55 protein-coding genes (2 of these 55 only partly in view) are annotated in these 55145 nt (G+C 70.1%); 26 read left to right on the forward strand and 29 right to left on the reverse strand.

Annotated features, from left to right (window positions below):
* Positions 1-811, reverse strand: partial view of a primosomal protein N' gene (locus tag ACAZ03_RS02585; protein ID WP_373357032.1) — the 5' portion only. 1409 nt of this gene lie to the left of the window's left edge; only the first 811 of its 2220 coding nucleotides appear in the window; the start codon lies at positions 809-811; the stop codon falls past the left edge of the window.
* Positions 812-883: 72 nt separating this feature from the next.
* On the opposite strand from ACAZ03_RS02585, the gene fsa reads away from it, so the two are divergent.
* Complete coding sequence (gene fsa / locus ACAZ03_RS02590) at positions 884-1537, forward strand: fructose-6-phosphate aldolase (protein WP_373355791.1); 654 nt, start codon at positions 884-886, stop codon at positions 1535-1537.
* 59 nt (positions 1538-1596) lie between these two features.
* Here fsa and ACAZ03_RS02595 read toward each other — a convergent pair whose 3' ends face one another.
* On the reverse strand, positions 1597-2772 hold the full coding sequence (locus ACAZ03_RS02595) for a hypothetical protein (RefSeq protein WP_373355793.1): 1176 nt from the start codon (positions 2770-2772) through the stop codon (positions 1597-1599).
* 171 nt (positions 2773-2943) lie between these two features.
* Here ACAZ03_RS02595 and ACAZ03_RS02600 point away from each other — a divergent pair, with 171 nt between their 5' ends.
* From ACAZ03_RS02600 to ACAZ03_RS02625, 6 genes are all read left to right on the forward strand, one after another.
* A complete protein-coding gene (locus ACAZ03_RS02600; protein WP_373355794.1) occupies positions 2944-3648 on the forward strand; it encodes a DUF484 family protein in 705 nt (234 codons plus the stop codon).
* Entirely contained in the window at positions 3645-4565 is a 921-nt protein-coding gene (locus ACAZ03_RS02605; protein ID WP_373355795.1) for a tyrosine recombinase XerC, read from the forward strand. The genes ACAZ03_RS02600 and ACAZ03_RS02605 overlap by 4 nt, the downstream gene beginning before the upstream one ends.
* A 55-nt stretch (positions 4566-4620) precedes the next feature.
* A complete protein-coding gene (locus tag ACAZ03_RS02610) occupies positions 4621-5316 on the forward strand; it encodes a phosphatidylcholine/phosphatidylserine synthase (RefSeq protein WP_373355796.1) in 696 nt (231 codons plus the stop codon).
* A 99-nt stretch (positions 5317-5415) separates the two neighbouring features.
* Positions 5416-6648: an MFS transporter gene (locus tag ACAZ03_RS02615; RefSeq protein ID WP_373355797.1), complete on the forward strand. Its 1233-nt coding sequence runs from the start codon at positions 5416-5418 to the stop codon at positions 6646-6648.
* On the forward strand, positions 6645-7514 hold the full coding sequence (locus ACAZ03_RS02620) for a 50S ribosomal protein L11 methyltransferase (protein WP_373355798.1): 870 nt from the start codon (positions 6645-6647) through the stop codon (positions 7512-7514). The genes ACAZ03_RS02615 and ACAZ03_RS02620 overlap by 4 nt, the downstream gene beginning before the upstream one ends.
* A 138-nt stretch (positions 7515-7652) precedes the next feature.
* Entirely contained in the window at positions 7653-7961 is a 309-nt protein-coding gene (locus ACAZ03_RS02625; protein ID WP_373355799.1) for a hypothetical protein, read from the forward strand.
* Positions 7962-8095: 134 nt separating this feature from the next.
* Here the strand turns inward: ACAZ03_RS02625 and ACAZ03_RS02630 are convergent, their stop codons facing one another.
* Positions 8096-8296 (reverse strand): DUF1127 domain-containing protein, encoded by a 201-nt coding sequence (locus tag ACAZ03_RS02630; protein ID WP_373355800.1) that lies wholly within the window; start codon positions 8294-8296, stop codon positions 8096-8098.
* A 314-nt stretch (positions 8297-8610) separates the two neighbouring features.
* Between ACAZ03_RS02630 and ruvC the strand changes: the two genes are divergently transcribed.
* From ruvC to ruvB, 3 genes are read left to right on the forward strand one after another with little or no spacing between them, the layout of a single operon-like run.
* Positions 8611-9117, forward strand: a complete 507-nt coding sequence (gene ruvC, locus ACAZ03_RS02635) for a crossover junction endodeoxyribonuclease RuvC (RefSeq protein ID WP_373355801.1) — start codon at positions 8611-8613, stop codon at positions 9115-9117.
* Positions 9114-9770, forward strand: coding sequence for a Holliday junction branch migration protein RuvA (ruvA, locus tag ACAZ03_RS02640; protein ID WP_373355802.1), 657 nt, complete (start codon positions 9114-9116; stop codon positions 9768-9770). Before ruvC ends, ruvA begins: the two co-directional genes overlap by 4 nt.
* Positions 9771-9773: 3 nt before the next feature.
* On the forward strand, positions 9774-10796 hold the full coding sequence (ruvB, locus tag ACAZ03_RS02645) for a Holliday junction branch migration DNA helicase RuvB (protein WP_373355803.1): 1023 nt from the start codon (positions 9774-9776) through the stop codon (positions 10794-10796).
* 73 nt (positions 10797-10869) lie between these two features.
* On the opposite strand, the gene ACAZ03_RS02650 is transcribed toward ruvB, so the two are convergent.
* Entirely contained in the window at positions 10870-11358 is a 489-nt protein-coding gene (locus tag ACAZ03_RS02650) for a gluconokinase (protein ID WP_373355804.1), read from the reverse strand.
* Positions 11359-11369: 11 nt separating this feature from the next.
* A complete protein-coding gene (locus ACAZ03_RS02655) occupies positions 11370-12119 on the reverse strand; it encodes a glucose 1-dehydrogenase (protein ID WP_373355805.1) in 750 nt (249 codons plus the stop codon).
* Between the two features lie 120 nt (positions 12120-12239).
* Here ACAZ03_RS02655 and gndA point away from each other — a divergent pair, with 120 nt between their 5' ends.
* Complete coding sequence (gene gndA, locus ACAZ03_RS02660) at positions 12240-13679, forward strand: NADP-dependent phosphogluconate dehydrogenase (protein ID WP_373355806.1); 1440 nt, start codon at positions 12240-12242, stop codon at positions 13677-13679.
* 347 nt (positions 13680-14026) lie between these two features.
* Here the strand turns inward: gndA and ACAZ03_RS02665 are convergent, their stop codons facing one another.
* The 3 genes from ACAZ03_RS02665 to ACAZ03_RS02675 form a co-directional block, all read right to left on the reverse strand.
* Positions 14027-15016: a lytic transglycosylase domain-containing protein gene (locus ACAZ03_RS02665; protein WP_373355807.1), complete on the reverse strand. Its 990-nt coding sequence runs from the start codon at positions 15014-15016 to the stop codon at positions 14027-14029.
* A 119-nt stretch (positions 15017-15135) separates the two neighbouring features.
* A complete protein-coding gene (locus tag ACAZ03_RS02670; protein ID WP_373355809.1) occupies positions 15136-16158 on the reverse strand; it encodes a Hint domain-containing protein in 1023 nt (340 codons plus the stop codon).
* 120 nt (positions 16159-16278) lie between these two features.
* Complete coding sequence (locus tag ACAZ03_RS02675; RefSeq protein ID WP_373355810.1) at positions 16279-17151, reverse strand: DUF2219 domain-containing protein; 873 nt, start codon at positions 17149-17151, stop codon at positions 16279-16281.
* A 101-nt stretch (positions 17152-17252) separates the two neighbouring features.
* Between ACAZ03_RS02675 and ACAZ03_RS02680 the strand changes: the two genes are divergently transcribed.
* The 5 genes from ACAZ03_RS02680 (at position 17253) to ACAZ03_RS02700 (ending at position 22668) form a co-directional block, all read left to right on the forward strand.
* Positions 17253-17804, forward strand: a complete 552-nt coding sequence (locus ACAZ03_RS02680) for a thioredoxin family protein (RefSeq protein WP_373355811.1) — start codon at positions 17253-17255, stop codon at positions 17802-17804.
* A gap of 179 nt (positions 17805-17983) precedes the next feature.
* Positions 17984-19732, forward strand: a complete 1749-nt coding sequence (locus ACAZ03_RS02685; protein WP_373355812.1) for an FAD-dependent oxidoreductase — start codon at positions 17984-17986, stop codon at positions 19730-19732.
* Complete coding sequence (locus ACAZ03_RS02690; protein WP_373355813.1) at positions 19732-20142, forward strand: PPC domain-containing DNA-binding protein; 411 nt, start codon at positions 19732-19734, stop codon at positions 20140-20142. Before ACAZ03_RS02685 ends, ACAZ03_RS02690 begins: the two co-directional genes overlap by 1 nt.
* A 287-nt stretch (positions 20143-20429) precedes the next feature.
* Positions 20430-21680, forward strand: a complete 1251-nt coding sequence (locus ACAZ03_RS02695; protein WP_373357033.1) for a DEAD/DEAH box helicase — start codon at positions 20430-20432, stop codon at positions 21678-21680.
* Between the two features lie 211 nt (positions 21681-21891).
* Complete coding sequence (locus tag ACAZ03_RS02700) at positions 21892-22668, forward strand: hypothetical protein (RefSeq protein WP_373355814.1); 777 nt, start codon at positions 21892-21894, stop codon at positions 22666-22668.
* Positions 22669-22672: 4 nt separating this feature from the next.
* On the opposite strand, the gene ACAZ03_RS02705 is transcribed toward ACAZ03_RS02700, so the two are convergent.
* Complete coding sequence (locus ACAZ03_RS02705) at positions 22673-24922, reverse strand: adenosylcobalamin-dependent ribonucleoside-diphosphate reductase (RefSeq protein ID WP_373355816.1); 2250 nt, start codon at positions 24920-24922, stop codon at positions 22673-22675.
* Between the two features lie 88 nt (positions 24923-25010).
* On the opposite strand from ACAZ03_RS02705, the gene ACAZ03_RS02710 reads away from it, so the two are divergent.
* The gene (locus ACAZ03_RS02710; RefSeq protein ID WP_373355818.1) at positions 25011-25451 is read left to right on the forward strand and encodes a DUF1489 family protein; all 441 of its coding nucleotides are present in this window, start codon (positions 25011-25013) and stop codon (positions 25449-25451) included.
* Between the two features lie 13 nt (positions 25452-25464).
* Here ACAZ03_RS02710 and galE read toward each other — a convergent pair whose 3' ends face one another.
* From galE to ACAZ03_RS02765, 11 genes are all read right to left on the reverse strand, one after another.
* Positions 25465-26478 carry a UDP-glucose 4-epimerase GalE gene (galE, locus tag ACAZ03_RS02715; protein ID WP_373355819.1) on the reverse strand — a complete coding sequence of 338 codons (1014 nt, stop codon included), beginning with the start codon at positions 26476-26478 and terminating at the stop codon, positions 25465-25467.
* A gap of 229 nt (positions 26479-26707) precedes the next feature.
* Positions 26708-27709: an ABC transporter substrate-binding protein gene (locus ACAZ03_RS02720; protein ID WP_373355820.1), complete on the reverse strand. Its 1002-nt coding sequence runs from the start codon at positions 27707-27709 to the stop codon at positions 26708-26710.
* A gap of 58 nt (positions 27710-27767) precedes the next feature.
* Positions 27768-28613: an ABC transporter permease gene (locus ACAZ03_RS02725; RefSeq protein ID WP_373355821.1), complete on the reverse strand. Its 846-nt coding sequence runs from the start codon at positions 28611-28613 to the stop codon at positions 27768-27770.
* On the reverse strand, positions 28610-29542 hold the full coding sequence (locus ACAZ03_RS02730) for an ABC transporter permease (protein WP_373355822.1): 933 nt from the start codon (positions 29540-29542) through the stop codon (positions 28610-28612). The genes ACAZ03_RS02725 and ACAZ03_RS02730 overlap by 4 nt, the downstream gene beginning before the upstream one ends.
* Entirely contained in the window at positions 29539-29871 is a 333-nt protein-coding gene (locus ACAZ03_RS02735; RefSeq protein ID WP_373355823.1) for a hypothetical protein, read from the reverse strand. The genes ACAZ03_RS02730 and ACAZ03_RS02735 overlap by 4 nt, the downstream gene beginning before the upstream one ends.
* A complete protein-coding gene (locus tag ACAZ03_RS02740; protein ID WP_373355824.1) occupies positions 29868-30653 on the reverse strand; it encodes an ABC transporter ATP-binding protein in 786 nt (261 codons plus the stop codon). The genes ACAZ03_RS02735 and ACAZ03_RS02740 overlap by 4 nt, the downstream gene beginning before the upstream one ends.
* Positions 30654-31215: 562 nt before the next feature.
* Positions 31216-31632, reverse strand: a complete 417-nt coding sequence (locus ACAZ03_RS02745; RefSeq protein ID WP_373355825.1) for a VOC family protein — start codon at positions 31630-31632, stop codon at positions 31216-31218.
* A gap of 25 nt (positions 31633-31657) precedes the next feature.
* Positions 31658-33112, reverse strand: a complete 1455-nt coding sequence (hydA, locus tag ACAZ03_RS02750) for a dihydropyrimidinase (RefSeq protein WP_373355826.1) — start codon at positions 33110-33112, stop codon at positions 31658-31660.
* 22 nt (positions 33113-33134) lie between these two features.
* Positions 33135-33398 (reverse strand): hypothetical protein, encoded by a 264-nt coding sequence (locus tag ACAZ03_RS02755; protein ID WP_373355827.1) that lies wholly within the window; start codon positions 33396-33398, stop codon positions 33135-33137.
* A 513-nt stretch (positions 33399-33911) separates the two neighbouring features.
* The gene (locus ACAZ03_RS02760; protein WP_373355828.1) at positions 33912-35162 is read right to left on the reverse strand and encodes a Zn-dependent hydrolase; all 1251 of its coding nucleotides are present in this window, start codon (positions 35160-35162) and stop codon (positions 33912-33914) included.
* A gap of 20 nt (positions 35163-35182) precedes the next feature.
* Entirely contained in the window at positions 35183-36379 is a 1197-nt protein-coding gene (locus tag ACAZ03_RS02765) for a glycosyltransferase family 4 protein (RefSeq protein ID WP_373355829.1), read from the reverse strand.
* A 225-nt stretch (positions 36380-36604) separates the two neighbouring features.
* Between ACAZ03_RS02765 and ACAZ03_RS02770 the strand changes: the two genes are divergently transcribed.
* Positions 36605-37189 carry a TetR family transcriptional regulator C-terminal domain-containing protein gene (locus ACAZ03_RS02770; RefSeq protein WP_373357034.1) on the forward strand — a complete coding sequence of 195 codons (585 nt, stop codon included), beginning with the start codon at positions 36605-36607 and terminating at the stop codon, positions 37187-37189.
* A gap of 24 nt (positions 37190-37213) precedes the next feature.
* A complete protein-coding gene (locus ACAZ03_RS02775) occupies positions 37214-37441 on the forward strand; it encodes an N-(5'-phosphoribosyl)anthranilate isomerase (protein ID WP_373355830.1) in 228 nt (75 codons plus the stop codon).
* Between the two features lie 66 nt (positions 37442-37507).
* Here ACAZ03_RS02775 and ACAZ03_RS02780 read toward each other — a convergent pair whose 3' ends face one another.
* Together ACAZ03_RS02780 and ACAZ03_RS02785 are read right to left on the reverse strand one after the other, a co-directional pair.
* On the reverse strand, positions 37508-37759 hold the full coding sequence (locus ACAZ03_RS02780) for a Rho termination factor N-terminal domain-containing protein (protein WP_373355831.1): 252 nt from the start codon (positions 37757-37759) through the stop codon (positions 37508-37510).
* 47 nt (positions 37760-37806) lie between these two features.
* Positions 37807-38814 carry an LLM class flavin-dependent oxidoreductase gene (locus ACAZ03_RS02785; RefSeq protein WP_373355832.1) on the reverse strand — a complete coding sequence of 336 codons (1008 nt, stop codon included), beginning with the start codon at positions 38812-38814 and terminating at the stop codon, positions 37807-37809.
* A gap of 162 nt (positions 38815-38976) precedes the next feature.
* On the opposite strand from ACAZ03_RS02785, the gene ACAZ03_RS02790 reads away from it, so the two are divergent.
* Positions 38977-40296 (forward strand): sensor histidine kinase, encoded by a 1320-nt coding sequence (locus tag ACAZ03_RS02790; RefSeq protein ID WP_373355833.1) that lies wholly within the window; start codon positions 38977-38979, stop codon positions 40294-40296.
* A 16-nt stretch (positions 40297-40312) separates the two neighbouring features.
* Here the strand turns inward: ACAZ03_RS02790 and preA are convergent, their stop codons facing one another.
* The 4 genes from preA to ACAZ03_RS02810 form a co-directional block, all read right to left on the reverse strand.
* On the reverse strand, positions 40313-41617 hold the full coding sequence (gene preA / locus ACAZ03_RS02795) for an NAD-dependent dihydropyrimidine dehydrogenase subunit PreA (RefSeq protein ID WP_373355834.1): 1305 nt from the start codon (positions 41615-41617) through the stop codon (positions 40313-40315).
* A 21-nt stretch (positions 41618-41638) separates the two neighbouring features.
* Positions 41639-42418: an Fpg/Nei family DNA glycosylase gene (locus ACAZ03_RS02800; protein ID WP_373355835.1), complete on the reverse strand. Its 780-nt coding sequence runs from the start codon at positions 42416-42418 to the stop codon at positions 41639-41641.
* 3 nt (positions 42419-42421) lie between these two features.
* Positions 42422-43729 carry an NAD(P)-dependent oxidoreductase gene (locus ACAZ03_RS02805; RefSeq protein ID WP_373355836.1) on the reverse strand — a complete coding sequence of 436 codons (1308 nt, stop codon included), beginning with the start codon at positions 43727-43729 and terminating at the stop codon, positions 42422-42424.
* A 206-nt stretch (positions 43730-43935) separates the two neighbouring features.
* A complete protein-coding gene (locus ACAZ03_RS02810; protein WP_373355837.1) occupies positions 43936-44955 on the reverse strand; it encodes a DUF2125 domain-containing protein in 1020 nt (339 codons plus the stop codon).
* Between the two features lie 57 nt (positions 44956-45012).
* On the opposite strand from ACAZ03_RS02810, the gene ACAZ03_RS02815 reads away from it, so the two are divergent.
* From ACAZ03_RS02815 to ACAZ03_RS02825, 3 genes are all read left to right on the forward strand, one after another.
* On the forward strand, positions 45013-45573 hold the full coding sequence (locus ACAZ03_RS02815) for a gamma-glutamylcyclotransferase (RefSeq protein ID WP_373355838.1): 561 nt from the start codon (positions 45013-45015) through the stop codon (positions 45571-45573).
* Between the two features lie 148 nt (positions 45574-45721).
* On the forward strand, positions 45722-46852 hold the full coding sequence (locus tag ACAZ03_RS02820; RefSeq protein WP_373357035.1) for a biopolymer transporter ExbB: 1131 nt from the start codon (positions 45722-45724) through the stop codon (positions 46850-46852).
* Positions 46852-49320, forward strand: coding sequence for a peptidoglycan -binding protein (locus tag ACAZ03_RS02825; protein WP_373355839.1), 2469 nt, complete (start codon positions 46852-46854; stop codon positions 49318-49320). The genes ACAZ03_RS02820 and ACAZ03_RS02825 overlap by 1 nt, the downstream gene beginning before the upstream one ends.
* A gap of 11 nt (positions 49321-49331) precedes the next feature.
* Here the strand turns inward: ACAZ03_RS02825 and ACAZ03_RS02830 are convergent, their stop codons facing one another.
* The 3 genes from ACAZ03_RS02830 to gloB form a co-directional block, all read right to left on the reverse strand.
* Positions 49332-49814 (reverse strand): GNAT family N-acetyltransferase, encoded by a 483-nt coding sequence (locus ACAZ03_RS02830; protein ID WP_373355840.1) that lies wholly within the window; start codon positions 49812-49814, stop codon positions 49332-49334.
* Between the two features lie 38 nt (positions 49815-49852).
* Complete coding sequence (gene clpA / locus ACAZ03_RS02835; protein WP_373355841.1) at positions 49853-52186, reverse strand: ATP-dependent Clp protease ATP-binding subunit ClpA; 2334 nt, start codon at positions 52184-52186, stop codon at positions 49853-49855.
* A 190-nt stretch (positions 52187-52376) separates the two neighbouring features.
* Positions 52377-53144, reverse strand: coding sequence for a hydroxyacylglutathione hydrolase (gloB, locus tag ACAZ03_RS02840; RefSeq protein ID WP_373355842.1), 768 nt, complete (start codon positions 53142-53144; stop codon positions 52377-52379).
* A 62-nt stretch (positions 53145-53206) separates the two neighbouring features.
* Between gloB and ACAZ03_RS02845 the strand changes: the two genes are divergently transcribed.
* The 3 genes from ACAZ03_RS02845 to atpA all read left to right on the forward strand — a co-directional run.
* Positions 53207-53971, forward strand: coding sequence for a class I SAM-dependent methyltransferase (locus ACAZ03_RS02845; protein WP_373355843.1), 765 nt, complete (start codon positions 53207-53209; stop codon positions 53969-53971).
* Positions 53972-54178: 207 nt separating this feature from the next.
* Positions 54179-54739 (forward strand): F0F1 ATP synthase subunit delta, encoded by a 561-nt coding sequence (locus ACAZ03_RS02850; protein WP_373355844.1) that lies wholly within the window; start codon positions 54179-54181, stop codon positions 54737-54739.
* On the forward strand, positions 54739-55145 hold the start of the coding sequence (atpA, locus tag ACAZ03_RS02855) for a F0F1 ATP synthase subunit alpha (protein ID WP_373355845.1). 1132 nt of this gene lie beyond the right edge of the window; only the first 407 of its 1539 coding nucleotides appear in the window; the start codon lies at positions 54739-54741; its stop codon lies beyond the right edge, outside the window. Before ACAZ03_RS02850 ends, atpA begins: the two co-directional genes overlap by 1 nt.

Genomic DNA, 55145 nt, shown 5'->3' on the forward strand with positions numbered 1-55145 from the left:
CGAGGAAGGCCGCCGTCAGCGCGATCTCGGGCAGGAGCACCAGCGCCTGCCGGCCCTTCGCGAGGCATTCCGCCACCGCCTCCAGATAGACCTCCGTCTTGCCGGAGCCGGTGACCCCGCGAAGAAGCGTCGTGCCATAGCGCCCTTCCGCCACCTGGGCGCGGAGCCGGCCGGCGGCGGCCGCCTGATCCTCCGTCAGGTCGAGCCCGGGCAGGCTCGCGTCGAGCGGTGGATAGGGCGTGTCGCGGGGCGCCTCCTCCTCGCGGAGCGCGCCGGCCTTCACGAGGCCCTTGATGACGGAGGAGGAGACGCCCGCCATCTCCGCCAGCTCGCCGAGGGTAAACGAGAGGCCCTCGAAATCCTCCATCACCCCCAGCACCTTCTCGCGCGCCGGGGTCATCCGGCCCGGCTCCTCCCGGCCCATCCGGTAAACGATCCGCGCCCCGGGCGGATCGGCGAGGCCGGGCGCGCGCAAAGCCATGCGCAGCATGAAGGGCGGCGGGGTCAGCGTGTAATCGGCGGCGCGGATCAGGAACTCGCGCATCACATCCGTCAGCGGCTCGGCCTCGAGCACCCGGCTGACGGGGCGGAGCTTCGCGGCATCGAAGCCGCCCTCGCCCTTGCCCCAGACGACGCCGATCACACGGCGCGGCCCGAGCGGCACTTCGACCACCGCGCCGGTGGAAACGCCGCCCTCGGGGCTTATATAGTCGAGTGGACCAGGCAGCGGCTGCGTGGTGAGAACCGCGATGCGCGCGCCGCCTGGAAAGAAGTCACTCACGCCATCCTCGACAAAGCTGGGGTTTCTCAGGTCCGCCAATCGGGGTAGATCGTCGGGCAACCACAGCCAAGTCCTGACAGGGCGAAACCACGGGAGCCAGTCATGAAATTCTTCGTCGACACCGCCGATATCGCCGCCATCCGCGAGCTTGTGGATCTCGGCATGGTGGATGGTGTCACCACCAACCCCTCGCTGATCATGAAATCCGGCCGTGATATCAAGGAAGTCACCAAGGAGATCTGCGATCTGGTGCCCGGCCCCGTCTCGGCCGAGACCGTCGCGCTCGATGCCGAAGGCATGATCGCCGAAGGCCGGGAGCTGGCGAAGATCGCGCCGAATATCACGATCAAGGTGCCGCTGACCTGGGCCGGGCTCAAGGCCTGCAAGGTGCTCACCGAGGAAGGCCGGATGGTCAACGTGACGCTCTGCTTCTCGGCGAACCAGGCGCTTCTGGCCGCCAAGGCCGGCGCGACCTTCATCTCGCCCTTCATCGGGCGGCTCGACGATCTCAACATCGACGGCATGGATCTGATCGCCGACATCCGGCAGATCTACGACAATTACGAGTTCAAGACGCAGATCCTCGCCGCCTCGATCCGCACCGCGAACCACATGAGCGAGGCCGCCAAGATCGGCGCCGACGTGGCGACCGCGCCGCCCTCCGTCATCAAGGCGATGGCCAGCCACGCCCTGACCGACAAGGGGCTCGACCAGTTCCTGAAGGACTGGGCCGAGACCGGTCAGAAGATCCTCTGAACCGAGGCGATCTATAGAAAGACGGAGGAGGCGGAGACCATGCGGTCTCCGCCTCCTTGCTATTCCACCGGCACGCCCAGCAGCGTGATCGCCACGCCGAGGAGCGCCAGCGCGCCCCAGGCCAGCCGCATCGCGCCCCCGGCCTCGCGCGCCGCGATGCCGGCCTGCAGCGCGTAGTAGAGCGCGAAGGCGCGGCTCGCCCAGGTGATGATCTCGAAGACGTCGAGCGCCCAGGTCAGCGCCAGCCCCGCAGCCACCAGCGCCAGATAGGCCGTCTTCGGCGCGACGCGCCCGTGCGTCAGCTCCTCCACCAGCCCGCCGGCGCCCGAGGTGTCGGCGACGGCGGCGGAGAACTGCGCGGCGAGCGCGGCGACGACGAGAAGCGGCGGCAGCACCAGCGCCACCTGGCCCATCACAGAGATGATCGCCGCCTCGTTCGCCGGCCCCGGGTCCGGCACGAAGATCAGGCAGAAGAGCGCGATATAGATGAGGTAGATCGCCGACGAGAGCGCCTGCGCCAGGCGCATCGAGCGGCGGCGGAGCGGCGCGCCGTATTCCTCGCCGAGATAGCGCGAGGTCTCGAAGCCCTGCACCGTGACGATGAGCCCGAAGGCGATGAAGAGCGCCTGCCAGCCGCTGGCCCGCACCGGGTTGGCGTGAAGCTCCCCCGGCGCCGCATGGGCCACTGCGAGCACGAGCCCGGTCAGGAGCCCGGCGATGATCGCCAGCTTCAGCCCGACGGCCACCTGTTCCATCCGCTCCAGCGCCGAGAAGCCCTTCAGCCAGCCGGTCGCGAGGATCACGGCGAAGACGGCGGAGGTGACGAGATGCGCGGCGAAGGGCCCGCGCACAGGCGTGAGCTCCACCGCGAAGGCCCCGAAGAGGTTGAGGTAATAGGCGACGGCGACGACATAGGCGAAGGCCAGCACCCACTGGCTCGCCCGCTCGAGCCCGGCGACGAGCCGGCCGCGGTCGCCGCCCGCGGCGATCACGCCGATGTTCCGGCGGATGGCGGCGCCGAAGGCCCAGGCCACCGCGCAGAGCGCCGCCATCACCACCGGGCCGAGCCGCCCGTATTCGGCATTGAGCACCGGCCCGAGGATCAGGAAGCCCGAGCCGATGATCGAGGCAAGCGGCGTCATCGTCGCCCGCCAGAGCGGCGCGTGGAAAAGCCGGGGCCAGGCGAGGAGCGCGCCGGTCGCGCCGAGGGCGAGAAGGATGAAAACCGTGGTCATGCGCAGAGTTATCTGGCGCGGTCTGGCAGTGGCAAGGGCGATCCACCCGCCCGGGGTGTCGTTGCAAATCCGCACCCCGGCGCCGATCCCGCCGGGGGCGGGCTTTTCCCGCTTCCCTCCGCCCCGGCTCTGCTAAGCTCCCTCAAAAGCAATCACCGGAACGAGTGAGGCATGAGCAGCAATCCCCTTATGGAGGCGTCGGTCCGCGACCGCCTTATCAAAGACCCTGACCTTCTTCTCGACGATACCGAGATCATGCGCGCCCTCGTCGCCGCCAACGAGCGGCTGATGGGCAGCAATATCGTCGACATGCGCGGCATCGCCATGGAACGGCTCGAATCGCGGCTCGGCCGGCTGGAGGACACGCACCGCTCCGTCATCGCGGCGGCCTACGAGAATCTCGCGGGCATGCAGCAGGTGCACCGCGCCGTGCTCGTGCTCCTCGAGGCGCCGAAGTTCGAGATGTTCCTGCATGACCTCGCCGGCGAGGTCGCCGACATCCTGCAGATCGACACGGTGCGCCTGATCCTCGAGACGGCGGAGGAGGACAAGAGCGGCATCGACCGGCTCTCGGCCATCCTGCGCGTGGCGGAGCCGGGCTTCGTCGAGCATTACCAGACGCTCGGCCGCGGCGGCGCGTCGCGGCGGGTGATCCTGCGCCAGTACCGGCCCGAAGACGGGCAGGTTTATGGCGAGGCGGCGCAATATGTGCGCTCCGAGGCGCTGATCCAGCTCGATCTCGGCCACGGGCGCCTGCCGGGTCTTCTCGCGCTCGGCGTCGAGGATCCGCACCATTTCGCCCCGCAGCAGGGCACGGACCTCCTGACCTTCTTCGGGTCGGTCTTCGAGCGGCTGATGCGGCGCTGGCTGGCGTGACGCTGCTTTCGGAGGGCGCCTCCGATGCGCTGACGCGCTGGCTGGAGGAGGAGAGCGCCCTTGCCGGCGCCTCCCCCCACACGGTCGACGCCTACCGGCGCGATGTCGCGGCCTTCCTCGGCTTCATGGGCGCCCATCAGGGCGGGCCGATGGGGATCGGTGCCATCGCCGCGATCACCATCTCCGACATGCGGGCCTTCCTCGCGGCGGAGCGGGAGAGGGGGCTCTCCCCCCGCTCGCTCGCCCGGCGGCTGTCGGCGGTGAAGAGCTTCTGCCGCTGGCTGGCCGATCGCGAGGGCTTCGAGCCCACGGCGGTGCTCGCCGCCCGCGCGCCCAAGGTGCCGAAGTCGCTGCCCCGGCCGCTTTCGGAGGATGCGGCGGCGCGGCTCGTCGAGACCGTCGAGCTGCAATCCGCGAGCGGCTGGCAGGCGGCGCGGGACCTTGCTGTGGTGACGCTCCTTTACGGCTGCGGCCTGCGCATCTCCGAGGCGCTCTCGCTCAAGGGCCGCGACGCGCCGCTGCCGGAGGTGCTGCGCATCTTCGGCAAGGGCGGCAAGGAGCGGCTGGTGCCCGTCCTGCCCGCCGCGCGGCTGGCGGTGCAGGACTACCTCAAGCTCTGCCCGCATCCGCGCGGGGCCGATGCGCCGCTCTTCCGCGGCGCGCGGGGCGGCGAGCTCTCGCCCCGCACCATTCAGAAGGCGACGGAGGCGGCGCGGATGCAGCTCGGCCTGCCCACCAGCGCCACGCCCCACGCGCTCCGCCATTCCTTCGCGACGCATCTGCTGGCAGCGGGGGGAGACCTCCGCGCCATCCAGGAGCTGCTCGGCCATGCCTCGCTCTCCACCACTGAGGGCTATACGGCGGTGGACGAGGCGCGGCTCATGCGGGTCTACGAGGCGGCGCATCCGCGTGCCTGAGGGCCGGGCGACCCCCAGTCTTGCGACAGACGGCCCGCTCGTTCATGAACGGGACATGACAGACAAGTCCAAGGCCCTGCTCGTTCACCTGCTCACCGCCACCGGTGCCGTCTTCGCCATGCTCTCGATGCTGGAGGCGGTGGAGGGCGATTGGCAGGGCATGTTCTTCTGGCTTGTCGTGGCCTTCTTCGTCGACGGCATCGATGGGCCGCTCGCCCGCCGCTACAAGGTGAAGGTCAATGCGCCGATCTTCGACGGCGTGCTGCTCGACCTCATCATCGACTATCTCACCTACGTCTTCGTGCCGGCCTATGCGCTCTTCAAGTCGGGCCTTCTGCCCGGCTGGACGGGCTGGATCGGCATCTTCGTCATCACCTTCGCCTCGGCGATGTATTTCGCCGATACCCGCATGAAAACGCGGGATTATTCCTTCTCGGGCTTCCCGGGATGCTGGAACATGGTGGTGCTGGTGCTCTTCGCGCTCAAGCCGGATTTCTGGGTGATCCTCGCGCTCGTCGCCATCCTCGCGGTGGCGATGTTCCTGCCGATCAAGTTCGTCCACCCCGTGCGCACGGCACGCTGGCGGATGGTGACGCTGCCCATGGCGCTGGCCTGGACGGGTTTCGCCTTCTGGGCCGTACTCGTCGACTTCCACCCCGAAAGCTGGGCGCATCTGGGGCTGGTCGTGACCTCGGTCTACCTCCTCTGTGCCGGGGCAGCGCAGCAACTGGCCTACGGCAAGGACGGCTAGCGCCGGGGGCCGCCGCCCCCCGGGACGCCCTTCAGGATTTTTCGGGAGCGAAGACCTGTCCCTCTGGGCTTGGCCCGCGGATGGGGGTAAGGGCCGGGAATGGCTGACGTGTTCCCCCTCTCCGACGCGAAGACTCTGCCGCTCTGGCGGCGGCCGGTGGCGCTGCTCTTCCTCTGCGCCATCGCCATGCCGCTCGCCTTCTCGACCTGGAGCGCGCTTCTCAACAACTTCGTCATCGACGCCGCCGGCTTCGACGGGCACGACATCGGCTGGCTGCACACCGTGCGCGAGATCCCGGGCTTCCTCGCCATCGGCGTGATCGCGCTTCTGATCGTCATCCGCGAGCAGCGGCTAATGCTCGTCTCGCTCGTCCTCCTCGGCGTCTCGACGGCGGTCACCGCGCATTTCCCGAGCATGGGCGGGATCCTGACGATCACGCTCCTGTCTTCTATCGGCTTTCACTACTTCTCGACCGTGCAGACCTCGCTGCAGCTCCAGTGGATCGACAAGAAGCGGGCGCCGCAGACGCTTGGCTGGCTGATGGCGGCGGGCTCGGCGGCGACGCTGGTCGCCTATCTGGCCATCGTGCTCACCTGGCAGCGGTTCGACCTGAGCTACAACCTGGTCTTCTGGCTCTCCGGCGGGGCCTGCGCGCTGATCGCGCTCGTCTGCCTCGTCGCATTCCCGCAATTCGCGGCGCCGAACCCGCAGACGCACCGCATGGTGCTCCGCCGGCGCTACTGGCTCTATTACGCGCTCGAGTTCATGTCGGGCGCGCGGCGGCAGATCTTCGTCGTCTTCGCCGGCTTCATGATGGTCGAGCGCTTCGGCTTCGAGGTGCATGAGGTGACGGGGCTCTTCCTCATCAATCTCGTGCTCAACATGGCGGTCGCGCCGCTCCTCGGGAAGGCCGTGCATGTCTTCGGCGAGCGCAGGGCGCTCCTTTTCGAATACACCGGGCTCATCTTCGTCTTCCTCGCCTATGCGGGCATCTATGCCTTCAACTGGGGCGTGGTGCTGGCCGCGGTGCTCTATGTGCTCGATCACTTCTTCTTCGGCCTGGCGCTGGCGCTGAAGACCTACTTCCAGAAGATCGCCGAACCCGGCGACATCGCCCCCACGGCCGCCGTCGCCTTCACGATCAACCATATCGCCGCGGTCTTCCTGCCGGCGGCGCTGGGCTATCTCTGGCTCGTCTGGCCGGGGGCCGTCTTCTATGCCGCCGCCGGCATGGCCGCCATCTCGTTCTGCCTGTCGCTCCTCGTGCCGCGCCATCCGGGGCCGGGTCACGAGACGCGGCTCCGCCCACTGCTCGCGGCGCCGGCCGAATGAGCTCCTGGTCCGCCATCACGCTGACCAAGGGGCTGGACCGCGCCGAGGCGCTGGTCGAGGCGCTGGAGGCACTGGAGCCCGGCGCCGTCGGCTATTTCGAGATCGAGGATGGCAGCCTGACCTTCGAGGTCGGCGCCCATTGGGAGGAGGAGCCGGACGGCATCGCCCTCTCGCTCCTCGCCGCCGCGCATGGGGTGCGGGATTTCCTCATCTCCGAGGTGCCGGACGAGGATTGGGTCGCCAAGGTGCAGCGCGGTCTGCCGCCGGTGGAGGCGGGGCGCTTCTTCGTTCATGGCGCGCATGATGCGAGCAAGGTGCCCGAGGGGGCCGAGGCGCTGCTGATCGAGGCGGCCATGGCCTTCGGCACCGGGCATCACGGCACCACCAAGGGCTGCCTCCTCGCGCTCGAGAGCCTCGCCGGCGAGACCTTCCGAAACGTCGCCGACATCGGCTGCGGCACCGCCGTGCTCGCCATGGCGGCGGCGCGGCTCTGGCCCGAGGCCGAGGTCATCGCCTCCGACATCGACGAGGTCGCGGTGGACGTCGCCCGCGCCAACCTCGCGGCCAACGGCATGGCGGGCCGCGTGGCGCTGGCCGAGGCGGCGGGCTTCGACGCCCCGGCGCTGGCGGAGGCCGCGCCCTATGACCTGATCATCGCCAACATCCTCGCCGCACCGCTCATCGCGCTCGCCCCCGCCATGGCGGCCCATGCGGCGCCCGGCGCGCGCGTGATTCTCTCCGGCCTGCTCACCGAGCAGCAGGAGGATGTGGCGGCGCATTATCGCGCGGTGGGCATCAATCTGGTGCGCGCCGAGGCGATTGGTGACTGGGCGACGCTGATCCTGCGGAATGACGCCGGGGTTTAATCGACTTCGTCCCTGTTTTTAACGAGTTGCCACGATCCGGCCACATTCCGGCAGCATATCCTTGCCCATTCGGGTGGGGGCCCGAAGACGGGAACTGCCGGGATGTCCACTGCGTCTTTCGAAGAATTCGATACACGTTTGAAGCGTATCACGCGGACCCATGCGCGGCTCGCCGGTGGCGCCAGACTGACGATGGACAGATCCGGCCTCGTGACCGCCCGCCCCAAGGTGCGGATGCCGGTCTTCCCGCTGCGGATCGTTCTGCACCTCGTGCTGGGCGCGCTGCTCCTCAAGGCGGCGCTCCTCGCCGCCATGGGCGCCGGCGCCTATGACGAGACGCTGCAGGCGCTGTCCTCGGGCTCCATGCCCGAGCGGGTCGGCGCCGTCATCATGACGGTTGATCCCGTGACCGAGATCCTCGCCGCCGGCATGGCGCGGATCTTCTGACAGGTTTTGTTGTCACCAGTGACGCAGGTTTCGCGTGACGAGTGCATGAGTTGACGAGTGAACGAGAAAGGGCCGCCCCTCGGGGCGGCCCCTATCGTTTCCGGCTCCCGTCGGGGCGCCGGATAGGCGGGTCGTCAGATCCGGCCGTGGCGGGCGATCGTGTCGATATCGCCGCGGCAGAGGCCGATGTCATCCAGCTCACGGGCGGTCAGACCGGACAGCGACTTGCGCGTCAGCCGCGCGTCGTTCCAGCCGGTGAGGGCGGAGACCAGCGAGGCCAGGGGAGCCCGGAAGAGCCCGCCCACGGGGGCGGTATTGGTGGTCGAAATGGCCATGTGCCCATCTCCTTTGGTTGTCTGCTTAAAAGCAGAGCGGTTTGAGAACATCCCGCAGTTAGGGAAATCGGCGCCCCGGCACCAGAGCAATTTTTGCATGGAACCCATGCAATGGCAGCATGACCGGATCACGCCATAACCCTTTGGAAATAAAACACAATTCCGTCACCATTTTTGCCGCTTCCGGCATGCGGAATGTCGCTTTCCGCCCTCCGATCACGTCGCAAACGGTGCGCGGGGCGGGAAGACCGCTTGGCGGGTGTTCGCGCTTTGTGCTAGCCAAGGTCAACAACCGGTAAAAAGGGCAGGCAGGAATGCGGGTATTGGGGCTCGACCCGGGGCTGAGGGCGCTCGGCTGGGGCGTGATCGAGGCCGAGGGCGGCTCGATTCGCCACGTCGCCAACGGCATCTGCCGCTCGGGCGAGGGCGCGCTCGCCGTGCGGCTCCTCGCGCTCTACCGGCAGCTCTCCTGCATCGTGGCGGAATACGCCCCCGACGCGGCGGCGGTGGAGGAGACCTTCGTCAACCGCGACGGTGCCGGCACGCTGAAGCTCGGGCAGGCGCGCGGCATCGCGTTGCTGGCGCCGGCCGAGGCCGGGCTCGAAGTAGGCGAATACGCTGCCACCGCCATCAAGAAGGCACTGGTCGGCACCGGGCGGGCCGAGAAGGCGCAGGTGGCGCATATGGTGCGGATGCACATGCCGGGCGTCGAATTCGCCGGCGCGGATGCCTCCGACGCGCTGGCCGTCGCCATCTGCCATGCCCATCACCTGCAATCCCGCGGCGCCCTCGCCGCCGCGCTCGCCAGGGCCGGCGCATGATCGGGCGGCTCGCCGGGGTGATCGTCCATCGCGGGGCGGATCACGTCGTGCTCGACGTGCGCGGCGTCGGCTATGTCGTCCATGTCTCCGACCGGGTGCTGGCGGCGCTGCCGGGCCCCGGCGAGGCGGCGACGCTCTGGACGGAGCTGCTGGTTCGCGAGGACCTGATGCAGCTCTTCGGCTTCCTCAGCCTCGCGGAGAAGGAATGGCACCGGCTCCTCACCTCCGTGCAGGGAGTGGGCGCCAAGGCCTCCACCGCGATCCTCGGCGCGCTGGGGGCGGAGGCGCTCGGCCGCGCCATCGCGCTCGGCGACTGGTCGGCGGTGGCGAAGGCCAAGGGCGTCGGCCCCAAGCTCGCGCAGCGCGTGGTGGCCGAGCTGAAGGACAAGGCGCCGGCGGCCATGGCGCTGGCCCATGCGCCCGCCGCGGCGCCGGTGCTGATCGAGGACGATGCGGCGCCGGCCGCCCCCGCGGCGGCCCCCCGGGTGGAGAGCGCCTCCGCCTCCGCCGAGGCGCTCTCGGCCCTTGGCAACCTCGGCTACGCCCCATCAGAGGCGGCGGCGGCCGTCGCCGAGGCGGCCGGCGAGGCGCCGGAGGCCGATACCGGCGCGCTGGTACGCGCCGCGCTCAAGCTGCTGGCTCCGGGGAGGTAGCGGATGGAGAACCCGCTTTCCCCCGAGGCCCAGCCCGAGGACGAGGACCGCGCCCTCCGCCCCGAGCGGCTCACCGATTTCATCGGCCAGGAGGAGGCACGGGCGAACCTCAAGGTCTTCATCGAAAGCGCCCGGCGGCGCGGCCAGGCGATGGACCACACGCTCTTTCACGGGCCGCCCGGCCTCGGGAAGACGACGCTGGCGCAGATCATCGCCCGGGAGCTCGGGGTGGGCTTCCGCATGACCTCAGGCCCCGTGCTGGCGCGGGCGGGGGATCTGGCGGCGATCCTGACCAACCTCGAGCCGAGGGACGTGCTCTTCATCGACGAGATCCACCGGATGAGCCCGGCGGTCGAGGAGGTGCTCTACCCGGCGCTCGAGGATTTCGCGCTCGACCTCATCATCGGCGAGGGGCCGGCGGCGCGCACCGTGCGCATCGACCTGCCGCCCTTCACGCTGGTGGGGGCCACGACGCGGCTGGGGCTGCTCACGACGCCGCTCCGCGACCGCTTCGGCATCCCGACGCGGCTGGTCTTCTACACGGCCCGCGAGCTCCACGACATCGTCACCCGCGCCGCCCGGCTGATGGGCACCCCGGCGGACGAGGGCGGCGCGGAGGAGATCGCCTCCCGCGCCCGCGGCACGCCGCGCATCGCCGGGCGGCTTCTCCGCCGGGTCGCGGATTTCGCGGTGGTCGAGGGCGACGGGACGATCACCCGCGCGCTGGCCGACCGGGCGCTGACGCGTCTGGGGGTGGACGGGCTCGGCCTCGACGGGGCCGACCGGCGCTACCTGCGGCTGATCGCCGAGAGCTACGGCGGCGGGCCGGTCGGGGTCGAGACCCTCTCCGCCGCGCTGTCGGAAAGCCGCGACGCGATCGAGGAAGTGATCGAGCCCTATCTCCTGCAGCTCGGCCTGATCCAGCGGACGCCGCGCGGCCGGGCGTTGGCGGCGGCGGCCTGGCGGCATCTGGGGCTGGAGGCACCGGGGCAGGGAGAGCCGGGGCAGGGGGCTCTGGGGCTCTGAGGGGCCGGCCCCTAAAGCTCTCTCGGAAAGATGAAAGGGTATCTGCGATATCCGGGCGGCTCTCCCCGGGGGCCTAGCCCACCTGCCGCAGGGCCTCCGCCAGGATCGCATCCGGGGGCGCCGAGATGTCGAGGCGGATCGCCTCCTCCGGCCCCGGGGGCTCGAGCGTGGCAACCTGGCTTTGCAGGAGCGCCGTCGGCATGAAATGCCCCTGCCGTGCCGCCATGCGGGCGGCGATGAGGTCGACCGGCCCGTCCATCCAGAGAAAGGTCAGCGGCCCCGCCCCCGCCCGCAGCCTGTCGCGATAGGCGCGGCGGAGCGCCGAGCAGGCGGCCACCGCCGGGCCCTCCCCCGGAGCCGCCAGAGCCTCCGCCACGAGGTCGAGCCAGGGCCAGCGGTCGGCATCCGTCAGCGGCTGGCCGGAGGCCATCTTCGCCCGGTTCGCCTCGGGGTGGAGCGCATCGCCCTCGATGAAGCGCCCACCCAGCCGCGCCGCCAGCGCCGCGCCGAGCGAGGACTTGCCGCAGCCCGAGACGCCCATCACGACGATCCGTTCCGCCATCCGCCCCGCCATCAGACCGAGGCCGTCAGCCCGCCGTCGACATAGAGCGTCACGCCGTTCACGTAAGACGCCGCGTCGGAGGCGAGGAAGACGCAGGCGCCGGCGAGCTCTGGCACCTGCCCCCAGCGGCCCTGCGGCACGCGCGCCTTGAGCCAGCTGTCGAAGGTCTCGTCCTCCAGGAGCGGGCGGTTGAGCTCGGTCTCGAAATAGCCCGGGGCGATGGCGTTGCAGTTGAGCCCGCGCCGCCCCCAATCCGTCGCCATGCCCTTGGTGAGGTTGGCGACGGCGCCCTTGGTGGCCGTGTAGGGCGCGATGGTCGGCCGGGCGAGCATGGCATTGACCGAGGCGATGTTGATGATCTTCCCCCGGCCCCGGCCCAGCATGTGCCGCGCGACAGCCTGGGCCGTGTGGAAGATGCCGCCGACATTGACCGCCATCAGCCGCTCGAAGGCCTCCGCCGGAAACTCCTCCAGCGGGGCGCGATGCTGGATGCCGGCGTTGTTTACGAGGATGTCGATCGGGCCGACCTCCGCCTCGAACCCGTCCACCGCCGCCTGCGCCGCCGCGCGGTCGGCCACGTCGAAGGGCAGGATGCGCGCGCCGGGGAGCTCCGCCGCCGCCGCTTCCAGCGCCGCCCGGTCGCGGCCGTTCAGCACCAGCTCGGCGCCCGCCGCCGCCAGCCCCTCTGCCAGCGCGCGGCCGATGCCGCGCGAGGCGCCGGTGACGAGCGCGCGGCGGCCGGTCAGATCGAACATGTCCATGTGGTCTCCCCCTTGCCGCCCGAAGAGGCCGCCCGATGCCGGCGCTGTCAAGCCGCTCTCAGGCCGCTGCCAGTTGCCACCCGGCCGCCGAAGGGTCATCTAGGGGCAAAAGGAGGCCCCATGGACCATAAAGCACAGATCGGCCTCGTCGGCCTCGGCACGATGGGCGCCGCCCTCAGCCTCAACATCGCCGAGAAGGGCTTCGACATCGCGGTGTGGAACCGCAAATCCGACCGGCCCCACCAGTTCCGCAAGGAGGCCGGCCCGCTGGCCGAGCGCATCATCCCCAGCAACACGCTGGAGGAGCTCGTCGCCAACATCGCCCGCCCCCGCGCCATCATCCTGATGATCCCCGCGGGCGACCCGGTGGACGAGATGATCTCCAGGCTCCGCCCCCTCCTGGAGGACGACGACCTCATCATCGACGCCGGCAATGCCAATTTCCACGACACCACACGGCGGATGGGCGGCCCCGGCGCCTTCCTCGGCATGGGCGTCTCCGGCGGCGAGGAGGGTGCGCGCCACGGGCCCGCCATCATGGGCGGCGGCCGGCGGGAGGATTGGGACCGTGTGGCCCCGATCCTCGAGGCCATCAGCGCCAAATACGAGGGCGAGCCCTGCGCCGCCTGGATGGGCGAGGCCGGGGCCGGGCATTTCGTCAAGACCGTGCACAACGGCATCGAATATGCCGACATGCAGATGATCGCCGAGACCTACGGCATCCTCCGCGACGGCCACGGGATGAGCGCGCCCGAGATCGCGCCGGTCTTCAAGGGCTGGAACGAGGGCGTGCTGCAGAGCTACCTGATCGAGATCTCGGGCAAGGTGGCGGCGGCGACCGATGGGGCGACGGGCCAGCCGCTTCTCGACATCATCGTCGATGCGGCGGGGCAGAAGGGCACCGGGCGCTGGACGGTGATCGAGGCGCAGCATCTCGCGGCGCCGGTGCCGGCCATCGAGGCGGCCGTCGTGGCGCGGAACCTCTCGGCGCGGATCGACGAGCGGGCGACGGGCGAGGCGCTCTTCGGCGCGGCGCCGAAGCCGCTCCCGGCCGAGGCGCTGCCGCCCGAGCTGCTGGAAGAGGCGCTGATCTGCGGCAAGATCATGTGCTACGCGCAGGGCTTCACGATGATCTCCGCCGCGGCGAAGGCCTTCGGCTGGACGCTCGACCTGCCCGCCATCGCGCGGGTCTGGCGCGAGGGCTGCATCATCCGCTCGGCCATGCTGAACGACATGGCCGAGGCGCTGGCGGAGGATCCCGAGCGGAACCTCATGTTCGCGCCGTTCTTCGCCGCGCATGTAACGCGGACGCAGCGCGCGCTCCGCGAGGTGGTCTCGGTCGCGACGGCCCACGGGCTGGCGGTGCCGGCCCTGTCGTCAGGGCTCGCCTATTTCGACCAGATGCGCACGGGCCGCGGCACGGCGAACATGATCCAGGGCCAGCGGGATTTCTTCGGCCTGCACGGCTTCGCGCGGATGGACGACGGCTCGACCGGCCAGCACGGGCCCTGGGCGGATGCGGCGGCGAACCCGGAGGATACCTCGGGCAAGCAGGGCTGAGGGCCGCCCGCGCACCGGGGGCCCACGATTTTCGCGCGACAATCGTGCAAGGAAATCGCGCGATTTCCGTAAGCGCAACGGGCGTGCTTTGCCCCCGCCCGGTACGCGCCGGCACGGCGCAGGGCGAGCGCCGGCCCGGCCCGCGGGCTGGCGCTCTGCTGGGGCTGGGCGCAGCCTGAGGGCGGGGAGGCTGGTTGCACCATAAAGCGCGCCGTTCAGGCGTCGGTGCGCCAAGCCACGGGCCGGCACTCACCCTGCGCGGCGATGTGGCGCCCTTGGGCGCGCCGGGCGGTGGGTTGGAAACCCACCCTACGCCTTGCGGGACAGGGGGTCCTCCTCCCCCGCCCTCACCCCCCGATGCGCTGCGAGAGGACCCCCACGGCCAGCGCGTAGAGATCGGCGTTGTTGTAGCGCTTGATGACGTCGAAGTTGCGGAAGACCAGATAGGCCGGGCCGTCGTCCGTCCGCAGGAGCCGCCCCTCCGGCAACGCGCCCAGCGCGCCGCCATTGGCGCGGCTCACGCCCGCCGCCTCCCAGGACGCGGCACTCCTTGTGCCCGAGAGGCCCGCAGGCGCCCGCACCTCCAGCAGAACCGGCTCGCCCGCGCGCCAGCCGCTCCGCGCCAGGTAATTGGCGGTCGAGGCCAGCGCGTCGGCCGGGTCGTCGCCCCAGATGTCGCGGCGGCCGTCGCCGGTGCCGTCAACGGCCAGCGACAGGTAGGAGGAGGGGATGAACTGCGTGTGCCCCATCGCCCCGGCCCAGGAGCCGAGCATCCGCTCGGGGCTCACCTCGCCGGCGGCGATGATCCGCAGCGCCGCGATCAGCTCGCCCTCGAAGAACCGCCCCCGGCGCCCGTCATGGGCCAGAGTGGCGAGGGCGGAGATCACCGGCACCGTGCCGCGCTTGGTGCCATAGGCGCTCTCGATGCCCCAGACGGCGGCGATGACCTCCGCCGGCACGCCGTATTGCCCCTCGAGCCGGGCGAGCGTCGCGCTTTCGCGGCGGAGCGCGGCGCGGCCGTTCGCGATCCTCTCGGGCGGCAGGACGAGGTCGAAATATTCCTGATAGGTCAGGCTGTGCTCGGCTTGGCTCCTGTCCTTCTCGATGACCCGGGGAATGTAGCCGGCACCGCCCATGGCGCGGGCGACAACGGGGGCGGGGATGCCGGCGGCAAGGGCCCTCGGCTCGAAGCCCGCCCGCCAGGCGTCGAAGCCGGCGTCGGGGACGGCGCGGTACTCCGAGGTGGCGGGCGGGGCGGCGCCGGTGCTTTGGGGCCGAGGGCCGCAGGCGCCGAGCGCCAGAAGGGCCGCCAGCGCGGCCGGAACCAGAATACGCATCAACTCGAAAACCTCCCCTGTTTGGGAGCGAGGTAGCGCGCCGGGGGAGAAGGCAAGAGCTGCCGCTGCGCGACCCCGGGGCAGCTTGGGGGCAGGCCGTCCGCCGGGCAAGACCCCGCTCAGGCGTGGGCGAGGATCGCCGCTTCGCTGGAGGTCAGGACGCGGCGGGCATAGGGGCCGTAATCCGCGGCATCGGGGAGCTGGACGTCGAAGGGCTCCAGATCCTCCGCCGCGGCGGCGGCGGGGTGGAAGCTCTCCGTCTCGACCCCATTGGCGAAGACGATCTCATGCGCGGGCAGGAGGAGGTGGATATAGGTCACCTCGCGGCGGGACCGGTCGCGCAGGATCAGCCGGTCGTCGATCAGATCGGCGGCAGCGACGAGCACCTCCTCTGCGCCGAAGAGGCTGCGGGCGCGGGCACCACGCAGCAGGATGCGGTGATCGGGCGAGACCGTCAGCCCCGGGTCGGGCACGCCCTTGCCGAGCGCATGGGGCCGGAGGCGCACGGGCGCCAGCCAGGGCATCGCCGCGATCCGCGCGCCGGTGATCCGGCGGGTGCCGAGCCAGAGGAGCGGCTGGCAGCCGTTGTCGCGGGTCTGGATGCGGGCGCCCTCGCGCAGGGTCTCGACCGGGCGGGGGCCGTCCTCCGTCGCGATCAGCGTGCCGGGCGTGAAGCAGACGACGCCGCCCGGCCGCGCAGCGGCGCCGGGCGCGAGGCGGATGGAGACGATCCAGAGCTCCCGCCGCCTCGGCGGCAGGGCGCCGGTGAACTGCAGGAGCGCCGGGCGGGACGGCCCGGCGGGCAGGATCACGGCGCGCCAGCGCTGGTGCCCGTCGGTGAGCTCGAGCGATTGCTCGGGGGCGGGGGGCGCGTCGGGCTCGATACCGGCAAGGGCCGCCTCATCCGCCTCCCGCCCGAGTGACCTTGCGGCGCGGCGGCGGAGCGCGCCTTCGCCCATCGCCTCGCCGAGCGGCAGGATATTCGCCGGCCCGTCGACACGGATCGCCTCGCCGTCCCATTCGAAGCCCTGCCCGCGGCGGAGGCTCGTGAGGTCGGGCGCCGGCGCGCCGTCGACCCGGACAAGGGCCCAGGAAAAGACGAAGATGCCGCCGTGCGCCCGGGCGCCGCGCTCTGAAACCATGTTGCTGCCTGCTCGATGGTGCCGGATTTTCCCGGCCTTTGCGGCATCCTAGCCGGTTTGGCGGTGCTCAGGCAACGCAGGCACAGATGCTCGCGCCCGGCCTGTGGCCGGCCTGCCCGCTCAGAACCGCCAGCCGAGGCTGAGGGAGCCGACGAGCTGGCCCTCCTCCTGCCCCTCGAAGACCTCCGAGAGCCAGGTCAGCCCGTAGAAGACCGCCGCCCCCCGCTCGCCCTGCCAGTGAAGCCCGGCGCGGGCGCGCCAGTGGGTGTCGAGCGGGGCCGGGCCGCCTGCGGGGAGGAAGGCGCTGTCGCCGGCGGCGGCAAGGTCGGCGCCCAGGGTCAGGCCGAGCCCCGGCGCCTCGCCATAGGCGGGCAGGAGCTGGCCCGTCACCTCGTCGCGCACCAGCATGGCGCCCGAGAGCGCCGGGCCGAGCACGATATCGCCGCCGATGCGGGCGAGCTCCTCCACCCCGGTCCGCGCGCCGAGGAAGGGGCGGAGCTCGGCGCGGCCAAAGCTCACGGGCCAGACGACCTCGCCGAGGGCGCCGATATGGCTCTGGTCGGGCAGCTCGGCGCCGGCGCCGCGCGGCGGATCGAAGCCGAACTCATCGTGAAAGCGCGTCTGGAAGCCGGCGAGCCCGGTCGAGGGGCCGATCCGCGTCGCCTCGATCCCGTAGGACAGCTCCACTGGCCCGGCCGCCTGATGCGAGATCACCGCGAAGGAGAGCGCCGTCGCATAGGGCCGCTCCACATTGCCCGTCCAGGGCATGAGGATCTGGCTCCGCGCCCGCCATTCGAGCAGCCGGAACGGCCGGTCCGGCAGCGCCTCGCCGAAGCCGGTGAGGGCCGAGATGGTCTGCGCGCCGCTCTGCCAGCGGTCATGGCCGTCGCCGATGTAATCGTTGGTGAAGGCATGGGCGATGCCGAGCGTCTGCCAGTCGTCCGCCCGGGCGGCGGGGGCGATCAGGACGGCAAGAAGGAGGAGCCAGCGCATGGCGCAGCACTCGCAGGCCTCTTCGCGCCGGTCAAGCCGCAAGCTTGCCCTCGGGGCCGGGGGGCCTAGCATGACCCCTCGCAACGACAGGAGATAGCGCCATGGCCGCCACCCCGCCCGCCCGCGATTTCGGCTGGATCGCCCCGTCCTTCACGCTTCCCGGCACCGACGGCAAGCTCCATGCGATGGAGGGGCTGGCGGGGCCGAAGGGGCTCGTCCTCATGTTCATCTGCAACCATTGCCCCTATGTGCTCGGCGTCCTCGATCGGCTGAAGAGCGAGGCCGAGGCGCTGCAGCAGATCGGCATCGGCGTGGCCGCGATCTGTGCCAACGATGCCGAGGCCTATCCGGCCGACAGTTTCGAGAAGATGGTGGAGATGGCGGAGCGGGAGCGCTTCCCCTTCCCCTATCTGCACGATGCCACGCAGGAGGTGGCGCGGGTCTATGGCGCCGCCTGCACGCCGGATTTCTTCGGCTTCAACGCGGGCCTGGAGCTCCAGTACCGCGGCCGGCTCGACAGCGCCGGCAAGGGGCCGGCGGGGCCGGAGACCCGGCGTGAGCTCTATGAGGCCATGGTGCAGGTCGCCGAGAGCGGCGAGGGGCCGGCCGAGCAGACCCCCTCGATGGGCTGCTCAATCAAGTGGAAGGCCTGAGCAGTGGCGCTGGGCGCCACTGACGCGCGCTGCGGAAGCCCCGTCGGTTCCGCTCTCTGCCCCGACGCCAAGCGCCGCCGCTGACGAATTTTCGCCGCGTCCCCCTTGCCCTCCCCCCCGTCCTCTGACGACATGGCTGCGCCGGAGGGGAGCCGGCGGGGCAAGCGGGAGGAGGACCCATGGCCGATATCGAAACAGACGTGCTCATCATCGGCACGGGCCCGGCGGGCTCGGCCACGGCGGCGCTGCTTTCGTCCTATGGCGTGGAGAACATGGTGGTGAACCGCTACCGCTGGCTCGCCAACACGCCCCGCGCCCATATCACCAACCAGCGCGCCATGGAGGTGCTGCGGGACCTCGGGCAGGAGGTCGAGCACGAGGCCTACCTGCAATGCACCGAGCAGGATCTGCTCGGCAACAATGTCTTCTGCGAGAGCCTGGCCGGCGAGGAACTGGGGCGCATGAAGAGCTGGGGCAACGCGCCGGAGAGCCGGGCGGAGCACCTGCTCTCCTCCCCCTGCCACATGAACGACCTGCCGCAGACCTATATGGAGCCGCTCCTCTTCAAGACCGCCTGCTCGCGCGGCACGCAGGCGCGGATGTCGACGGAATACCTGCGGCACGAGCAGGATGAGGGCGGCGTCACCACCACCTGCCTCGACCGGCTGACGGGCAAGGAATTCACGATCCGCTCGAAGTACCTCGTCGGCGCGGATGGCGGCAATTCCCGCGTGGCAGAGACCTGCGGCCTGCCCTTCGAGGGCGAGATGGGCGTCGACGGCTCGATGAACATCGTCTTCCGGGCGGACCTCTCCAAATATGTCGCCCACCGCCCGAGCGTCCTTTACTGGATCATGCAGCCCGGCGCCGATGTCGGCGGCATCGGCATGGGCGTCGTCCGCATGGTCCGGCCGTGGAACGAATGGCTGATCATCTGGGGTTACGACATCAACGAGCCGCCGCCGAAGGTCGACGAGGCCATGGCCACCAAGATCGCCCGCCAGCTCGTCGGCGACCCCGAGCTCGAGATCGAGCTCCTCTCCGCCAACACCTGGACGGTGAATGACCGCTACGCGACGAAGATGCGCGACGGGCGGGTCTTCATCATGGGCGACGCGGCGCACCGGCATCCGCCGTCGAACGGGCTCGGCTCCAACACCTCGATCCAGGACGGGTTCAACCTCGCGTGGAAGCTGGCGGCGGTGCTGAAGGGCCAGGCCGGCGAGGGGCTGCTGGAGAGCTACGATGCCGAGCGGGCGCCGATCGCCAAGCAGATCGTCACCCGCGCCAACCAGTCGCGCGGCGAGTTCGGGCCGATCTTCGAGGCGCTGGGCATGGGCGGCGAGGTCACGGCTGACGAGATGGCGGGCAACCTCGATGCGCTGGCGGCGCCGGATGCCGAGGCCAAGCGCGAGGCGCTCCGACGCGCCATCGCCTTCAAGAAATACGAGTTCGACGCGCATGGCGTCGAGATGAACCAGCGCTACCGCTCCTCCGCCATCGCCTCGGACGGCACGGAGGAGCCGCCCTTCGAGCGCGACCCCGAGCTCCATTACCAGCCGACCACCTGGCCCGGGGCACGTCTGCCGCATGTCTGGCTCTTCGATGCGGCCGGGGGCAAGCATTCCACGCTCGACCTCTGCGGCCACGGCACCTTCACGCTGCTGACCGGCCCCGGCGGCGAGGCCTGGGCGGAGGCGGCGGAGCAGGTGGCGGCCGATTTGGGCCTGCCGCTCAAGGCGCATGTCATCGGCCCGCGGCGCGACTACCTCGACCACAGCGGCGACTGGGCGCGGGCGCGGGAGGTGAGCGACGCCGGCTGCGTGCTCGTGCGCCCCGACCATCACGTCGCCTGGCGCTCCGCCGGCATGGCGGGCGATCCGGCGGCGGAGCTGACCAGCGCGCTCAAGAGCGTGCTGGCGCTCTGATGGAGTGGACGGGGGCGGAGACGCGGCTGATCGCGCTTCGCCTCTCGCCCGGCGAGGACCTCCGCGCCGGGATCGAGGCCGCCTTCGCCGCGAGCGGCGCCACGGCGGGCTTCCTCGCCGCCTGCGTCGGCAGCCTCGCGGAGGTTGCCATCCGGCCGGCGGGGGAGGACGCGCCTCTGACCCTCGCCGAGCCCCTCGAGATCGTCTCGCTCTCTGGCACGCTGTCACCTGACGGGGTGCATCTGCATATCGCCGTCGCCGGGGCGGACGGGCGGATGACCGGCGGGCATCTCCTGCCGGGAGCCCTTGTCCGCACCACGGCAGAGCTCGTGCTCGCGGTCACGGAGGCCGCGCTTTTCCGCCGCGCGACCGACCCCGCGACCGGCTGGAAGGAGCTGGACCTCGGCTGACGCTGCGCCGCGGCGCTTGACAGACGGCCCCTTATGCCCCACTTGCCCCATGAAGTGCTGCGCTCTTGCGCCGCCCTGCCGCGCCGATGTCGGCCATCCCTGCGCGGCGGCCCTATGATTTCCCCAACACACTCCGGGGTCAGGCGATATGGCCGAACGGCTGGGGCACGTCCCTGCCCGCCTCGCGTGACCTCTCCCTCCGGCCGCAAACCCTGCGGCACCACACCGGCTGCCCGGGTTCTGCCCGGCTGGCCCCCGCAAGGATTTGCCACGTGAATTATTTCGAAATGCTCGGCCTCGACCCCCGCCTCGCCAAGACGCTCGACGAGGCCGGCTTCAAGGACCCGACCCCGATCCAGAGCAAGGCCATCCCGCTGGCGCTCGAGGGTCATGACATCCTCGGCCTCGCCCAGACGGGGACCGGCAAGACGCTGGCCTTCGGCCTGCCGCTCATTGACCTCCTCGCCGCCTCCGCCGGCAAGCCGCTGCCGAAGACCGCCCGCGCGCTGGTGCTGGCGCCGACCCGCGAGCTCGTCGGCCAGATCGCCGACAACCTCGCGCCGCTTCTGAAGGGCCAGCGCCTGAAGATCGCCAAGGTGGTGGGCGGCCAGTCCATCGGCAAGCAGATCAACCTGCTCGCCCGCGGCAATGACATCGTCATCGCGACGCCGGGCCGGCTCATCGACCTGATGGACCGCCGCGCCATCGACCTGTCCGAAGTGCGGCACCTGGTGCTCGACGAGGCCGACCAGATGCTCGACCTCGGCTTCATCCACGCGCTTCGCCGGATCGCCGGCGCGCTCGGCACGCCGCGGCAGACGATGCTCTTCTCGGCCACCATGCCGAAGCAGATCGAAGAGCTGAGCCAGGCCTATCTGACCAACCCCAAGCGGGTGCAGGTCTCGCCGCCCGGCAAGGCGGCGGACAAGATCACGCAGTCGGTCCACTTCGTCGAGAAGCCGGCGAAGCCCGCGAAGCTCCGCGAGGTGCTGCAGGCCGACCCCGGCGCGCTGACGCTGGTCTTCGCGCGGACGAAGCACGGGGCGGAGAAGCTGATGCGGGGCCTCGTCTCCGACGGGTTCAACGCCACCTCGATCCACGGCAACAAGAGCCAGGGCCAGCGCGACCGGGCCATCCGGGCCTTCCGCGACGGCGAGATCAACGTGCTGGTGGCGACGGATGTCGCCGCGCGCGGCATCGACATCCCGGGCGTCTCCTATGTGGTCAACTACGACCTGCCGGAAGTGCCGGAGAACTACGTCCACCGCATCGGCCGCACGGCCCGCGCCGGGCGCGAGGGCGAGGCGATCGCCTTCTGTTCGGGCGAGGAGGTCGACCTCCTCCGCGGCATCCAGAAGCTGATGAAGATCGAGCTGCCGGTGGCGAGCGGCACCCCGCCGCGGGCCATCGCGCCGCCGGAGGCCAACGGCTCCGGCCCCCGCCGCGCCGGGGCGCAGCCCGCGGCCCATGCCAAGGGCAAGGGCAAGCCCCAGCGCCGCCGTCGCGGGCCGCCGCGCCGCCAGAGCGCTGCCGCCTGAGGGGGGCGAAAATTCTTCTGCGAAGAATTTTCGGGCTCCAGAGGCAAGCGGGGCTCCTGGATGAGAGGTTGACCGGGGGGCTGTCTGCCCCCCGTCGCCTTTGGCGACGCCCCCCGAGGATGCCCGGGAGCAAAGACATGCAAGGGAACGGAATCTAAAGGGGCTGCCGGTTAGCTGCCGCGGAACGTCTGCGGTGGTGAGGGGGTCCCCGATGATCCAGAAGGGTCCCGCGGTGCTTCTGGCGCTGCTGGCTGCAAGCTGGGCGCCTGAGGCGCCGGCCTATTCTCTTTTGACCGGCGGCGGGCTCGCCGGGGCGCGGGCGCCGCTCGTGGGCACGCCGCAGCCGGTTATGGCCAGCGCCGAGGTGCCGGTGACCGCGGCGGCGGAGGTCGCGCGGGGGCGGGCGCAGAGCCTTTTCATCGACAGGGACGAGGGGAGCTTCTTCGCGCCCCATGCGCCCCGGGTGCCCGTGTCGGCGCCGCCGGGCCTTTCGGCGCCGCGCGGCGGCGATGTGCAGGCGGCGCTCCTGCGGCAGCTCATCGCGCGGGCGGAGGCCGGGCCGGCCGGCTATGACGCCGTGCAGCACGGCGCCAGGGTGCGCCCCGCGCGGGCGCCGACCGCCATGACATTAGGCGAGATCTTCGCCTGGATCGAGGCGACGCCGGGCCAGCCCCATGCCATCGGCCGCTACCAGTTCATCCCGGCCACGCTCTCGCGCCTCGCCGGGATGGCAGGCGCCGGTCCGGGCGCCGCCTTCTCGCCGGAGCTGCAGGACCGGCTGGCGGACATCCTGCTGGCCGAGGCCGGGCTCGGCGCCTACCGCGCCGGCGAGATCACCCGGCATCAGTTCATGAACAACCTCGCCCGCATCTGGGCGGGGCTGCCCAATTCCTCCGGCCGGTCGCATTACGACGGCTATGCCGGCAATGCCGCCACGATGAGCTGGGCGGCCTTCGATCAGGCGATGGTGGCGATCTTCGAGAGCTGACCCCTCACCCGCATTTGCTGAACCCGCAATTGGCGCAGGTCATGCAGCCCTCGACCATGTGCAGATCGTAGGAGCCGCAGGAGGGGCAGGCCTTGCCGGGGCGGCGGCCGAGGATTTCGGCCTGGGGGTCGCTCTTCAGCCCCGCCCCCTCGGCGGCGAGGAAGCCGATGGCGACCATGTGCTCCTCGATCACCCCGCCGATGGCGGCAAGGATCGAGGGGATGTACTTGCCCTGCATCCAGGCGCCGCCGCGCGGGTCGAAGACGGCCTTCAGCTCCTCGACCACGAAGCTCACATCGCCCCCGCGGCGGAAGACGGCGGAGATCATCCGCGTCAGCGCGACAGTCCAGGCGAAATGCTCCATGTTCTTGGAATTGATGAAGATCTCGAAGGGCCGCCGGTGCCCGCCCGTGATCACGTCGTTGATCGTGATGTAGATCGCATGCTCGCTCTCGGGCCATTTGAGCTTGTAGGTCGCGCCCTCCAGCGTGTTCGGCCGCTCCAGCGGCTCGGAGAGGTAGACGACCTCGCCCTCGCTCTGCAGGACGGGCGGCGGGGCCTCTTCGGCGACGGCCAGCACGGAGCCGGTCACGTCGTTCGGCCGGTAGGTGGTGCAGCCCTTGCAGCCCGTCTCGTAGGCCTGGGCATAGACCTCCTTGAACGCCTCGAAGGAGATGTCCTTCGGGACGTTGATGGTCTTCGAGATCGAACTGTCGACCCATTCCTGCGCCGCCGCCTGCATCCGCACATGGGCGGAGGGCGCGAGGCTCTGGGCGTCGACGAAGGCGGGGGGCAGGCCCTTGCGGCCCTGGTCCCGCCAGATTTGCAGGGCGTAGTCGACGACCTCCTCCTCCGTCCGGCTGCCGTCCTTCTGGAGGACCTTGCGCGTATAGGCGGCGGCGAAGACCGGCTCGATGCCGGAGGAGACGTTGCCCGCATAGAGCGAGATCGTCCCCGTCGGCGCGACGGAGGTGAGAAGCGCGTTGCGGATGCCGTGCTCGCGGATCGCGTCGCGCACGTCCTCATCCATCTTCGCCATGGTGCCGGAGGCGAGGAAGGGCTCCGCCTCGAAGAGCGGGAAGGGGCCCTTCTCCTTGGCGATCTCGACGGAGGCGAGATAGGCCGCGCGGGCGATGGCCTTCATCCAGGCGCGGGTCTGGTCGGCGGCTTCGTCCGTCCCGTATTCCAGCCCCAGCATGACGAGCGCATCGGCGAGCCCGGTGACGCCGAGCCCGATCCGCCGCTTGGCCTGCGCCTCGGCCCGCTGCTCGGGCAGCGGGAATCGCGAGGCGTCGACCGTGTTGTCCATCATGCGGATGGCGTCGGCGGTCAGCTCGGCCAGCTCGGCCGCGTCGATATGGGGCGCATCGCCATAGGGGTCGCGCACCAGCCGGGCGAGGTTGATCGAGCCGAGTAGGCAGGCGCCATAGGGCGGCAGCGGCTGCTCGCCACAGGGGTTGGTGGCCGCGATGGTCTCGGCATAGGCGAGGTTGTTCATCGCGTTGATGCGGTCGATGAAAATGACGCCCGGCTCGGCGTAGTCGTAGGTCGCCTTCATGATGCGGTTCCACAGGTCCCGCGCCGGCAGGGTCTTGTAGACACGTCCGCCGAAGACGAGCTCCCACGGGCCGTCGGCCTTCACCGCCTCCATGAAGGCATCGGTCACCAGCACCGAGAGGTTGAACATGCGCAGACGCGCCGCGTCGCCCTTGGCCTCGATGAAGGCCTCGACGTCCGGGTGGTCGCATCTGAGCGTCGCCATCATCGCGCCCCGGCGAGAGCCGGCGGACATGATGGTGCGGCACATCGCGTCCCAGACATCCATGAAGGAGAGGGGGCCGGAGGCATCCGCCGCCACCCCCGCCACCGGCGCACCCTTGGGGCGGATGGTGGAGAAGTCGTAGCCGATGCCGCCGCCCTGCTGCATGGTCAGCGCCGCTTCCTTCAGTGCCTCGAAGATGCCGCCCATGGAATCGGGGATCGTGCCCATGACGAAGCAGTTGAAGAGCGTGACGTTGCGGTCCGTCCCGGCGCCGGCGGTGATCCTTCCGGCGGGGAGGAAGCGGAAGTCGGTGAGCGCCTCGGTGAACCGCGCCTCCCACCGGGCCGGCTCGGCCTCGACGGCGGCGAGCGCCTTGCCGATCCGTGCCCATGTGGCCTCGACGGAGGCATCGACCGGCGTGCCGTCGGCCTCCTTCAGGCGGTATTTCATGTCCCAGATCGCTTCGGCGATGGGCGCGTGGAAACGGCTCATGGACGGAACCTCCGGCTGACGTATCTGGATGGGTGGAAGAATCGCGCGAGGCTTCCTACTCTACCATATGTGGGGGTGAAGCAAGAACATGTCTACCAGCGGTCCTGAGCTGCATCTGCTCAAGCTCTCGGTCGGGACGGAGGACGTCACCGACCTCGCCACCTGGCAGAAGCTCCATCGTGCCCGGGGGGACGATGGCCTGCCGCGCCATGTCACCCGCATGTGGCCGAAACGCGAGGCCGAGCTGCTCGCCGGCGGCTCGATCTACTGGGTCATCAAGGGGTTGATCCAGGTGCGCCAGCGCGTGGTGCGGCTGGACGAGGTGGTGCGGGAAGACGGCATCCGCCGCTGCGCCATCGTGCTCGACCCCGAGCTGCACCGGACGGCGGCGGTGCCGAAGAAGCCCTTCCAGGGCTGGCGCTACCTCAAGCCGTCGGATGCCCCGCCCGACCTGCCGCCCCACCGGGCGCAGGAGGAGGCGCTGCCGCCTGGCCTCTCCAAGGCGCTGGCCGATCTCGGCGTGATCTGAGGGGCGGCGCCCCTCAGCCCCGGTAGCCCCTGGGGTTGGCGCTCTGCCAGGCCCAGATGCTCTTCGCCATGTCCTCGATCCCGTGGGCCGCCTCCCATCCCAGCCGCTCGCGGGCGCGGGAGGGGTCGGCGACGGAGGTGGCGATGTCGCCGGCGCGCCGGGGTGCGATCTCGTAGGGCAGCTCGCGGCCCACGACCTTGCTGAAGGCGGCGTGCATCTCCTTCACGGAATAGCCGCGCCCGGTGCCGACGTTGATAGGCTCGGCGCCCTCCAGCGCCGCCACCCGCCCCAGCGCCGCGACATGGGCGCGGGCGAGATCCACCACATGGATGTAGTCGCGCACGCCGGTGCCATCAGGCGTGTCGTAATCGTCGCCGAAGATCGACAGACGCTCCCGCTCGCCCGAGGCGACCTGGGCGAGGAAGGGCATGAGATTGCTCGGGATCCCCGCCGGATCCTCGCCGATCCGCCCCGAGGCATGGGCGCCGACCGGGTTGAAATAGCGCAGGAGCACCGCGCCCCGCCCGGGCGCGGCCCCCGCCCAGTCGGAGAGCACCCGCTCCGCCATCGCCTTCGTCTGCCCGTAGACGTTGATGGGCTTCAGAGGATGCGCCTCGTCGAAGGGCAGATACTCCGGGTCGCCATAGACCGTGGCGGAGGAGGAGAAGATGACCCGCCCGCAGCCCGCCGCCTCCATCGCCCGGATGAGGCTGAGCGTGCCGCCGACGTTGACCTCGTAGTAATCGACCGGCCGCTCGGCGCTCTCGCCCACGGCCTTGAGGCCGGCGAAATGGATCACCGCCTCGGGGCGGAACTCCTCCGCGATGCCCGTCAGCCGCGCGGTGTCGCGGATGTCGGCCTCGTGGGCGTCGAGCGGAGCATTGGTCAGCTCGCGGACCCGGGCGAGCGCTTCGGGCGAGCTGGTCGCGAAACTGTCGACCACGCAGCAATGGTGCCCCTGGCCGAGGAGCTCGACCAGCGTGTGGCTGCCGATGAACCCGGCGCCGCCGGTGACCAGAACGCGCATCCGTGACCCTTCCCTCGATCCAATCGGCCCTCCGCCCCCGATAGCGCGGCGGAGGCCGCCGCGAAAGACCGGTGCGGCCTCAGCGCCGGGCGACCGAGACCCGGATGGCGCCGCATTGGGGGCCGCCGGTGAGGGCACAAGCGCGTCGCCCGCCACCGCCACTTCCGTTCCTACAAACGGAAACGGGGGCCCGAAGGCCCCCGCTCTGTCTCAGGTCATGGGCCCGCGCTTACTCGGCCAGCGCCGCGTCGGTGATCTCCAGCGTATAGGCGCCCTCGGGCTCCTCGGTGATCGCCGGGTTCTCTTCCGAGACGGCGGAAAGCAGCGTCGCCACCGTCTGCTCGTAGTCGGCCGGGTCGAGCGCGCCGTTGGAGCCGGCGGTCAGCTTGGCGACCTCGCCCATCATGTAGACCTGGTGCTCCAGCGTCTGGGCGCCGGTCTCGTCATATTCCACGACGATCTCGGCGGCTTCCTCGGGGTTCTCTTCCGCCCATTTCCAGCCTTCCATCGAGGCGCGGACGAAGCGGACCATCTTGTCGACGAACTCCGGATCCTCGAGGTCTTCCTCCATGACGTAGAGCCCGTCCTCCAGCATCCCGATGCCCATGTCGAGATAGTTGAAGTTGACGAGGTCCTCCTCGGTGAAGCCGTTGTCGAGCACCTGGCCGTATTCGTTGTAGGTCATGGTCGAGATGCAGTCGGCCTGGCCCTGCACCAGCGGGTCGACGTTGAAGGCCTGGCGCAGCACTTCCACACCGCCCTCGGAGCCGTCCGTCGCAAGGCCGAGCGAGGCCATATAGGCGTAGAACGGATATTCGTTGCCGAAGAACCAGACGCCGAGCGTCTTGTCCGCGAAATCCGCCTCGCTCTCGATGCCGGTGGACTTGAGGCAGGTGAGCTGCAGCCCGCCGGTCTTGAAGGGCTGGGCGATGTTGACGAGCGGCAGGCCGCGTTCGCGGGCGGCGAGGGCGGCGGCCATCCAGGTGGTGATGACATCGGCGCCGCCGCCGGCGATGACCTGCTCGGGGGCGATGTCGGGGCCGCCGGGCAGGATGGTGACATCGAGCCCCTCGGCCTCGTAGAAGCCCTGGTCGAGCGCGACGTAATAGCCGGCGAACTGCGCCTGGGTCACCCACTTCAGCTGAAGCGTGACCTCGTTGTCCTGCGCGGCGGCGGCGCCGGCGAGGGCCGCGAGCGCGGCGGCTGCGGCGGCGGTGAACGTTCTCTTCATGATCTTGGTCCTTTCCCTGCTGACTGCTCGCCGGCTTCTGCCCGTCTTGAAGCGGGCCTCACTTTCGGTGCGACGGGTGCCAGAAGCACAGCCGCGCCTCGATCCATGCGACGACCCCATAGAGACATGTGCCGGCGAGGGCCGCCACCATGATCTCCGCCCAGACGAGGTCGATCGACAAGCTTCCGACGCCGGTGGAGATGCGAAAGCCCATCCCGCGCGTCGGAGAGCCGAAATATTCGGCAACCACGGCGCCGATCAGCGCCAGGGTCGTGGAAATCTTCAGGCCGTTGAAGATGAAGGGCAGCGCCGCCGGCAGGCGCAGCTTGGCCATGCCCTGCCAGTAGCTCGCGGCATAGGTGCGCATCAGGTCGCGCTGCATCGGTTCCGTCTCGCGCAGGCCCTGCACGCAGTTCACCAGCATCGGGAAGAAGACCATGACGACGACCACGGCGGCCTTGGAATGCCAGTCGAAGCCGAACCAGCTCACGAGGATCGGCGCGATGCCGACGATGGGCAGCGCGGCCACGAAATTGCCGATGGGCAGGAGGCCCCGGGTGAGGAAGGACGAGCGGTCGATCAGGATCGCGGCGACGAAGGCGGCGAGGCAGCCGATGGCATAGCCTGAAAGGGCGCCCTTCACGACCGTCTGCACGAAGTCTCCCCAGAGCGTCTCGCGCATGGCGAGGAAGGTGCTCCAGACCGCCGAGGGGGCGGGCAGGATGACGGGCATGACATTGAAATGGCGCACCAGCCCCTCCCAGAGGAGGAGGAGCGTCGCGCCGAAGATCAGCGGCACGGCGAGCGCCACGGCGCGGCTGCCGCCGAAGGCCGAGCGCACCAGCACGATGTTGAGCACCCAGGCGAGCGGCCAGACGATGAGGATCACGGCGAGCCAGCTCATGCTCCCTCTCCCCGGCGGCGGAGGACGGTGCGCTGCATGGCATCGAGCCCGGTGACGAGCGCGCCGGCGAGGATGGCGGCGGCGAGGAGCGCGGCCCAGATGGCGAGCGGCGTGCCGAACTGGTCGCCGATCAGGATCCGCGCGCCGAGGCCCGAGATGGCGCCGGTCGGCAATTCGCCGACGATGGTGCCGACGAGCGCGGCGGCGATGCCCACCTTCAGCGAGGCGAAGAGATAGGGCATCGAGGCGGGCAGGCGCAGCTTCCAGAAGCTCTGCAGCCCGCTGGCGCTCCAGGTCTTCAAGAGGTCGAGCTGCTGGTCCGTCGGCGCGTTCAGCCCCTTCACCATGCCGACGAGGATCGGGAAGTAGCAGAGGTAGGCCGAGATGATCGCCTTCGGCAGGCCGCGGCCCTCCACCCCGATCTGGCTGGAGAGCACGACGATCATCGGCGCCAGCGCCACGATGGGGATCGTCTGGCTGATGATCGCCCAGGGCATGAGCGATTTCTCTGCCACCCGCGCATAGGTGATGGCAACGGCCCCGGCGAGGCCCAATGCGAGCCCGAGCGCGAAGCCGGCGAGCGTGGAGCGCAGCGTGATCCAGCCGTGGTAGATCAGCGAGCGCTTGGAAAAGCCGCGCCCTTCCAGTGCCATGGCGCCGGTGGTGGCCCAGAGCTCGGTCAGAACCTGCCCGGGCGTCGGCAGGCGCGGGCGCTCGAGCCGGAAGGTCTCGCCGATCCGGTCGGGGTTCGAGATCAGCAGCTGGGCGATCGAGAGGGCGCGCCGCTCGGCGACGCCCTCGGGGGTCACGCTTTCCCCCATCCTCTCTGCGAGGTCGAGGCTGACACGGATGTTCATGGGCGGCACGGCCGCGTACCAAAGGACGCCGATGACGGCGATTACGGTGAGGATCGGCAGCGCGGCCCTCACGGGTTACCCTTCGGCAGGACGATCAGCGCCACGGCGACGACGCCGAGCGCGATGCCGGCCATCTGCGTCGGCGACGGCCGCTCGCCGAACCAGGCGAAGGCGACGGCATTGGCGAGCAGGAGCTGCAGAACGGCGGAGATCGAGATGGCGACGGCCATGCCGCTCTCGCGCATCAGCCGCAGCATCATGAGATTGCCGAGCGTGTAGAGCGCGAGCGCGCAGGCGATCATGAGCCAGCCCGGCTTGCCGAGCGAGGCGCGCAGCAGCGAGGAGGCGGCGAGGAAGACGACCATCGCTCCCCCGAGCCAGGAGTAGAAACCGGCGCTCATGCCTCCTCCTCATGCCCGGCGCGCAGGCCTTCGCGGACGCGGTGGGAGATGGCGATGAACTCGGCGCTGTCGCGGATGTCGAGGGGCCGCTCGCGGGGCAGCGGGCTCTCGATCACATCGGCGATGCGGCCGGGGCGGGGCGACATGACGACGATCTTCGTCGACAGATACACCGCCTCGGGAATCGAATGGGTGACGAAGCCGATGGTCTTGCCGGTCCGGCCCCAGAGCTGCAGCAGCTCCTCGTTCAGCCGGTCACGCACGATCTCGTCGAGCGCGCCGAAGGGCTCGTCCATCAGGAGGATATCGGCATCGAAGGCCAGCGCCCGGGCGATGGAGGCGCGCTGCTGCATGCCGCCGGAGAGCTGCCAGGGGAACTTCTTCTCGAAGCCCGAGAGCTCGACCAGCTCGAGGACGCGGGCGACGCGTTTCTCCTGATCGGCCTTCGGGAACCCCATGATCTCGAGCGGCAGCCGGATGTTGCCGCCGATGGTGCGCCAGGGATAGAGCCCGGCGGCCTGGAAGACATAGCCATAGGCGCGGGCGCGCCGGGCGGCATCGGGCGTCATGCCATTGACGGTGAGGCTGCCGCCGGTCGGCTGCTCGAGCCCGGCGATGCACCGCAGGAAGGTGGTCTTGCCGCAGCCCGAGGGGCCGATGAAGGAGACGAACTCGCCCTTGCCGATGTCGAGCGTCACGTCCTTCAGCGCATGGATATCGCCGTCGTTCGTGTGGAAGACGAGGTTCAGGTCGCGGGCCTGGATGACGGGGGCGGCGGTCATGCGGGCGCGGGGACGTTGAGGGATGCGGTGGTCATGGAGGCCACCAAAGCCGACGGGGAGGCATTTGCCAAGAACTTGCGCAGGGGGAGCTGCGTGTCGGGCGGGCAGATGGTGAATTGGCGGGCAGGCGCGGGGCCCGACCCCGCCCTGCCGGGCGGGCTCGCGGGGGGCGAACTCCCGACAGTGGCGGTGGGTTGAAAACCCACCCTACGCCTTGTGCGACCGTCGTGCGGCGCCCCGCCCGGTGCGCGCCGCAGGCGCAGGGCGAGCGCCGGCCCGTCCCGCGGGCTGGCGCTCTCGTGGGGTAGTGCTGAGCTCTGAGGAGAGGAAGTGGCTGCACCATAAAGTGCAATGCGGAACGGTTGGGAGCGCCACCCCCCGGGCCGGCGCTCGCCCTGCGCGGCGAGGGTGGGAGGTCTGGCGGGCGGGGTGGCGGGCTGAAGCCCGCCCTACGGGGCAGGAGTTTGGGCGGGTGTCGTGGAGGTGGTGAAGGGGAGGTGGGTTACAAACCCACCCTACGGGGCGGCGTAGGGTGGGTTTGTAACCCACCATTGCCCTGCCCTCACGCCCAGAGCTTCGGCTCCGCGAATTCCACCGAATTGCCCGCCGGGTCGCGCACGTAGATCGAGCGGGCGCCGTTGGGCCAGCGCATGTCCTCCTCGATTGCGACGCCCTGCGCCGGCAGCTCCGCCGCGAGCGCCTCAAGGGCGGAAGCATCGGCCACGAAGCACACATGCCCCGGCCCGCGCGCCCCGTGGGGCGGCACGGGCAGGCGCGCGTCCGGGGAGGCCGGCTTCTCCGTCTCCGCCGCGATGAAGCAGAGGAGCACCGAGGCGCCGCAGCGGAAGAAGACATGCCGGCCATCCCGGCGAGTGATCTCCTCGAGGCCGAGCACCCCGCCGTAGAAGGCGGCCGCCGCCTCGAGGTCGTTCACATAGACGGCCGCCTCGAGGATGCCGGTGAGGGCCGCGCTCACCACGGGCTTCGCGCGAAAACCGCCGCCCTCACACCCCGGTCGCCGGGATCCCCGAGCGCTCCACCGGCCGGGGGTTGGTCAGCGCCTTCCAGCTCGACAGCGCCCGGTTGACCGAGCCGTTGCCGGGCCGCTTGACGAATTCGCCATGCCCCTCGCGGGTGGTCATCTCGCCGTCGGTGACGGCCACATGGCCGCGGGTCAGCACGAAGCGCGGCAGGCCCTTCACCTTCTGCCCCTCGAAGACGTTGTAATCGATGGCGGAGACCTGGTTCGCGGCGGTGATCACCTTCTCCTTCTCCGGGTCGAGGACGAGGATGTCGGCATCCGCGCCGACCAGGATCGCGCCCTTCTTCGGGTAGCAGTTGAGGATCTTGGCGATGTTGGTGGAGGTGACGGCGACGAATTCCTCCGGCGTCAGCCGGCCGGTGCCCACGCCATGCGTCCAGAGCATCGGGATGCGATCCTCGAGCCCGCCGGTGCCATTCGGGATCTTGGTGAAATCGCCGACGCCGTAGCGCTTCTGCTGGGTCGTGAAGGCGCAGTGATCGGTCGCCACGACCGAGAGCGAGCCCGACTGCAGCCCGGCCCAGAGCGAGTCCTGGTGCTTCTTGTTGCGGAAGGGGGGAGACATGACGCGCCGCGCCGCATGGTCCCAGTCCTCATGGAAATACTCGCTTTCGTCGAGCGTCAGGTGCTGGATCAGCGGCTCGCCCCAGACGCGCTTGCCGGCCATCCGGGCGCGGCGGATGGCCTCGTGGCTCTCCTCGCAGGAGGTATGCACCACGTAGAGCGGCACGCCGGCCATGTCGGCGATCATGATGGCGCGGTTGGTGGCCTCGCCCTCCACCTGGGAGGGCCGCGAATAGGCATGGGCCTCCGGCCCGGTGTTGCCCTCGCGCAGGAGCCGGGCGGAGAGCTCGGCCACCACGTCACCGTTCTCGGCATGGACCATGGCGATGCCGCCGAGCTCGGCCAGACGCTGGAAGCTGGCGTACATCTCGTCGTCATTCACCATCAGCGCGCCCTTGTAGGCCATGAAATGCTTGAAGGTGTTGATGCCGTGATCGTTGATGACGGTCTTCATCTCTTCGAAGACCTGCTCGCCCCACCAGGTCACCGCCATGTGGAAGGAATAGTCGCAATGCGCCCGGCCCGACTTGTTGTGCCAGCGCTTGAGCGCGTCGGTCAGGCTCTGGCCCGGGTCGGGCAGGGCGAAATCGACGACCATCGTGGTGCCGCCGGCGAGGGCCGCGCGGGTGCCAGAGTCGAAATCGTCGGTGGAGAAGGTGCCCATGAAGGGCATCTCCAGATGCGTATGGGGGTCGATCCCGCCGGGCATGACGAAGCAGCCGGTGGCGTCGAGCACCTCGTCGCCGGAGAGATCGGGGCCGATCTCGGCGATCCTGCCGTCCTCGATGAGAACGTCGGCCTTGTAGGTGAGATCGGCGGTGACGACCGTTCCGTTCTTGATGACCTTGCTCATGGGGCGGCTCCTTTAGGGGTGCTTATTCCGGGGCGGGCGTACAGATCGGCTGGCCGGCGTCGTCGGTGACGTAGAAGCCGGACGGCGGGTCCTTCGCCTCGATGGAGAAGAGCCAGCAGCCGTCGGTGTTCTGGAAGGCGACGCTGGGCGCGGTGCCGGAGGGCAGGGCGGAGAGCACTTCCGGCGGCGGCGGGGCCGGGGGCTCGGGCTCGGTGCCGGGCAGGGTGATGCCGACGCAGCCGGCCGCGAAGAGCGGCAGGGCGAGGATCAGGGGAAGGCGGGTCATGCGGATGTCCTTGGTGTCATGGCGCCGGGGGCCGGCTGTCCCGCCGATCCTTCTGCGGTGGCGGGGGAGGGTCAACCCCCCTGCTGGCGGGGCGGCCGAGGGAAGAGCGGGGCGGGGGGCTGTCTGCCCCCCGCCGCCTTCGGCGACTCCCCCCGAGGATTTTCCGGGAGCAAAGACGGGGGAGGGGGGCGCTTCGGGTGGCGGGACGTCGTCGCACGGGCGGGCGGTTGGCCGTGCTGCGAGCTGGCGAGGGGAGGTGGGTTGCAAACCCACCCTACGCCGGGCGCATCGTTGCTGCATGTCCCACGCGCGAGCGCCGGCCAGTCCCGCGGGCGGGCGCTCTGCAACGTGGCGCCCCGCTCGGAACGAGGGAGTGGCGGCACCATGAAGTGTGCTGGGGCGGTGTCGGGAGCGCCAACCCCCGGGCCGGCGCGGCACCGCGGCGCTCGGTTGAGGGGGAGGGCTGGGCGCGAAGGGAGGGGTGGGGTGGACCCTCTCCCAACGGGGACCCCGCTACTCCACGATCTCCGCCGTCTCCACCACCGCGTGGAACAGCACGTCGGCGCCCTTTTGGGCCCATTCGGGGCTGATCTCTTCGGCCTCGTTGTGAGAGAGGCCGTCCACGCAGGGGCACATGACCATGGCCGTGGGATAGAGCCGGTTGATCCAGCAGGCGTCGTGGCCGGCGCCGGAGACGATGTCCATATGCGAATAGCCGAGCCGCTCGGCGGCCGAGCGGACCGCGCCGACGCAGGTCTCGTCGAAGGTCACCGGGTCGAAATGCCCCGTCGGCTCGATCTCGATGCCGAGGCCGAGCTCGGCGGCGATCTCCGCCGCCTCTTTCTCCAGCGCCGCGCGCATCGAGGTCAGCTTTTCCAGATCCGGCGAGCGGAAGTCGATGGTGAAGACGGCCTTGCCGGGGATCACGTTCCGCGAATTCGGATAGACATTCGCCTGGCCGATGGCGCCGACGGCATTCGGCTGGTGGGCCATGGCGATGCGGTGCACGGCCTCCGTGATCCGCGCCATGCCGAGCCCGGCGTTCACCCGCATGGTCATGGGTGTCGAGCCGGTATGCGCGTCCTTGCCGGTCAGCGTCACCTCCAGCCACCACAGGCCCTGCCCGTGGGTGACGACGCCGATGTCGACGCCCTCCGCCTCGAGGATCGGGCCCTGCTCGATATGGTATTCGAAGAAGGCATGCATTTGGCGGGCGCCGACCTCCTCCTCGCCGACCCAGCCGATGCGGGCGAGTTCGTCGCCGAAGCTCTTTCCCTCCGCATCCTTGCGCGCATAGGCCCAGTCCAGCTCGTGCTGGCCGGCGAAGACGCCGGAGGCGAGCATGGCCGGGGCGAAGCGGGTGCCCTCCTCGTTCGTCCAGTTGGTGACGACGATCGGGTGCTTGGTCTTGATGCCGAGGTCGTTGAGGGTGCGGATGATCTCCAAGCCCCCGAGCACGCCGAGAACGCCGTCATACTTGCCGCCGGTCGGCTGGGTGTCGAGATGGGAGCCCACATAGACAGGCAGGGCCGTCGGATCCTCGCCCTCGCGGCGGGCGAACATCGTGCCCATCTTGTCGACGCCCGTCGTCAGCCCCGCCTCGTCGCACCAGCGCTTGAAGAGCGCGCGGCCCTCCGCATCGGCATCCGTAAGCGTCTGGCGGTTGTTGCCGCCGGCCACGCCGGGGCCGATCTTCGCCATCTCCATCAGGCTGTCCCAGAGCCGGGATCCGTCGATCTTCAGGTTCTCGCCGGGGGCGGGCATGGCTTGTCCTTCCGTGGTTGTCAGCGGCGCTCCAGCGCCGCCAGCGAATGGCGGGCGACCCAGCCGGTCTTGTCGGTCGGGTCATCGAGGAACGCCTGCATAAGGTCGTACCAGAGCGACCCGAAGCGCAACCCCGCAAGCACCTCCGCCGTGCGGGACGAGAGCGCCTCGGCCAGCCCGGGCTCACGCAGGAGGCGGCCGAGCGTGCGGGCGAGCGCGCCGGGGTCGGCCGGGGGCGCGACCAGCGCCGCCTCGCCGGGCGTGAAGCGGAAGGCAAAGGCCGGGTGATCGGAGATCACCAGCGGCGTGCCGACCGAGAGCGCCTCGGAGATGACATTCGGCAGCGCCTCGGCATAGGCGGGGCGGGAGGGGACGGTGACGGCATCGGCCCCGGCCATTGCGGCGCGCACCACGTCATTGGGCTGGAGCCCCTCGAAGCGCACGGCGCGGCCGAGCTGCAGCCGGTTCGCCTCCTCCTCGAGCATCAGCCGGTCCTGCCCCTCGCCGAAGAGCGTCAGCGTCACGCCGGCGCCGCCGTCGCGCAGAAGCGCCACGGCGCGGAGGAGATCGCCGACGCCCTTCGCCTCGCTGAGCGTGCCGGCATAGACGAGGCGGAGCCCGTCTTCGCAGAAGGGCTGCACGCGCGGCACGGTGGGGAAGGGCGTCCATTCCCAGGGGGTGATGCGCGCCTTCGGCAGGCGCAGCACCTCGTGCAGCGAGCGCGAGGCGCCGAGCGAATGGTTGCCGATGGCGGTGACATTGGGGGCGCCGAGCAGCCGGCGGAGCCGCCAGTGCTCGCGCGCCCGGCGCAGCCCCTCGCGGCGGGTCACGGCGCCGAAGCCGAGCGGGCGGAAGACATCGGCGAAGTTGGCATAGACGGGCAGGCCGGCGGCGCGGGCGGCGGTCAGCATGGGCAGATGCGGCCCGCCGACGATCACCGCCTCGGCGCGGCTCGTCTCGATCAGATCCCCGCCGAGGCCGCCGTCGTAGAAATGCCGGGAGGGCACGCCGACGCAGGTGAGCCCGGTCGAGACCACCTCCCGATAGGCGGCCTCGTCGACCGGATAGGCAATGGTGATCTCGGTGCCGGCCGCGGCGCGATCTGTCCAGAAGCCGACGGAGCGGCGCTGGTCGTAATAGGTCTCCTGTCGTCCCTCGGCAAAGGCGCGCAGCGCGGCGCGCACATCGCCATATTGCAGGATGAGGAGCCGCTTCATGCCGGGCCTCTTTCCTGTTGAACCGTTGTTTGACCCTGCCGCATCGCTGGCGCTACCATTCCTGAAGACCCCGGGGCCTCCGGGCGGCCCTCCCCCCAACGTGACGCGCGGGGCCGGATTGAGCAAGGTGAGGACGTGCCGGACGACAGAGTTCCCCAGATCGCCGCGCGCCGTCCTGCCCGCTCCGGGGGCACGGCGCGGGCCGAGGCGCGGCCTGCCGGGCGCATCCGCCGCCGCAACCGCGAGACCATCCTCGAGGCGGCGCTCGACGTCTTTTCCCGGAAGGGCTTCCGGGGCGCGACGCTGGACGAGATCGCCACGGCCGCCGGGCTGTCGAAGCCCAATCTTCTCTATTATTTCCGCTCCAAGGAGGCGATCCACACGCATCTGCTCGACGGGATCCTCAAGACCTGGCTCGACCCGCTCTATGCGGTCGATCCCGGCGGAGACCCCCGCGAGGAGATCCTCGGCTATGTGCGCGGCAAGCTCGCGATGTCACGGCAATATCCGCGCGAGAGCCGGCTTTTCGCCAACGAGATCCTGCAGGGCGCCCCGCATGTGGCACCGCGCCTGACGGGAGAGCTGAAGCGGCTGGTGGACGAGAAGGCGGCCGTGATCCGCGCCTGGGGCGCAGAGGGGCGGCTGCCGGTGCTCGACGGGCACCATCTCATCATCTCGATCTGGGCGCTGACCCAGCATTATGCGGATTTCGAGGTGCAGATGAGTGCCGTCCTCGGCGAGAAGGACCCCTATCCGCGCGCCGAGGCCTATCTGGAAGAACTGTTCTCGCGGATGCTAACCGGCCCTTAACCAAGCTGCGGGGACGATCCGCGGATGGATCGCATCCTCCGACGCCCCAACGAGGCCTGGCTGGAGCAGCTCTTTTCCGCAAAGGCGGTGGAGCGGGGCGGCGTGGTGCGCCGCTCGGTTCTGGATGTGGAGCGCGAGATCGGCCGCGAGCGGCTCAAGGCGGCGGTGCTGGCGCGGGGATTTCACCTCGTCGAATGCGGCGGGCAGTTCATCGTGATCTGCAATCAGGGCCACATGCGCGTGCTGGTGTGAGCAAAGATTTTTCCTTGAAAAATCTTTGGGGAAAAATCTTCTGCGAAGATTTTTTGGGCGTCGCGTTCAGTGGTTGCGGAGGGCCTCGATGAGCTGGCCCTTGTCCATCCCCGAGCGGCCCTCGATCCCGAGCTCCTGCGCGCGGTCGTAGAGCTCGTCCTTCGTCCAGTCCTCATAGGGCGGCGCCTTGCCGCCGCTCTTGGCGGGCTTGTCGCCGGCGGCCTTGGCATTGGCGATGCGGGCGGCCTTCTCCTTCGAGGCGCCGTCCTCGCGGAGCGCCTTGTAGGTGGCTTCGTCCTTGATCTGCTTTCCGGGCATGGGGCGCCTCCTTTCGGTGGAAACGCCCCGGCGCCCGGTCGGTTTCCTCAGTTCGCCGCGACCGGCGGGCGGGCGAGCTCGGCCAGCACCTCGGCGGCGATCTCGGTGGAGCGCAGGCGGGCGGCGTGATCGTGCATCATGCCGGTGACCATCACCTCGTCGGGCCGGTGGCGCTCGACCAGCTCGCCGATGCGCCGGCGCACGGTCTCGCGGCTGCCGACGGCGGAGCAGGCGAAGGCCTGCTCGACGCCGGCCATCACCTCGGGCGGCACTTCGGAGAGGTCATGCACCGGCGCCGGCAGCTTGCCGGGGCGCCCGGTGCGCAGGCGCGCGAAGGAAAGGACCTGCGAGGAGCGGAGGAACTCCGCCTCCGCGTCCGTCTCGGCGGCGCAGACCCCCATGGCCATCATGAAATAGGGCTCCGCCAGATGTTCGGAGGGCTGGAAGCGCGTGCGGTAGATATGGCTCGCCTCTTCGAGGAGCGCCGGGGCGAAATGGCTGGCGAAGGCATAGGGCAGGCCCAGATGCGCGGCGAGCTGGGCGCCGTAGAGGCTGGAGCCGAGGATCCAGACCGGCACCTCCGTCCCCGCGCCGGGCACGGCCTGCACCGGCGCCGCTTCCGCCCCTTCGGCGAAATAGCCCATGATCTCGACCACATCCTGCGGGAAGGTATCGGCGCCCGAGAGGCCGCGCCGCAGCGCGCGGGCGGTCTGCATGTCCGTCCCCGGGGCGCGGCCGAGGCCGAGGTCGATGCGGCCGGGGTAGAGCGTCGCCAGCGTGCCGAACTGCTCGGCCACGATCAGCGGCGCGTGGTTCGGCAGCATGACGCCGCCGGCGCCGACGCGCATGGTCTTCGTCGCCGCGGCGACATGGCCGATGACGATCGAGGTCGCCGCCGAGGCGATGCCGGGCATGTTGTGATGCTCCGCCAGCCAGTAGCGGTGAAAGCCTAATGCCTCGGCCTTGCGGGCGAGATCGGCGGTGTTGGCGAGCGCGGTGGCGGCATCGCTGCCCTCGGGCACCGCGGCGAGATCGAGATAGGAATATCGTTGCATGAGCGTCTCCGTTCACCATGACTTGGGATCGGCTTTCTGCAGTTGCAAGGCAGCGCTTTACACCGTTTCGCGCCGTCGTTAGCGTTTCAGCCCTTGAGTGCCGGGACCCGGGCCGCAATCGCGGCCGGCCCGGCCTCTTTCGTCGATTGAAGGGTCTTTGCCATGTTGGCACGCGCGCATCCGCAGCAGGGGGATCGGCTCTCTGTTCTCGAGGCCTATGACATCCTCGATACCGAGGCGGAGGAGGAGTTCGACGCCCTGACGCGCATCGCCGCCACCGTCTGCGGCGCGCCAACGGCGCTGGTCTCGCTGGTGGCGGAGGACCGGCAGTGGTTCAAGGCGCGGCTCGGCTGCGCGCTGGAGGAGACGGGGCTCGAGAGCTCCATCTGCTCGCATGCGATCCTCGGCGAGGGCATCCTCGAGGTGCCCGACACCCAGGCCGACCCGCGCACGGCGGACAATCCGCTCTGCCAGGGGGAGGGCGCCTTCCGCTTCTATGCCGGCGCGCCGATCGTCGACACCGCCACGGGCCTGCCGCTCGGCACGCTCTGCGTGCTCGATCTGGTGCCCCGCGAGCTGACGGAGGATCAGCGCCAGGTCCTGCTCGACCTCGCCGGGCAGGCCATGCGGCTGATCGAGCTCCGCCGCGCCGTGGCCGACCGCGAGCTGGCCTCGCGCGAGACGGATCACCGGATCAAGAATTCCCTGCAGTCGGTCGCCGCCCATATCCGCCTGCAGCGCCGGATGCTGGACGACAGCGAGGCGGCGGCGAAGGATGCGCTGGGTGCCACCGAGCAGCGGCTCTCGGCCATCGCGGCGCTGCATGAGGCGCTCGCCTATTCCGGCTCTGCCGACGAGGTGGATCTGCCGGCCTATCTCGCCCGCATCCTCGATCTGTCGCTGCACGAGGCGCCGGCGAATGTCCGGCAGGAGGTGTCGCTGGATCCCTGCACGGTCGACGGGCGCACCGCGGCGGCGCTGGGCACGCTGGTGCACGAGATGTCGGTCAACGCCATGCGCCACGCCTTCCCTGACGGGCGCGAGGGGCGGGTGATCCTCACCGGGCGGGCGCTGCCGGGCGGCGGCTACGACCTTGCCTGCGGCGACGACGGCATCGGCCTCGGCGAAGGCGAGGAGCCCGCAGACGAGACCACGGCCCCTGTGCTTGGCACGCGCCGCGGCGGGCTCGGCCTCGCGATCATCGAATCGATGCTGCAGCAGCTCGGCGCCACCTCCGCCCGGCCGGTGACCGGCCCCGAGGGCGGCACGATCCTCAGCTTCACGCTGCCCGCGCCCGTGGAGGACGAAGCCCTGGCCGACACCGGCGCGCCGGAGCCCCGCCCCGCCGAGCCGGGCCGCGAGGCCGCCCGCGCCGCCGAGGCCATCGTCCGCTCGGGCGCCGCATGGCTGGCGACGGCCGAGGGTCTTGGCGCGCCGGACGGCACAGGCCCGGCGGGAGGCCCTTCCAAGGCGGTCGCCTGATCGGCGGCGCCCGGGCCTATTCCGCCGCCCGCGCCATCGGGTTGTTCGGGTGGCTGGTCCAGTTGGCGTAATCGGGCGAGACCTCGCGCCCGGTGCGCGGGTCCACCGCGCCCGGGGCCATCTCGATCATCGTGATGCAATCCTCCACCGGGCAGACGTCGACGCAGAGGTTGCAGGCGACGCATTCGTCGTCCTTCACCTCGAAGACCCGGCCGGGGGTCATGGCGATGGCCTGGTGCGAGGTATCCTCGCAGGCCGCATAGCAGCGCCCGCATTTGATGCAGAGATCCTGGTCGATCCGCGCCTTGGTCACGTAGTTAAGGTTGAGATACTGCCAGTCGGTGACATTGGGCACCGCCATGCCGACGAAATCCTCGAGGCTCCGGTAGCCCTTCTCGTCCATCCAAGAGGACAGGCCGCGCGTCATCTCCTTGATGATGCCGAAGCCGTAGGTCATCGCCGCCGTGCAGACCTGCACATTGCCGCAGCCGAGCGCCATGAATTCCGCCGCATCGCGCCACGTCGTCACCCCGCCGATGCCGGAGATCGGCAGGCCGCGCGTCTCGGGGTCGCGGGCGATCTCGGCGACCATGTTCATGGCGATGGGCTTCACGGCCGGGCCGCAATAGCCGCCATGGGTGCCCTTGCCGTCGATGCTCGGCTCGGGGCTCATCGAGTCGAGATTGACGCTGATGATCGAGCTGATCGTGTTGATCAGGCTCACGGCATCCGCCCCGCCCGACTTCGCCGCCCGCGCCGGGGCGCGGATGTCGGTGATGTTGGGAGTGAGCTTGACGATCACCGGCAGGCGCGTCGTCTCCTTGCACCAGCGGGTGATCATCTCGATGAGGTCCGGCGCCTGGCCCACCGCCGCGCCCATGCCGCGCTCGCTCATGCCGTGCGGGCAGCCGCAGTTGAGCTCGATCCCGTCCGCCCCGGTCGCCTCGACCATGGGCAGGATCTTCTTCCAGGCCTGCTCCTCGCAGGGCACCATCAGCGAGACGATCACCGCCCGGTCGGGGTAGTCGCGCTTGACGCGGGTGATCTCCTCTAGGTTCGTCTCGAGCGCCCGGTCGGTGATCAGCTCGATGTTGTTGAGCCCCAGAAGCCGCCGGTCGCCGCCGTAGATCGCCCCGTAGCGCGGGCCGTTGACGTTGACGACGGGCGGTCCCTCCTCGCCCAGCGTCTTCCAGACGACCCCGCCCCAGCCGGCCTCGAAGGCGCGGCGGACGTTGTATTCCTTGTCGGTCGGCGGCGCGGAGGCGAGCCAGAACGGGTTGATGGAGCGGATGCCGAGGAAGTCGGCGGTGAGGTCAGCCATGGGGGTCTCCTCTCGGGCGGGTCAGGCCGCCTGGTGGGTCGGGCAGAAATAGGCGGATCGGCCGCCGATGGTCTTTTTCTCGATGGTCCCCTCGCAGCGCCCGCAGGCGGCGCCGGGCTTGCGGCGGGTGGCGAGCCAGTCCTCGGGGAAGTCCGGCGGGTCGCCGGCGTCGATGGCCTCGGTCAGGATGTCGCGGATTGCGGCATGTAGCGCGCCGAGGCTGTTGTCCTTGAGCGTGTTGGCAGGCACGTCAGGCCGGAGCCCCACCCGGTAAAGTGCCTCGTCGGACCACAGGTTGCCGATGCCGGCGATGCGGTTCTGGTCGATCATCGCGGTCTTGACGGCGGTCTTCGACGGCGAGAGCCGGGCGATGAAATCCTCGCGGCTCACCTCCAGCGCATCGGGGCCGAGCCCGTGCTCCGCCACGAAGGCCTCCGGGCTCTCCGCCAGATAGGTATCGCCGAACTTGCGGGGGCAGATATAGGCGAGCCGGCGCTCGCCCTCGAAAGTCACGGTCAGCTTGGCATGGTCCGGCGCGCCCTCGCTCTCGTCATAGGTCCTGATCGTCCCGGTCATGCCGAGGCTGATGACCAGCCAGGGGCCGCTCGCGGAGCCGATGAAGACATACTTCCCGTAGCGCCGCGCCGCGGTGAAGCGGGTGCCCGTCAGACGCTCCAGCTCGGCGGCGGAGGGCATGTGCATCGGCCCCAGGTCGGTCACGGTCGCGCCCGTGATCGTGCGGTGGAGCGCCCCGGCCTCCACCCGCCGCCGCATCGCCTCCGCTGCCGGCAGCTCGGGCATGGCTCAGGGCCCCATGAGGCTGGCGTGGATATCCTCCGCCGCGTCGCGCCCCTCGGCGACGGCGGTCACCGTCAGGTCATCGCCGCCCGACGCGCAGTCGCCGCCGGCCCAGACCTTCGCGAGCGAGGTCCGCCCGGCGCCGGTGACCGCGATCTTGCCGCCCGCGATCTGCAAGCCCTCGCCGCCGGCGAGTCGCTGGCCGATGGCGAGCAGCACCTGATCGGCCTGCAGGATGACGGGGGTGTCGCTCTCGGCATGGGCGAAGACCACCTCCGAGACGGCGCCCTCCCCCCGCATCTCCGCCGGCGTCACCTGGAAGACCAGCTGTACGCCCTTCGAGGCGGCGAGGTCCTGTTCCCACCGGCTGGCAGGCATGGCCTCGCGGGTCTTGCGATAGGCCAATGTGACGGAGGCGGCGCCGAGGAGCTTGGCCTGCACGGCGGCATCCACCGCCGTCATGCCGCCGCCGATCACCACGACATTGCGCCCGACGGGCAGCGCCGCCTTGTCCTCCGCCTGCCGGAGCCGCTCGATGAAGTCGACGGCCGGCTCGATGCCGGCGAGCGCCACGCCGGGGGCGGTGAGCGCGTTGACGCCGCCGAGCCCGATGCCGAGGAAGACGGCGTCGTACTCTTCCGCCAGCGCGTCCAGCGACAGCCCGGCGCCGAGCGCGCGGCCCGTCTCCACGCTGATGCCGCCGATCCCGCAGAGCCATTGGGCCTCCTTCGCGGCGAAATCGTCCACGGTCTTGTAGGCGGCGATGCCGTATTCGTTGAGCCCGCCCGCCTTGGGCTTGCCCTCGAACACGGTCACCTCATGGCCCTTCATGGCGAGCCTATGCGCGCAGGCCAGCCCCGCCGGCCCGCCGCCGACGACGGCCACGCGCTTGCCGGTCGCGGCCGCCCGCTCGAAGGGATGCCCCTGCCGCGCCATGACGCCATCGGTGGCGTGGCGCTGGAGCCGCCCGATCTGCACCGGCTCGCCCTCCGCCACCTCGCGGACGCAGGCGCCCTCGCAGAGGTTCTCCGTCGGGCAGACGCGGGCACACATGCCGCCGAGGATGTTCTGCTCGAAGATCGTCTTTCCGGCATCCTCCGGCCGGCCGGAGGCGATCTGGCGGATGAAGAGCGGGATGTCGATGGAGGTCGGGCAGGCGGTGACGCAGGGCGCGTCATGGCAGAAATAGCAGCGGTCGGCGGCGACCTGCGCCTCATGCGTGCCCAAGGGCGGATGCAGGTCGGCGAAATTGCCGGCGATCTCGTCGGGGCCGAGCCGGCCCGCCGCCAGCCCCGGCGTCATGGAATTCGGCAAGATGGGCTCCCTCGGCTCAATCCACGTTGATCCGAAGGCTGGCACGGAAAGCGAATTTGACCAAGCGGTAAAATTTCCTGCCGCAGTCCGGCCGCCCCTCAAGCAGTCCCCTGCCCGAAAAAGCGCCCCGATCCCCTTTCATCTGGCCAAGAATACCTCGGAGGTGTGGAGGCAGAGCCTCCACCCGGCCCAACGGGCCGGCCCCCCTACCGCGCCACCAGCACCGGCGCCGGGGCCAGCGCCGGCAGCGGCCCGATGCCCATCCGCCCCTCGGTGAAGACCACCGGCACGGCGAGCCGGCCGTCCTCGCCCTCCATCGTGCCGGCGGCGAGCTCCACCGTCCCCCGGATCTCCGGCGACAGGAGCCCGGCGTCGATCGCGAGGTCGAGCGCCGTCTGCCAATCGGTGAGTGTGAGGTCGATCCGCCCCTCGGGGCGTCCGTCCGGCCGAATGCTGAAGGCGCCCGACCCTTCCAGCACCATCTCGCCCCAGACGAGCTCGGCGCGGCGGAGCTCGACGCGCTCCAGCTCCGGCTCCGCGTCCACGCGGGCCGCGACGGGGCCGGAGAGGCCGAGAGTCGCGTCGAGGCTGAGCCTCGTCACCTCGGCCGGCATCCGCCCTTCGGGGTCGAGCGCCGCCAGCAGCGGCTCCGGCAGAAGAAGCGGCGCGGCGGCGGCATAGATGTCATAGGCGGCGGGGCTCTCCTCCTCGCCGCCGTCGCCCGGCTCCGCCTCGCGGAAGGCGAGGAGCACATCGCGCGCCTCGGCCACCCAGCCGCCCGCCGGCGTCTCGGCGGCGACGCGCAGCCATTCGGCCTCCGCCGTCGCGTGATCGAGCGGCACCGCCAGCGCGGCGCGGATGCCGGCGGAGGCGCGGAGCCCCTCCGACAGGATCTCCGCCGTGCCGAGCGGCGTCTCGATTGTTTGCACCGGCGAGAAGGCGGCGATGACGGAGGTCGGCCGGTAGGAGAGCGCCATGACCTGCAGGAAGGGCGCCCGCCAGGCGATGCCGGCCTCGGGATCCACCAGCGAGACCGCGGAGAGGGTGGTGTCGAACCGGCTCGGGAAGCCGCGGAGGTCGAGCTCGGACCACTCAAGGGCCACGCCTTCTGCGGCGAGGTTCTCCTGCAGCGCCCCGGCGGCGCGCTTCACGCCATACTGGCCGACGGCCCAGTAGCCGCCCCAGAGGACGGCCAACCCCAGCACCAGCCATGTCAGAAACCGCATCGCCCGCCTTTCGTCTCTGCTCCCGACCCCATACAAGCCCCCGGCAAGGAGGGCCAGATGAGCCTTTGGGTCTTCGGCTATGGATCGCTGCTCTGGAACCCCGGCTTCGCGCCGGAGGAGGCCGTGCGCGCCCGGCTCGACGGGTTCGAGCGCAGCTTCTGCATGCTCTCGATCCACCATCGCGGCAGCGAGGAGGTGCCCGGCCTCGTCCTCGCCCTCGACGAAAGCCCCGGCGGCTCCTGCCACGGGCTGGCGCTCAAGGTCCCTGCCGCCGAGGAGCCGCAGGTCCTCGCCGAGATCCGCGAGCGCGAGCTCGTCTCCAGCGCCTATCAGGAGCGGCACCTGCCGCTTCTGCTGGAGGATGGCCGCATCGTCACGGCGATGACCTATGTAGTCGACCGCGCCCACCGGCAATATTGCCGCTATGACGCCGCAGTGCAGGCCGAGATGATTGCCCGGGCCACCGGCGGGCGGGGCCCCAACACCGAATATCTCTTCAACACCGCCGCGCATCTGGCCGAGATCGGCCTCGCCGATCCCGCGATGGAGGCGCTGGCCGAGAGCGTGCGCGCCCTTGGGGCGGCGAAGGCACAAAAGCCCGGCGATGGCCGGGGCTAGGCTTGCCATTCACCCGGATTTGCCTTTGCCTTCGCGGCGAAACGCTCCATAACCCGGGGCAAACCCAAGAGGCACACCCGTTTTGAGCGCCCCCCGCGAGCCCGAGGCCGAGCTGCAGTTCACGCAGCCCCTGCGCCAGATCTTCGCGATGCTGGTCGTCTGCGTCTTCGTGGGCATCGGCTGCTGGATGGTGCTGCCGACCTTCCTGTCGATCTACGATGCCAACCCCTATCTGAACGGCGTCATCGCGCTGGTCTTCCTGCTCGGCGTGCTCTCCTGCTTCCGGCAGGTGGTGATGCTGATGTTCTCCGTCCGCTGGATCGAGGATTTCGCGCGGACGGGCAGCAAGACCGGCATCGAGGAAAGCCCGCCGCCCTCGCTCCTGGTGACGCTGGCGACCCTGCTGCGCAGTCGCGCCAGCCGGGTGCTGCAGCTCTCGACGAACTCGGCGCAGACCATCCTCGATTCCATCGGCCAGCGGATCGACGAGCAGCGCGAGATCACGCGATACCTCGGCAACACGCTGATCTTCCTCGGCCTTCTCGGCACGTTCTACGGGCTCGCCACCACGGTGCCGGCCCTCGTCGAGACCATCCGCAGCCTCAACCCGCAGGAGGGGGAGAGCGGCACGCAGGTCTTCCAGCGGCTGCAGGATGGCCTGCAGGCCCAGCTCGGCGGCATGGGCACTGCCTTCTCCTCCTCGCTCCTCGGCCTCGCCGGCTCGCTGATCGTCGGGCTCCTGGAGCTCTTCACGACCCACGGGCAGAACCGCTTCTACCGCGAGCTCGAGGAATGGATGTCCTCCATCACCCGCATCGGCTTCGCCAGCGGCGAGGAGCAGGGGGGCGACAGCGCCATCGTCGCGCAGGTGGCCGACCGGCTCGCCGAGCAGATCGAGGCCCTGCGCGAGGTCTATACGGCGACGGACATCGCCCGCACCGATACCGACACCCGCCTGAGCGAGCTCACCGGCGCCATCACCAGCCTCGCCGAGAAGATCGAGGGGCAGGATGCCTCCGCCCCCCTGCAGCGCGTCGCCGAGGCGCAGGAGCGGCTGATCGAGCGGCTGGGCGATGTCGGCGAGGGCATGGACCCGGAGAGCCGGATGCGCCTGCGCTCCATCGACGTGCAGCTTCTGCGGCTCCTCGAGGAAATCGTCGCCGGCCGGCAGGAGACGATGGCCGAGCTGCGCACCGACCTTTCCGCGCTCACCCGCGCGCTCCGGCAACAGGGCCGCCCGCTGCGCGAGGTGCCGCGCGCCTCGGGCGATGACGGCTGATGGCGCTCTCCCGCCGCTCGCAGCAGAGGTTCAACGCCAACATCTGGCCCGGCTTCGTCGATGCGATGACCGGGCTCCTCCTCGTCCTCATGTTCGTGCTGACGATCTTCACGGTGGTGCAGTTCGTCCTGCGCGACACGATCAGCGGGCAGGAGACGGAGCTCGACCAGCTCACCGCCGAGGTGGCGAACCTCAGCCAGGCGCTCGGCCTCGCGCGGGACGAGAACGCCCAGCTTTCCGGTCAGGTCGGCACGCTTTCCGCCAGTCTCGACGAGCGCGACAGCCAGATCGAGGCGCAGACGGCGCTGATCGACAGCCTGACGACCGCCCGCGATGACGCGCAGCTCGCCCTCGCCGAGGCAGAGAACCGGATCACCGGCTTCGAGGCGCAGGTCGCGGGGCTGCTCGCCCAGCGGACCCAGAACGAAAGCCTGATCGCCACGCTCCAGGGCGAGGCCGACGCGGCGGCGGAGACCATCGCGGGGCTTGAGGAAGAGGCCGAGGGCCGCATCGCCCGCATCGCCGATCTCGAGGCGGCTGAGGCGCGGCTCATCTCGGAGGAGGAGGCCTTGCGACTCGCCCTCGCCCAGGCCCGCGACGAGATCTCGGAGCAGGAAGAGACCGCCCGCCTCGCTGCCGCCCGCCGCGAGGCGCTGGAGGCGCTGGTCGCCGATCTGGAGGCGGAGCAGGAGACGCTCGCCTCCGAGAATGTCGAGATGTCCGACGCCGCCGCCCGCGCCGCCGCCGCCATCGCCACGCTCGAGGCCGACCGCGAGGCCGCCGCCGAGCGCATCGCCGCGCTCCTCGCCGAAAGCACGGCCTCGGAGGACGAGCTGGCGCAGCTTCGCGACGATGCCGCCGCGTCGGAGACAAGGATCGAGGATCTGCTCGCCGCCGCCGCCCGCAATGCCGAGGCGCTGACGGCGGAGGAGGAGGCGCGGCTGGCCGAGGCGGCCGCCGCCGAGGCGCTCCGCCAGCGGCTCGCCGATGCCGATGCCGAGCTCACCGCCATGTCGCTGGCCCTCGAAGAGCAGCGCCGCCGGGCGGAGGATACGCTGACGCTGCTCGCTGCCGCCGAGGCGGCGCGCGACGATCTGGATGCGCGGCTGGCCGAGGCGATCCTCGCCCGCCGCGAATCCGAAAACGCGCTCCGCGCCGCGGTGAACCAGGGCTCCGACCTCGACGCCCGGCTGCTGGCGGCGCTGCAATTGCAGGACCTGACGGCGGATCAGTTAGAGACGGCCGAGGCGGCGCTGCAGGCCGCGGGGGCCGAGAATGCCGATCTGGCCACCCGCCTTGCGGCCGCGCTGTCGGCGCAGGAGCTGGCGGAAGGCGACCTCGCCGCGGCCGAGGAGGCGCTGCAGAACGCCCTCGCCGAGGGCGAGGCGGAGCGGGAGGATATCGAGGCGCGGCTCGCCGCGGCCATCCTCGCCCGGCAGGCTGCGGAGACGGAGCTTGCCGCCTCCGAGGCGCGCGCCAGCGAACTGACGGGCCGCGAGGCGACGCTGGAAGAGCGGCTGCGCGCCGCGCTTCTGTCGCTGGAAGAGGCCGAGAGCCGCGCCGAGTCCCTCGCCATGGACCGGACGGAGACAGAGCAGGAGCGCGCCGATCTGGAAGCCCAGCTCGCCGCCGCGCTCGCGGCTCAGATCCGCGCCGAGGACGATGCGGCGACGCAGATGAGCGAGGCCGAGCGGCAGGCGCTGCTCCTGTCGCAGGCGCAGGCCGAGCTTCGCGACGAGCAGGCACTGACGGCGGAAAGCCAGCGTCGGGTGACGGCGCTCAACCAGCAGGTGGCGGCGCTTCGCGACCAGCTTTCGCAGCTCTCCGTGGCGCTCGACCTCTCCGAACAGGCCGCCGAGGGCTCCGCCGCGCAGGTCGAAAACCTCGGCAACCGGCTCAACGCCGCCCTCGCCCGCGTGGCGATGGAGGCGCAGCGGCGGCAGGCGCTGGAGGAGGAGCGGCTGGCGATGCTCGAGGCCGAGCGCCAGCGGCTGGAGGAGGAGGCGACGACGCTCGCCTCCTACCGCTCGGATTTCTTCGGCCGGCTGCGGACGATCCTCGAGGACGAGGACCGGGTGCGCATCGTCGGCGACCGCTTCGTCTTCAATTCCGAGGTGCTCTTCCCGCCCGGCTCCGCCGATCTCTCCGCCGCCGGCCGCGACGACATCTCCGCCGTGGCCGACATCCTCCGCCGCATCTCGGCCGAGATCCCGCCGGAGATCGACTGGGTGATCCGCGTCGACGGCCATACCGACGACACGCCGATCTCGGGCACCTATGCGAGCAACTGGGAGCTTTCGCAGGCCCGGGCGCTGTCGGTTGTGCTCTACCTCATCAACGAAGAGGGCATCCCGCCGCAGCGGCTCTCGGCCAACGGGTTCGGGGAGTACCAGCCGATCGCCGAGGGCGAGAGCGACGCGGCGCGCGCGCTCAACCGGCGGATCGAGCTGAAGCTGACGGAGCGCTAGGCGGGGCGGCCTCAGCCCGTCGGCGCCCGCGCCTCCATCGGCAAGATGCGCCCCCAGTCGGTCTCCCGCGCCGGCCCCGCCAGCTCGAAGCCGAGCTTGCGATAGGCCGCGATGGCGCGGGCGTTGTGGGGGTGGGGATCTGTGGCGATCACCGGGGCGCCGGCGGCGAAGGGCGCCGCCATCCGCGCGCCGATGAAGCCGGGGCCGTGGCCCTGGCCCAGCATGTCGGCCTCGCCGATATACTGGTCGATGCCGCGCGTGCCGGGCGGCAGCTGGCCGAAGTGGTGCCCGGGCCAGCCATGCGGGTCGTAATCCTGGATGAAGGCGAAGGGGCGGCCGCCCAAGCTGACGATCAGCCGCGTCACGCGCGGGTCGTCCTCCGGCGGCTCCTCGCCCGGCGCGCCCCACCACTCCCGCACATGCGGCGTCATGCGCCAGTCGCGCAGAAGCGGCCAGTCGGCGGCCGTTGCGGGGCGGAAATCGTAGGAACTCATAGCAAAAGGGCGGGCCCTGCGGCCCGCCCCTCGCTTGGTCAATCCGCCGTCAGCAGAGGCGGCTTGTTGCCGGAAAGGCGCTTGTTCTCGGGCGCCTCGTAGACGAGGGCGATCTTGCCGTCCTCGACCGTGACCTTGACGATCCCACCCTTCTGCAGCTTGCCGAAGAGAAGCTCCTCCGCCAGCGGCTTCTTGATGTTCTCCTGGATCACGCGGCCGAGCGGGCGCGCGCCCATCTTGTCGTCATAGCCGGCCTCGCCGAGCCATTTGGTCGCCTCGTCGGTCAGCTCGATATGGACGTTGCGGTCCATCAGCTGGGCCTCGAGCTGCAGGACGAACTTCTCGACGACCTGCATGATGACCTCCTGCGGCAGCGGCCCGAAGGAGATCACGGCGTCGAGCCGGTTGCGGAACTCGGGCGTGAAGGTCCGCTCGATCGCGGCGGTGTCCTCGCCCTCGCGCCGGCCGCGGCCGAAGCCGATGGCCTCCTGGCTCTGCTCCATCGCGCCGGCGTTGGAGGTCATGATCAGCACCACGTTGCGGAAGTCCACCGAGCGGCCGTTGTGGTCGGTCAGCGTGCCGTGGTCCATCACCTGCAGAAGGATGTTGAACACATCCGGGTGCGCCTTCTCGATCTCGTCGAGCAGGAGCACGCAATGCGGGTGCTGGTCGACCCCGTCGGTCAGAAGACCGCCCTGGTCGAAACCGACATAGCCCGGCGGGGCGCCGATGAGGCGCGAGACCGCGTGCTTCTCCATGTATTCGCTCATGTCGAAGCGCAGCATCTCGACGCCGAGCGTCGAGGCGAGCTGCTTGGCGACCTCGGTCTTGCCGACGCCGGTGGGGCCGGCGAAGAGGTAGTTGCCGATCGGCTTGTCGGGCTCGCGCAGGCCCGCCCGCGCCAGCTTGATGGCGGAGGCGAGGGCCTCGATGGCCTTGTCCTGCCCGAAGACGACGCGCTTCAGCGCCGCCTCGAGATCCTTCAGCACTTCGGCATCGTCCTTGGAGACGTTCTTCGGCGGGATGCGGGCGATCTTCGCCACCACCGCCTCGATCTCCTTGGTGCCGATGGTCTTGCGGCGCTTGCTCTCGGCCAGCAGGTGCTGGGCGGCGCCGGCCTCGTCGATCACGTCGATGGCCTTGTCCGGCAGCTTCCGGTCGTTGATGTAGCGCGCCGCCAGTTCCACCGCCGTCTTGATGGCGTCATGCGTGTAGCGGATCTGGTGGTGATCCTCGAAATAGGGCTTGAGGCCTTGCAGGATCTTCACGGCATCCTCGACCGACGGCTCGTTGACGTCGATCTTCTGGAAGCGGCGGGAGAGCGCCCGGTCCTTCTCGAAATGCTGGCGGAACTCCTTGTAGGTCGTGGAGCCCATGCAGCGGAGCTTGCCGCCCTGAAGGGCGGGCTTGAGGAGGTTCGAAGCATCCATCGCGCCGCCGGAGGTTGCGCCGGCGCCGATCACCGTGTGGATCTCGTCGATGAAGAGCACCGCGTCGGGATGCTCCTCGAGCTCCGTCACGACGGCCTTCAGCCGCTCCTCGAAGTCGCCGCGGTAGCGGGTGCCGGCGAGAAGAGCGCCCATGTCGAGCGAGAAGATCGTGGCGCCGGCGAGCACGTCAGGCACTTCGCCGCCGACGATCTTGTGGGCCAGCCCTTCGGCAATGGCCGTCTTGCCGACGCCCGGGTCACCCACGAGCAGCGGATTGTTCTTGCGGCGCCGGCAGAGCACCTGGATGCAGCGCTCCACCTCGTCGGCACGTCCGATCAGCGGGTCGACATCGCCCTTCTGCGCCTTTGCGTTGAGATCGACGCAATATTTCGCCAGCGCGCTCTCCTTTTCATCGCTGGAGGAGGAGGAGCTCGCAGTCTCGCGCTCCTCGTCCTTGGACTGCTCCGCACCGGTCACGGGACGGCTCTCGCCGAAGGCCGGGTCCTTGGCGACGCCATGGGCGATGAAATTCACCGCATCATAGCGGGTCATCTCCTGCTCCTGCAGGAAATAGGCAGCGTTGCTCTCGCGCTCGGCGAAGATCGCGACGAGAACGTTGGCGCCGGTCACCTCGGTGCGGCCCGAGGACTGCACATGGATGGCAGCGCGCTGGATGACGCGCTGGAAGGCGGCCGTGGGCACGGCCTCGGAGCCTTCGACATCGGTCACCAGGGTGGAGAGGTCATCCTCGATGAAATCCTCCAGCGTCTTGCGGAGCTCCTCGAGGTCGACCGAGCAGGCGCGCATCACGCGCGCCGCGTCGGGCTCGTCGATCAGGGCGAGCAAAAGGTGCTCCAGCGTCGCCAGCTCGTGCCGGCGCGCATTCGCCAGGGCGAGGGCGGCATGGATGGACTGCTCAAGCGTTGTCGAAAAAGACGGCACAGGTGCGTGCTCCTCTGCTCGGGGCCGGGATGGGGGGAAGGGCCCGTCCTGACCGTGGCCTTCAAGGTTTAAGGTTCGGTTCTTTCAACGCATCTTCAAGAGGAAAATTGCTCGGAGCCGTTCACGATTGCCGACAGGGGAGGCAAAGGCACAGTTTCGAGGCAGCGTCCCTCAAGGATTCGTCAAGGGTTCAGAACCGATCCTTGCGGCTGCGGATCTCGGTGAAGACCTCGGTATCGGTGGCATCCGCCATGCCGAGCGAGGCCTTGATCTGCGGCACGCCGGCCCGCAGGAAAGGATTGGTCGCGAGCTCTTCCTCGAGGCGGGAAGGGACTGTGGCGTGGCCCGCGGCGCGGGCCTCCCGGACCCGCTGCTCCCGAGAGATAAGATCGGGATTTTCCGGTTCAATAGTGAGCGCGAAGGCGGCGTTGGCGGCGGTATATTCGTGGCCCGAATAGACCATCGTCTCCGCCGGCAGGGCCGCAAAGGCCTGCAGCGTCTGCCACATCTGCGCGGGGCTGCCCTCGAAGAGCCGCCCGCAGCCGAGCGCCATGAGGCTGTCGGCCGAGAAGAGCGCCGCCGCCTCGGGCAGGTAAAAGGCGATATGGCCTACGGTGTGGCCGGGCGCGTCCATCACCCGCACCTCCTGCCCGTAGAGGTCGAAGGTCTCGCCCGGGCGCACCTCCCGGTCGAGCGCCGGCAGGCGGTGGGCATCGGCGGCGGCGCCGGTGACGCGGGCGCCGTAGGCGGCGCGCAGGTCGTCCACCGCCTCGACGTGATCGCCATGGTGGTGGGTGATGAGGATGTCATCGAGACCCCAGCCCCGCTCCTCGAGCGCTGCCTTGATCGGCGCCGTCTCCGGCGCATCGACGAGCGCGGTGCGGCCCGAGGCCTCGTCATGCAGCAGATAGAAGTAGTTGTCGCTCCGCGCCGGCAGGGTCGTGATGGTCATCGCCATGGTCAAACTTTCCTTCCGTCCCTATGTTTTCTCCAGACTGAGGGAGACGGGGCCGCGCTTCAATGCACCTGGACGTGACCGACCTGCGCGACTTCTATTACCGCTCCGCGCTCGGCCGGGCGGCGCAGAAGGTCGTGCGCGGCGAGCTGCAGACGCTCTGGCCCGAGGCGAAGGGGCAATATGTGCTCGGCTTCGGCTTCGCGGCGCCGCTCCTGCGGCCCTACCTCGCCCAGGCGCGGCGGGTCGTTGCGCTGATGCCGGCGCCGCAGGGGGTGATGCCCTGGCCGCCGGGGCTGCCGAATGTCTCGGTGCTCTGCGCCGAATCCCTCTGGCCGGTGGAGACGGGCGCCGTCGACAAGCTGGTGCTGCTGCACGGGCTTGAGACCTCCGAACGGCCGACGGCGCTGCTGGAAGAGGCCTGGCGCGTGCTCGGGCCCGGCGGGCGGGCCGTCTTCATCGTGCCGAACCGGGCGGGGCTCTGGTCGCGCTCGGATGCGACGCCCTTCGGCTACGGGCGGCCGTTTTCCATCGGCCAGCTCGAGGCGATGCTGAGGGAGCATGATTTCGAGCCCGGCCGCTCGCTCTCGACGCTCTACCAGCCGCCGAGCGTGCGGCGGAACTGGCGGAAGGCGGCGGGATTCCTTGAAAGCGCGGGCCGGCACCTGCCGGTCTTCGCGGCGGGCGGCGTGCTGATGGTCGAGGCCACCAAGCAGACGACCCAGCCCACCCGGCCGGGCCTGCCGGAGGCGGTGCGGCGGCCTCTGAGGGTGCTGGAAGGCATGGCCAATCCGGAGCCGGCGCGGCGGGGCGCCGGGGCAGCGGACTAGGCGCCGATAGCGCCGAGCCATGCGCTCAGCGCAAGGCTCTTCAGAATCGCTAACGAAACGCTAAGGCAACCCTGTTGCGGCACCGGGAACCACCTGCTAAACGCCCCTTGATTTGACGGCCGGGCGCCTTCGCCGGGCCATTCCCGGATGCCCGACTCGCGCCCTTCGGGAGGGGGCGAACGGGCCAGAGCATCGAAAAGAGGGGACGTGTCCGAATCTCATTCCATCTCCACAGGCATTGCAGCCCGCTATGCCTCTGCCGCCTACGAGCTCGCCGGTGAAGCCGGCGGCATCGCCGCCCTCGAGGCCGATGTCGACGCGCTCGAAGCGGCGCTCGCCGAGAGCGAAGATTTCTCCGATCTGATCTCCTCGCCCCTTTACAGCCGCGCCGATCAGGGCCGCGCCATGGCCGAACTGGCCAGCGCCATGGGCCTGACCGAGACCATGCGCAACGTTCTGGGCCTCATGTCCCAGAAACGCCGCCTGTTCGTGCTGCCGCAGCTTCTGGAGGCGCTCCGCGCCAAGATCGCCGACGAGAAGGGCGAGGTGACCGCCGAGGTGACCTCCGCCCAGCCGCTGAGCGACGCGCAGGCCAAGCGCCTGTCCGAGGCGCTGGCCGAGAAATCCGGCAAGACAGTCAAACTGAAGACCAGCGTCGATGAGAGCCTCATCGGCGGGATGGTCGTGAAAATGGGCTCGCAGATGATCGACACCTCGATCTCTGCCAAGCTCTCCTCCCTGCAGACTTCCATGAAAGAGGCCCGGTAATGGCGATCCAAGCTGCGGAGATCTCCGCGATCCTCAAGGACCAGATCAAGAACTTCGGCCAGGAAGCCGAAGTCGCCGAAGTGGGCCGTGTTCTCAGCGTCGGCGACGGCATCGCCCGCGTCTACGGGCTGGACAACATCCAGGCCGGCGAGATGGTCGAATTCCCCGGCGGCATCCGCGGCATGGCGCTGAACCTCGAGACCGACAACGTCGGCGTCGTGATCTTCGGCTCCGACCAGGACATCAAGGAAGGCGACACGGTCAAGCGGACCAACTCCATCGTGGACGTTCCCGCCGGTGAAGCCCTCCTCGGCCGCGTGGTCGACGGCCTCGGCAACCCGCTCGACGGCAAGGGCCCGATCGACGCCTCTGAGCGCCGCGTCGCTGACGTGAAGGCGCCGGGCAT

The sequence above is a fragment of the Pseudoroseicyclus sp. CXY001 genome (assembly GCF_041714655.1).
Taxonomy (GTDB): Bacteria; Pseudomonadota; Alphaproteobacteria; order Rhodobacterales; family Rhodobacteraceae; genus Pseudoroseicyclus_A.

Coding starts and splice junctions, on each gene's coding strand:
- fsa (WP_373355791.1), top strand. CDS start 884: ATGAAATTCTTCGTCGACACCGCCGATATCGCCGCCATCCGCGAGCTT.
- ACAZ03_RS02595 (WP_373355793.1), bottom strand. CDS start 2,772: ATGACCACGGTTTTCATCCTTCTCGCCCTCGGCGCGACCGGCGCGCTC.
- ACAZ03_RS02600 (WP_373355794.1), top strand. CDS start 2,944: ATGAGCAGCAATCCCCTTATGGAGGCGTCGGTCCGCGACCGCCTTATC.
- ACAZ03_RS02610 (WP_373355796.1), top strand. CDS start 4,621: ATGACAGACAAGTCCAAGGCCCTGCTCGTTCACCTGCTCACCGCCACC.
- ACAZ03_RS02615 (WP_373355797.1), top strand. CDS start 5,416: ATGGCTGACGTGTTCCCCCTCTCCGACGCGAAGACTCTGCCGCTCTGG.
- ACAZ03_RS02620 (WP_373355798.1), top strand. CDS start 6,645: ATGAGCTCCTGGTCCGCCATCACGCTGACCAAGGGGCTGGACCGCGCC.
- ACAZ03_RS02630 (WP_373355800.1), bottom strand. CDS start 8,296: ATGGCCATTTCGACCACCAATACCGCCCCCGTGGGCGGGCTCTTCCGG.
- ruvC (WP_373355801.1), top strand. CDS start 8,611: ATGCGGGTATTGGGGCTCGACCCGGGGCTGAGGGCGCTCGGCTGGGGC.
- ruvA (WP_373355802.1), top strand. CDS start 9,114: ATGATCGGGCGGCTCGCCGGGGTGATCGTCCATCGCGGGGCGGATCAC.
- ruvB (WP_373355803.1), top strand. CDS start 9,774: ATGGAGAACCCGCTTTCCCCCGAGGCCCAGCCCGAGGACGAGGACCGC.
- ACAZ03_RS02650 (WP_373355804.1), bottom strand. CDS start 11,358: ATGGCGGAACGGATCGTCGTGATGGGCGTCTCGGGCTGCGGCAAGTCC.
- ACAZ03_RS02655 (WP_373355805.1), bottom strand. CDS start 12,119: ATGGACATGTTCGATCTGACCGGCCGCCGCGCGCTCGTCACCGGCGCC.
- gndA (WP_373355806.1), top strand. CDS start 12,240: ATGGACCATAAAGCACAGATCGGCCTCGTCGGCCTCGGCACGATGGGC.
- ACAZ03_RS02665 (WP_373355807.1), bottom strand. CDS start 15,016: ATGCGTATTCTGGTTCCGGCCGCGCTGGCGGCCCTTCTGGCGCTCGGC.
- ACAZ03_RS02670 (WP_373355809.1), bottom strand. CDS start 16,158: ATGGTTTCAGAGCGCGGCGCCCGGGCGCACGGCGGCATCTTCGTCTTT.
- ACAZ03_RS02675 (WP_373355810.1), bottom strand. CDS start 17,151: ATGCGCTGGCTCCTCCTTCTTGCCGTCCTGATCGCCCCCGCCGCCCGG.
- ACAZ03_RS02680 (WP_373355811.1), top strand. CDS start 17,253: ATGGCCGCCACCCCGCCCGCCCGCGATTTCGGCTGGATCGCCCCGTCC.
- ACAZ03_RS02685 (WP_373355812.1), top strand. CDS start 17,984: ATGGCCGATATCGAAACAGACGTGCTCATCATCGGCACGGGCCCGGCG.
- ACAZ03_RS02690 (WP_373355813.1), top strand. CDS start 19,732: ATGGAGTGGACGGGGGCGGAGACGCGGCTGATCGCGCTTCGCCTCTCG.
- ACAZ03_RS02695 (WP_373357033.1), top strand. CDS start 20,430: ATGCTCGGCCTCGACCCCCGCCTCGCCAAGACGCTCGACGAGGCCGGC.
- ACAZ03_RS02700 (WP_373355814.1), top strand. CDS start 21,892: ATGATCCAGAAGGGTCCCGCGGTGCTTCTGGCGCTGCTGGCTGCAAGC.
- ACAZ03_RS02705 (WP_373355816.1), bottom strand. CDS start 24,922: ATGAGCCGTTTCCACGCGCCCATCGCCGAAGCGATCTGGGACATGAAA.
- ACAZ03_RS02710 (WP_373355818.1), top strand. CDS start 25,011: ATGTCTACCAGCGGTCCTGAGCTGCATCTGCTCAAGCTCTCGGTCGGG.
- galE (WP_373355819.1), bottom strand. CDS start 26,478: ATGCGCGTTCTGGTCACCGGCGGCGCCGGGTTCATCGGCAGCCACACG.
- ACAZ03_RS02720 (WP_373355820.1), bottom strand. CDS start 27,709: ATGAAGAGAACGTTCACCGCCGCCGCAGCCGCCGCGCTCGCGGCCCTC.
- ACAZ03_RS02725 (WP_373355821.1), bottom strand. CDS start 28,613: ATGAGCTGGCTCGCCGTGATCCTCATCGTCTGGCCGCTCGCCTGGGTG.
- ACAZ03_RS02735 (WP_373355823.1), bottom strand. CDS start 29,871: ATGAGCGCCGGTTTCTACTCCTGGCTCGGGGGAGCGATGGTCGTCTTC.
- ACAZ03_RS02740 (WP_373355824.1), bottom strand. CDS start 30,653: ATGACCGCCGCCCCCGTCATCCAGGCCCGCGACCTGAACCTCGTCTTC.
- hydA (WP_373355826.1), bottom strand. CDS start 33,112: ATGAGCAAGGTCATCAAGAACGGAACGGTCGTCACCGCCGATCTCACC.
- ACAZ03_RS02755 (WP_373355827.1), bottom strand. CDS start 33,398: ATGACCCGCCTTCCCCTGATCCTCGCCCTGCCGCTCTTCGCGGCCGGC.
- ACAZ03_RS02760 (WP_373355828.1), bottom strand. CDS start 35,162: ATGCCCGCCCCCGGCGAGAACCTGAAGATCGACGGATCCCGGCTCTGG.
- ACAZ03_RS02765 (WP_373355829.1), bottom strand. CDS start 36,379: ATGAAGCGGCTCCTCATCCTGCAATATGGCGATGTGCGCGCCGCGCTG.
- ACAZ03_RS02775 (WP_373355830.1), top strand. CDS start 37,214: ATGGATCGCATCCTCCGACGCCCCAACGAGGCCTGGCTGGAGCAGCTC.
- ACAZ03_RS02780 (WP_373355831.1), bottom strand. CDS start 37,759: ATGCCCGGAAAGCAGATCAAGGACGAAGCCACCTACAAGGCGCTCCGC.
- ACAZ03_RS02785 (WP_373355832.1), bottom strand. CDS start 38,814: ATGCAACGATATTCCTATCTCGATCTCGCCGCGGTGCCCGAGGGCAGC.
- ACAZ03_RS02790 (WP_373355833.1), top strand. CDS start 38,977: ATGTTGGCACGCGCGCATCCGCAGCAGGGGGATCGGCTCTCTGTTCTC.
- preA (WP_373355834.1), bottom strand. CDS start 41,617: ATGGCTGACCTCACCGCCGACTTCCTCGGCATCCGCTCCATCAACCCG.
- ACAZ03_RS02800 (WP_373355835.1), bottom strand. CDS start 42,418: ATGCCCGAGCTGCCGGCAGCGGAGGCGATGCGGCGGCGGGTGGAGGCC.
- ACAZ03_RS02810 (WP_373355837.1), bottom strand. CDS start 44,955: ATGCGGTTTCTGACATGGCTGGTGCTGGGGTTGGCCGTCCTCTGGGGC.
- ACAZ03_RS02815 (WP_373355838.1), top strand. CDS start 45,013: ATGAGCCTTTGGGTCTTCGGCTATGGATCGCTGCTCTGGAACCCCGGC.
- ACAZ03_RS02820 (WP_373357035.1), top strand. CDS start 45,722: ATGCTGGTCGTCTGCGTCTTCGTGGGCATCGGCTGCTGGATGGTGCTG.
- ACAZ03_RS02825 (WP_373355839.1), top strand. CDS start 46,852: ATGGCGCTCTCCCGCCGCTCGCAGCAGAGGTTCAACGCCAACATCTGG.
- ACAZ03_RS02830 (WP_373355840.1), bottom strand. CDS start 49,814: ATGAGTTCCTACGATTTCCGCCCCGCAACGGCCGCCGACTGGCCGCTT.
- gloB (WP_373355842.1), bottom strand. CDS start 53,144: ATGGCGATGACCATCACGACCCTGCCGGCGCGGAGCGACAACTACTTC.
- ACAZ03_RS02845 (WP_373355843.1), top strand. CDS start 53,207: ATGCACCTGGACGTGACCGACCTGCGCGACTTCTATTACCGCTCCGCG.